The following is a 57,671-nucleotide window of genomic DNA, read 5'->3' as shown; positions in this document are numbered from 1 at the left end:
CGTGTCAAAATCGTCTGCGCTCAGACCGCGTAACGGAGAAATATCATCGATAACGTAGATACTTCTTCCATGGGTTCCGACCACGAGGTCGTTCTCTCGCTGCTGAAATGCCAGATCCATCACCGACGCGGTCGGTACTCCCGCCGTGTATTTGGTCCAGTCGTCTCCACCGTTCAGACTAAGGAACAAGCCGAATTCGGTGCCCAGCCAAAGTAGCTCTGGGTCCTGGGGATCTTGAAGAACAGACAAGGCATAACCCTTTAGATTGTCGTCGTTCAGACGCGTCCATTTCTGGCCGAAGTTATCCGCGCGATAAACGTAGGGGGTGAAATCGCCGCGACGATGGTTGTCGAACACTACGTAGGCGGCATCCTCATCATGGGGGCTGGGGTAAATCATTGGAACCCAGGTGTACTCTGGAACTCCCCGGACCCGATCCTCCACACTGCGCCAGCTCTTTCCGCCATCCTTGGTGACGTGGATCCGGCCATCGTCAGTGCCCACCCAGATCACTCCCTCGGTAACCTTGGACGGCGCGACGGCAATAATTGTCGTGTAGTTTTCTGCCGCGGTGACGTCAAGGGTAATGCCGCCGGATGTTCTAAAGGACTGCCAGTCGCTATTGTTGGTGGTCAAGTCTTCACTGATCACTGTCCAACTCAGACCTCTGTCGGTGGACTTATGCAGGAACTGGCTGCCGTAGTAGATCGTGGCCGGATCAAAGGGATCGATAGCAAAGCCCGCAGACCAGTTGAAACGCAGATCCGTGTCCAGGGTAGGAGGGTTAGGGCGAATGAGTCGTTGTTCGCCATTGTTCAGGTTCCAGCGCGACAAGTTGCCACCCTGACTCATAGCGTATCCCGTATCGGGTATTTCTGGATCCGGCACCGTATCGAAGCCATCACCAAATCCCACTTCTCGCCAATGGAGCGTTCGGATTCCCCCTACGTCAAAGGTCTCCGCAGCACCACGCCAGGAACCGTTGTCCTGCAGTCCGCCGTAGACATGGTAGGGATGCGCGTTATCAACGGCGATATGGTAGAACTGGGCTAGAGGTAAATTTTCTATGAATCGCCAGGTATCTCCCGCGTCACGGGTGATCGCGATGCCGCCATCGTTACCCGAAATCATATGCGCAGGATCGTTTGGATTTATCCACCAGGCATGGGTGTCAATGTGTACGGTTTCCCCAGGGGCGCAGCAGTCGATGGCCTCAATATAGTTAAAGGTTTTACCACCATCTATGGAGCGTCTAACGCGACTCTCGACGTTATACACCGTGTCGGGGTCCTTAGGGTCGACGTCCAGAAGGGTGTAGTAGAACGGTCTGATGGTGATGTTTGTCTCGTCATTGACTGTTTTCCAGCTCATGCCGCCGTCGTCTGATCGTATAAGTGCAGAGTCTTTGGCTTCGACCAGCGCGTAAACCCGTGATGGATCACTGGGAGCTATCGCGAAAATTGAGCGACCGAGATTACCTTCCGGTATGCCGTCTTCTTCAGTGAGTTGCGTCCAGCTTGCGCCAGCATTGAGTGAATAGTAGAGACCGGAGCCAGGACCTCCACTCTCAAAACGGTAGGGCCAGCGGCGGAACTGCCATAGCGATGCAAAGAGCTTGTTCGGATTGCTGGGGTCTATCTTTACATCGGTAGCGCCTGTTCGCCCATTGGGGCCGGTGAGCACGGGTGTCCAGGTTTTACCACCGTCTATTGTTTTAAAAACGCCGCGATCCCCTCCATCATTCCAAAGAGGCCCCAAAGCTGACACGTAGGCTGTGTCAGGATCGGTAGGGTGTAGGGCGATTCGATTGATTCGTTCGGTGCCTTCCAGCCCGGACTTGACCCAAGTCCGACCGCCATCGGTGGATCGGTAAAGGCCATCGCCGATAGATGTGGAATTTCGTGTGGCCCCTTCACCAGTTCCCACCCAAATAACATCGGGATAGCTTTGGTTTATCGCGATGGCGCCGATGGAGTTGACAGGCTGATCATCGAAAAGTGCGTTCCAGGTGATACCGCCATTATCGGATCGCCAAACACCGCCAGACGCCGCGCCAACGACGATGAGCTTCGGGTTGGAGGTTACTGAGGCTACGGCACTGACTCGTCCAGACATGCCTGCAGGGCCTATATTTCGCGCCTCCATGCCTGACAATAAATCCGAGCTGATGGCGCCAGCGCCAGACGCAGCGAAAAGGATTAAGCTGCCAAGAATCACTGTGATTCGTGAAATTGCGTTCATCGATGAAAGGCCCGTAGGTAAAATTGGAGGCCGTGTAGACTACAATTTTTTGACTGTTCCTTCATTACTTGAATAAAACGACGAAAAGGAAAGCAATTATGAGACTAGTAAAGTCGCCTTTCGCAGCACTTCTGCCGCTGCTTTTGACCAGCGCCACATTTTCACTTTCTGCACAGGCTGAGCAACTATTGCTGAGCGCGGACTATATGGTGGATACAGTGACGGGGGAGTTGGTTGCAGATCCTGCTGTGCTGATAACGGATGGCGTGATTGAAGCCGTGGGTGTTCGAGGCAGCATGACCGCCCCTCGTGGCGCTTCGGAAATGTATTTGCAGGGAAAGACGCTTTTACCGGGCTTTATGGATATGCACGTGCACCTCGATTCGTCTGTGGGCGGTGTGTCATTCCTTGAGAGTCGTCTCCAATCTGTCCCCAGGAAAACCGTTAACGCCGTGGCGAACGCCGAGACGACGTTGATGGCAGGATTTACCTCAGTGCGAAATGTCGGCGCCGCTGCTTACTCAGTGATAGCGGTAAGGGATGCTATCAAGGTCGGGGACATAGTTGGTCCACGAGTCTGGGCTGCAGGGCCTTCTTTAGGCATCACCGGTGGACACTGTGATGACAATTACTCGCCGCCCGAACTGGAACAAAAGAAAAAAGGCGTGGCGGATGGGCCTTGGGCCGTGCGGCAAAAAGTTCGTGAGAATATTAAATACGGTGCAGACACCATAAAGTTTTGCGCGACTGGAGGGGTATTTTCTCGGGGCACCAAAGTGGGTGCAATCCAATATTCACTGGAAGAGATGCAGGCGATTGTAAGCGAAACGCACTACCGTGATCTTGTGGTTGCGGCGCATGCTCACGGCACCGAAGGTATCAAGGCCGCGATTATTGCCGGCGTTGATAGCGTCGAACACGCAAGTATTCTGGATGACGAGGCCATCGAGTTGGCCCTCGAACATGGCACTTATCTATCAATGGATATCTACAACACCGAGTACACGTTGGCCATGGGCCGAGAGAATGGTGTTCCCGAAGAAAACCTGCGCAAAGACAAAGAAATAGGGAAAGTTCAACGAGACAGTTTTACCGCGGCAGTAAAAGCAGGTGTGAATATGGTGTTTGGTAGTGACGCCGCTATTTATCCCCATGGACTTAATGCGCGGCAATTCTCTCGCATGGTGAAATTTGGAATGACGGAAGTGCAGGCGCTTCAGGCGGCGACGGTTAATGCTGCCGCATTGATGAAGCGTGACGATCTAGGCGCCATTCGTGAAGGCTTCCTTGCGGATATTGTCGCTGTAAACGGCAATCCCCTCGAGAATATTAGCGTCACGGAGTCAGTGTCTTTTGTTATGAAAGGCGGAGTGGTCTATAAAAATATGTAGAGCGGGCATTTGGGATCAAGCGTTGTTTGGGCAGCGCTAAAACAACAGTGACTTTTAACGGATCCAGCCACCGGTTGCTTGAAGCGGTGCCTGGAGTCCCTCTGCGCTCACCCATACGGCAAGAGCCTTTGCCATTGCCCGAGCTTCGCTTTCTATAGGCAGCGCGACTTCGGCTTTACCATCAGCAGAAACGAGCGGCCGCTCAGCCTTAGCAAGCACCACAAAATCGTTGACCAGACGTTTGCCGCGATTCTCTCCTCTGCGTACCTCGCTGACCTGTTCCATGCTCAGCCACGCCACGTGCACACGATACTCATCAATGCTTACGCTACTGTCTGGGGCGCGATAGCGGACCCGTAGTTCGTTATTGCTCACCACTGCGTGCAGCTCACCGCCTCGACTTGCGGCGGTCGGTATCACTCGGCCTTGTCGCCATCCATGCCATTCTGTTCCACCGGCGACTATCCCGGGGGTGTACACACCGCGGACGACACCTTCACGCGCGTACCGTCTTTGGCGCTGCCCAAAGGACTCTTTCGCGAAGCGATCTGGCCATCCGATCGAGTCCCAGTAGTCCACATGGAAGGCGACAGGCACAAAATCTGTCCACAAGCCTTTATGAGTTTTGAGCCCCGATATCCATCTATCCGCTGGGGGGCAGCTGCTACAGCCTTCAGAAGTGTAGAGCTCTACCAAGGATACTGGTGCAAGCCCGGAACTAAAGCTCTGTTGCGTGTCTGTTTGTGATTGCGCATTCGCGATGGCAGAGCTGAAAGCGAAACAAAAACCGAGGGCCATGGCGATCCAGAACATAGATCGCGCAGACGCATTGCACCTTACGTTTAAAGCGGGGTTACGGTCTGTATGTCTGCGATAGTGTTTCATCGGGCGGGTTGCGGAAGCCAGAAGCTGAACTCTGTCCCGTGACTGTCCTCACTGCGCACAGCTATTTGTGAACGGTGAAGATCGACTATCCGTTTAACGATCGCGAGGCCCAGTCCGGTGCCCCCCATTGCCGAATCAGAGGTTGAATCTGTGTCTCTTTGATAAAAGCGATCAAAGATCCGCGGAATGTCCTGTGAGGCAATTCCATCGCCATTGTCCGAGACTTGAACTTGGACTCTTTGCGCATCATCAGTCACTCGCACGGTGATCGCTCCGCCCTCAGGCGTATGTCGCAAAGCATTGTGAATCAAGTTTTCCAGCAGTCTGTGGATCATCGCGATATCGGCACGCACCTGCAGACTTTCGTTCGCTGCTTCCGTGGTGAGGGTGATTCCCCGTTCCCGAGCAGAGACTTCATGGTCGAGGACGATGTCTTGAATCAACTCCATTACGGGAAAATTCTCCCACTGAGGCTCTACGTTCCCCGATTCCAGTGTCGACAACTCAAACAACTCGCCGATTAATTCGTTCAGGCGCAGAGCATGTTTATGGGCCGTCCTGATGTAGTCTTTCTGTGCACTCGCATCCAGGTCTTTTACCATCAGGGTCTCGAGAAACCCCTGTACGGAACTCACGGGAGTGCGAAGATCATGCGATACGTTGGCAATGAGCTCCCGTCGATTGCGGTCGATCTCCGTCTGTGCATCAAACTGCTGTTCGATGCGCTCACTCATATCCGTGATCGCAGCGCCCAACAGGCCAACTTCATCCTTGGTCGATTGCTGTGAGTCGATATCAATTGCGCCGGTATAGCTATCTTCACGATAGCGACTCACCGCCGAAGCGAGTCGCCGCAGCCTACGCGTCAGCAGAAAGAACAGCAGCAAGCCGCCGATCATCGCAAAGCACAATGCCGCCGCGATCGTTGCGACTCCCGTTTGCAGGTTGTAGCTGTTCGCTAAGGACTGCTGTATGCCGTCGTAGTCTTTTCCGTTAAGTACGGTGTACAGATAGGCAGACACGTCTCCTGCGTCGTCGAGTATGGGAGAAACAGAAAAAATCTTGCTGTCTGTGCTGCTGCGCGGGTCGTCAGCGAAGATAGGAAGCTTACTGCTGTCGCGCATAAAGCGTTTTAAGGGCGCCATATCTACTTGCTGTCGTAACACCGTTCCTTTGGGAAGAGCGTGGGACAGAATACGCCCGTCGATATCCAGTAGATAAACCTCAACAATGGGATTGATGAACATAACGTGATGCGCCAGCTCTTTGAGTGCTACTTCGTTCACTCCTGTAGGGCCGATCAAAGGCATGTCTTCGGCTGCGTGAAGTGCGATGTCACGATTGATGCGCTGAGTTGTTTCCAGGGCATAGAGCTCGCTGGTTCTCGTGCTGATGCCAATTAGAACGCCCCCTACAACAATAAAGAGTAGGCCCGTGGCTAAGGCCAAGCGCAGGTATAAGTGCTGGAAGATCTTCACGGCTCCACCTGAAAACGATAACCCACGCCCCATACGGTGCTTATGTATGAAGGGTTTCCGGGGTCTTCTTCGATTTTGCCGCGTAGGCGATTAATGTGGGTGTTGACTGTGTGCTCGTATCCGTCGTGGCCGTACCCCCAAACCTCGTCGAGGAGCTCCGAGCGCCGGAATACTCGTCCGGGCTGTTTTGCGAAGTGCAAAAGTAAATCAAACTCGCGGGATGTCAGCTCGATACGCTCGCCATTCATGGTGACGCGGTGGGTCCGATCGCATATAGAGAATGGTCCTAGTTCCAGCGGCGGGGCTTGTGTGTTGTTCTCCAGGGAACGAGTCTGCTGACGTGTCATGTCGGCGCGTCGCAGTAAAGCCTTTGCCCGCGCCGTGAGTTCTAGGGGGCTAAAAGGTTTGCTTAGATAATCATCTGCCCCAAGCTCCAGACCCAGGACGCGGTCAAGCTCGCTAGACTTTGCGGTGAGCATAAGAATAGGGGTGATGCTTCCTTGCTCGCGTAATTGGCGACAGATATCCAATCCACCCAATCCAGGCAGCCTCAGGTCGAGAACCATGAGATCCCAGGGCTCGCTGCGGGCAAGTTCCAGTGCATCATCGCCACGATCACAGTGAGTCAATTCAGCATTGAGGTCTTCCAGATGCATGACGATGAGTCGGGCTATGTCTTCGTCATCTTCAACGATGAGAATTCGAGGAAGGGGCATGGTGCTTGCTATGCCGCGGCGATTTGCGTTGACGATAGAGTTTGCGTTGACGGTGGATAGAGGCGCTTCGGTCATAGACAGCTCGGAATCAAGGCGGAACAGTTCTCTTAGAGGACTGTTAGCCGCTCGAGTTCCCAAGCTGTTCACGCTACTGCGTCCGCGTGACGCGAATACGCGCTACGGGGTTGTCGAAGCGGTGAGTCTGATTCAAAACGGAACCCGTCAAGCCGTCATCTGAGGTGACAACGCCACCGTGCATGGTGACTTGATCGGCCAGATCATCGCGAGCGCTATTTAGGCCCTCACCGCCATCGGCGGGTCCCGGGATCGTGCCTGCTGCCTCAGTGTTAGCTTCGGTGCCCGCATCGTAGGCGATGGTGTTAAAAGATAATGTGTCGCCTACCGCCATTTGAGAGATGTCGATGCTGTTTAGGCCAGTGATCGCATCATTCGTGTTAACCAACATAGTTGAGACGGAGAGACGGATACCCGATGTGTCATCCCCTTCGATTTCCAAAGACAGCACGTCGCTGGCACCGGGTCCTACGGGTGCGTCTCCGCTAGCGGTTACTGCATCACTAAACTCATTCAAAAGCTCGCTGTTGTCGCCGCCTTCAGCAAGAAGCTCCAAACCCGCGGATGCTGGTTGACCAATGGTAAACACGCGCTGACTGTCTTCATGAAGCATTACGGCTAGTGGGGACAGCGGCTGCCCGATGGTCAGGTTCACGACGCTCACTTCAAAGCTGGCATTTGTTACGGGTGCCGGCGTGGATTCTGGCGGGGGAGGTGTGGTGATGCCACCACTATCTCCACAGGCAGCGAGTACACTTGTAATGAGCGACAGGTATAAATATCTCATGGTCCGGGTACTCCTCAGTTAACTGTCACAACAACGCGAACTACAGGGTTCAGCCAGCGATGCACGGTGTTGTCGATATCGCTGTTGCCACCACTTAAGTTGTCGTCCCCAAGGACATTGCGATGAATGTGCACGAAGCCTTCAGCTGTCGCGGCAATACCGGTACCACCGGTGCCGCTGGCCGCCAGTACGGGAGGGGGAGCGGGGTACCCGGGTTCGCCCGGCGCACCGCTACCAACCACCTCATCGTTACCTTCCGTACCAGAGTCATAGGCGTTAACACCGTATACATAGCGCCCGGGTTCCGTGGGTATCTCGATAGCATTGAGGCCCATAAAGCCGTCGTTGCTGGGCAGAATCATCGCCACGATGGACAAGCGAGTGTTGTCCGGGGCGTTATCGGTATTGAGCATGGCAGTGGTGCGCTGACCGGGTGCCAGAAGACCTTCCGCCGGGTTGCTTACAACGGTGGCGTTGATAGCCTCAACATCAGCTACCAGAGCGGAGATGTCGCCACCCTCGGCCATAGCCTGAAGGCTGGCGCTCGCAGCCTCTCCGCTGGTGAACAGACTCGCGTTAGGGGCGTGAGCCGCTACGAGCAGCGGAGTGAAGTAGCTTCCCCGCGTGAGGTTTATGATTTCAACGTCGAACTGGGCAGCGCCTGCCGGGGCGATTGATGTGGCCAGTAAAGCGAGTGATGCAAAGGTCTTTTTCATGATGGGGACTCCAGTGGTGTTTTGGAGCCGCTAGTGTTGCGTTGAGCAGGGCCTGGAGTTATCACAAAAGTCTCACGTTTTGTTTACATGTTTGTCTCGCTACTTTTTACTGCTGCCTCGTCACGACTGTTGAGCTCTGGGGTATGCTAGCGACAGTTCACTGGCTAGCGATGATCACCTTATGAAGAATGCAACTCTGATTTGCTTGCTGTCGGCTCTGATGCTGGCACTCTCAGTCACAACTTCTGCGCAAGAAGCGAGTTTTGACCAGAACGTTATTACGGGCATGGAGTGGCGAAACATCGGCCCAAATCGAGGTGGCCGCTCTCTGGGAATTTCCGGAAGTCCGGGTAGAAAGAATGAGTACTATTTTGGCGCGGTGGGTGGCGGACTTTGGAAGACCGTCGACGGCGGCCTGAACTGGAATCCTGTGACTGATGGTCAGCTGACCAGTTCCTCTGTAGGCGCTGTTGCGGTTGCTGAGACTAACCCTGACGTTGTGTACATCGGCACGGGCGAAACCCAGCTTCGCGGCAACATTATGCAGGGCGACGGGGTATATAAATCTGTCGACGCTGGCGAGACCTGGGAGAACGTAGGGCTCAAAGATACTCAGGCTATCGCCAGAGTCCGCGTGCATCCGACGGATCCCGATACGGTTTACGTTGCGGCCCTCGGTCACCCTTATGGCGCTAACAAAGAGCGTGGCGTGTTTCGTAGTAAAGACGGTGGCGCTTCCTGGAAAAAGGTCCTTTACCTTAGTGACAAAGCGGGCGCGGCAGATCTGATCATAGATCGTCGAAACCCCGATACGCTTTATGCAACGATCTGGCAGGTGTATCGCACGCCTTGGAAAATGTGGGGAGGTGCGGGTGATAGCGGCCTGTTTAAATCCACGGACGGAGGTGATACCTGGGAAGAGTTAACGGATAACCCCGGTATGGCCGAGGCTCCTGTCGGCAAAATAGGCATTACAGTTTCACCAGTAGACTCTGATCGGCTGTGGGCGATCGTCGAGTCCGCAGAAGGCGGGGTGTTTCGTTCAGATGATGCCGGCGCGACCTGGTCACGCACCAACAGCGAAAGAAAGCTTCGTCAGCGCGCCTTTTACTACAGCCGCATCTACGCAGACCCTAAAGATGCAGATACTGTTTATGCGTTAAATACCGGCTTCTATAAATCAACAGATGGGGGAGAGACCTTTGAGACGACCATCAAGGTCCCTCACGGTGACAATCACGATCTTTGGATTGACCCCAGCAACCCTTTGAGAATGGCTAACTCAAATGATGGAGGTGGGAACATCTCCATCAATGGTGGCGAGTCGTGGACGGATCAAAACTTCCCGACCTCGCAGCTCTACCACATCATGGTAACCAGTGACTTTCCTTATCATGTTTGCGGTGCCCAGCAAGACAACTCCACGCTATGCATACCGAACGAGGGCTGGGACTTTAAACAGGCACGAGGACCCTCGCAGGAGTACTACTACCCTGCTGGAGGTGGTGAAAGTGGCTACATCGCTCAGCATCCCGATAAACCCGATTGGTTCTACGCGGGTAGTCAGGGTGCGCTGTTGACCAAGTTCAATCGCGCGACGGGTTACCAGCGGGACGTGCAGGTCTTCCCCCGCTTTTTTTCGGGCGAGCCTGCTAGTGCGCTGCCTGAGCGATGGCAGTGGACTTTTCCGATTGTGTTTTCTCCCGTGGACTCGAGCCGGCTTTACACAACGTCCCAGCATGTATGGATTAGCGAAGATGAGGGGCAGAGCTGGTCAAAGATGAGCCCTGACCTTACTTATGCTGAACCCGAGACTATGGGTAAAACCGGCGGCGTAATTACCAATGATATGAATGGCCCGGAGATCTACGCCACAGTGTTTGCCTTGGAGCCCTCGCAGCACGACGTGGATACTATCTGGGCAGGATCCGATGACGGTCTGATGCATATCACGCGCAACCACGGTGAATCCTGGGAAAACATTACCCCCAAAGACCTGCCTAAACACTCGCGTATCAGCATCATCGATGAGTCGGCGCATTCGCCTGGCACCGCATACATCGCGGTGAAGCGTTATCAGATGGACGACCGCAAGCCCTACATCTGGAAGACGGATGATTACGGCAAGTCCTGGACGAAGATCGTCAAAGGCATTCGCAAAGACGACTTCATCCATGTGGTTAGAGAGGATCCGTTCAAAGCCGGATTGTTGTTTGCCGGTGGTGAGCACGCGGTCTACGTGTCCTTTGACGACGGTGAAAACTGGCACTCCTTGCAGCTCAACATGCCTGACACACAAACCGCTGACCTGCATGTAACCGAGAAAGATCTAGTGGTGGGGACTCATGGTCGATCAATCTACGTGCTAGACGATATTGCTCCCCTTAGAGAATATTCCTCGGAGATCGCGGCGGCCAAGTTCCATTTGTTTGAGCCCTTGTACGCGGTGCGCCGGGTTCAGGAAGCTTCAATCCAATATTACCTGGCCGAAGAAGCTGAGGAGGTTCGCATCTCGGTGATTGACAGCCAGGGCAATGTCATCGTCGAAAAAACCGGCACGGAACCCGAGCTGGAAGAGGTCGATGACCCCTATGCTCAGTGGTATGGCGCGCTACCCAAAGACCCGACAACCGCAAAAGGGCTCAACGTCTGGTCCTGGAACAATCGTTATGCCGGTGCTGCAGATTTTGAGGGCATGATCATTTGGTCCGGCCGTCCGCAATTGGGTCCTATCGCTCCTCCCGGTGAGTACACGGTGACCATGACGGTTGATGGCGACACGCAAAGCGCGACCTTTATGCTCAAGTCCGATCCTCGCTTTGATGTGCCCGAGGCCGACATTCAGGAGCAGTTCGCATTCGCCATGCAGATCCGAGACGCGACGGATGCCGCTAACAAAGGAGTAATCCGCATTCGTGAGCTGAAAACCCAGCTCGAAGATCAGTTGGGTGAGGCACCCTCAAAGAGCCTCGCAAGAGCTGCCGAGAAGTTTACCGATAAGTTGAGTGCCGTAGAGGGAGAGTTGTATCAGGTTAAGAACGTGAGTCCACAAGATCCGCTCAACTTCCCGATAAAGCTCAATAACCGTCTCGCCTACCTGCAAAAGAGTACCGAGAGTGGCGACGGTCGTCCCACGCAAGGTCAGCTTGATGTTTTTGCACTACTGAAAGACGAACTGGATAGCTTGCTTGCAGATCTGGACGAAACGATCAGTAAAGACCTACCCAAGCTCAATAAGGCACTCGAGAAAGACGGCCTGGAGAGCTTGGGAGATGACTGATTTCGCCTTTTATAGAGCTCGTTGATAGAGCCTAGGGGATAACGATAGGCTCCAGATGCACGGGCAGTATCACCCGCGAGTCGGGTGATACTTGTTTTGCGGTTTCGACGAAGGGAACAAGGTTTCGTTTTACGTTGGCCTCCTGAGAGAAACCATAAGGCAGTCGAAAGTTGTCCCAGTGCGTAGGAATCACGATCGGTGGAAAGTCGGTGGATTCGAGTAGGCGACGGTCGTAGTCATAAAGACCGAGACGAGAGCCGTTGATTCCCGCAAGGAGAATGTCAGGTTTAAGACCTTCGAATTCTCGCTCGATGAAGTTCATAGACCCCATGGTTAATATGCTGCGGCCGGCCAGTCTTACGAAGAAGCTCAACGCGCCACCCTCAATAAACTGCTCAATACGCAGGGGCGCCTGCAGGTGGGTGCTTCGATCGTAGGTCCTGTTGTCGATATAGTGTTTCTGGTTAAGGGCCGAGTGCAGACCGGGTACGACTCGTACGCTAAAGCCATCGAACAGATAGTCCTCTCCTCCTTTGACTGGGTAGAGCTGTTCGTCTGGAATCCCGTATGCCTTGAGGATCATGATGACCGTTTCGGTGCCCACGACTTTTGCGCCGGTCTTTTTGGCGATGTACGGCACATCGCCCAGGTGATCAAAGTGCCCGTGCTGCATCAAAATATAGTCGGCTTCAGGGATGAGCTTGTCGACAAGGTCTTTATCCAAAGGTGCTTGATCGGTGCGCCTGTAGATTGGCCGTTCATCGTCGGGGTGCCCGGCGCCGCCGTACTGGACCCGTGATGGCCATGGGTCCACAAGAATGATTGTCTCACCGTCAGTGATTCGCCAGCCTGCGGCGCCAAAGTAGGTCATTTCTAAAGGAGGCTGTTCTTGCGCTATCGCGAGTGCTGAAGCCATGATCGTCAGTAACACGGCGAAAAAACGGGAACGGATTCTAGGGAAGTCGATCATGGGAACCTCTGAAGCAAGGGGTGGGTCAAGACACAGATCTGACATTAGCACCGACAAATCCTTAATGGCATCTGTATTTATCTGGTGTGGCACAACGGGGTGCGGCTTAAGAGTAAGAGTAAGAGTACTCTGAGGGATTCATGCTTTAATGATCACCCTCCGAGCGCTTCTTTTGCGCTCTCGGATCTACGATTTTCAGTAAGGACACGGCATGTCAGATAAGTTTTTCTTCAAGGGTCGTCAGGATGCCCGTCAGGACTATGCGGGAGGGTCTTATCAAGCGAAGGTTGGTAATACTGCCGGCAGCGAAAAGTATCCTCTGGAATTAGTCGTGACCAGTGCGGCGCGACAAGCTGAAGTGCAGACCCTCGTGGACGATGCAAAGCTCCATGCACACATCACCGTCGATACTAGTGATGATGCTGAGGAGTCGATCAAAGAGCTCACGGCCCTTTTGAACAAAGGACCTACCGTGACTGTTGAAAAGACCCCTGCGCGAAATGAACCCTGTAGCTGCGGTAGCGGCAAGAAGTATAAGAAGTGCTGCGGATGAGATATCTCATGTCTTCGATAAGAGCGCCACTACTTGCGATCCTTGCAATACTGTCCTTCGTCCACAGTGCTTACGCTCAAGATGGCTTTGATCTTATTGTTGCGGGCGGACGGATTGTTGATGGCTCAGGCAATCCTTGGTACGAGGCTGATGTCGGCATTGTCGGCGACCGCATTGTCCGCATTGGCGATCTGAACTCCTTTACTGCGAAACGCAGAATTGACGCGACGGGACTTACCGTCGCGCCGGGCTTTATCGATCCGCACACGCATGCGCTACCGGGTGTTTTTGACGTGCCCAACGCGGAAAGTTCGCTGTTGCAAGGAGTCACTACCCTTACTGATGGTAATGACGGAAACTCACCGTTTCCCATCGATGAGCACTATGCGGAGATCGCTGCGCATAAGATCAGCCCTAACTGGGCGGTTTTTGTGGGCCAGGGCACGATCCGCGATGCCGTCATAGGTAAAGACGATCGTAAGGCAACACCGGCAGAAATGTCGCGAATGAAGCAGATGGTCCGGGAGGCTATGGAGCAGGGTGCTCTGGGTATTTCCACGGGACTTTTCTATGTGCCTGGGAGCTTTACTCCTACAGAGGAAGTTATCGAGCTCTCCCGCATCGCAGCGGAGTACGACGGCATCTACATCTCGCACATGCGAGAAGAGGCTGCTGAGATCATCGAGTCGGTGAACGAAACCATCCGCATTGGTGTAGAAGCTGATATCCCCGTTCAGATAACGCACCATAAAGTCATCGGCGCAAAAAACTGGGGCTTATCAAAGGACACTCTACGCCTGGTGGATGAAGCACGGGCTGACGGCATTGATGTCACTATTGATCAGTACCCGTATACGGCGTCGCAAACCTACATCACTGCGTTGATTCCCCAATGGGCCCAGGCGGGAGGGAGAGAGCAACTGCTTGCACGGATTAATGACCCTACAATTCAGTTAGAAGTTAAAGCGGCGGTTGTCGACAAGATTTTGTTTGACCGAGGCGGCGGTCATCCAAAAAACGTGTTCATCTCTCGCTGCACATGGAATCCGGACCTGGAAGGTAAAAGCCTTGCAGAACTCGCTGAGGCGAGGGGCTTGGCGCCGACGCCAGAAAATGCTGCGGAGGTTGTCTTCGATATTATTCGTGGGGGTGGTGCTATAGCGGTCTATCACGCTATTGGTGCAGAAGATGTTGAGCGCATCATGCAGCACCCGGCGAGTGCGATTGGCTCTGATGGTCAGGTAGTCGTGTTTGGCCAAGGCGCTGCCCATCCACGTCAGTATGGCTCTTTTGCACGAGTATTGGGGTACTACGTCCGGGAGCGGCAGGTGATCAGTCTCGAGGAGGCTGTGCGCAAAATGAGCAGTGCGTCAGCCCTCCGACTGGGGATACGTGACCGCGGGTTTATTAACACTGGATATTTCGCCGACATTGCGATTTTTAATGCGGATGAAGTTATCGACAAGGCGACCTTTGAGAACCCCCATCAGTATGCCGTTGGCATGAAGTATGTTCTGGTGAACGGTGAGATAGTTGTGGAGGAGGGGAGTCATACCGGTCGACGTCCCGGACGGGTCTTGTATGGCCCGGGTTATGTGGGGCAGTCAAATTAATGCCTGTCCGAATACTCATTACCAGTTATCTGGAGCCAGAGTACGTCGAGCAAATTCGAGAGGTCGACTCTAGTCTTGAGGTGATTTACGAGCCTGCTCTTATTGCAAAGCCTCGTTACCCTGCTGACCACAAGGGCGAAGCCTTTGAACGGTCCGCACAGCAAGAAGAGCTGTGGCAAAAGCTCCTCGCGGATGCAGAGATCATCTTTGATTTTGATCAGACGCACCTTGATGATCTGCCAGAGCTCGCTGGCAACGCCAAATGGCTGCAAACAACCAGCTCGGGCGTTGCACGTTTTATTTCTGAGCGCGGCTATGACAAACGTATGCCCAATACGGTGTTTACCAATGCTGCGGGAATCCACGCTCAGCCGTTGGCCGAGTTTTGCTTCATGGTCATGACGATCTTCAACAAGGGCTTTCTCAGATTGATGGGCGAGCAAAAGGCGCAGCGCTGGGAGCGTTACGCTGGCTTTGATTTAAGCAACCGAACACTCGTCATCGTGGGCCTTGGGAAGGTCGGTGAGGAAGTAGCACGACTAGCCAAGCAGTTTCGGATGAATGTCATTGGTATAAAGAGGTCAACGAGCCACGCTGACCTCGACGCGCTGAACGTTGACGAGCTTTATACACCCGACGTCTTGAATGAGGTTTTACCTCGAGCCGAGTTTTTGGTGTTGATTGCGCCACATACCGCCGAGACGGAGAACATGATGGGCGAAGAGCAGTTTGCCTTGATGCCGAGCGGTGCGGTGTTAGTTAACATTGGCAGGGGTGCTCTGATCGATGAGCCTGCCTTGCTTGCATCGCTGGAGAGTGGGCATCTGCGAGGAGCAGGTTTGGATGTATTCAAAACTGAGCCCTTGCCACAGGGCAGCCCCCTTTGGGATATGCCCAATGTAATCGTCAGTCCTCATTCGGCCAGTACTACTAACAACGAGAACCAGTTGATCACCGATTTGTTTTGCCAAAATTTGCGGCTGTATCTTGCGGGCAAGCCTCTGATTAACGTGGTGTAAATGCCTGTAGCCACTTAGCGGTTTGGAACTTGAGAAGCCACCATAACGGTAGAGGACTAACCCATGTTTGAGCCGACCTCGGATAAAACAGCCATCGTTTTGATTCTGGTGCTGACGGTCCTCTGCGCGATCTGGCTCGAGAAGAACACCAAGATCTTCAAGAAGATCGGCGCCGCTGCGCTGAGTATTCTTATAGGCATGCTGTTGTCTAACGTTGGCGTCATCCCGGGGGAGTCGGTGGTTTACGACTTCTTTCGAGGGCCGGGTGTTCTGGCGGGCATTACGCTGTTTCTGTTAACCGTGGATTTAGCTTCGATAAGGCAGGCCGGTGGCCCGATGCTCAAAGCCTTTTTGCTTGGCGCGTGTGGCGCAGCCCTTGGGGGCGCTGCAATGGGCTTTATGTTTGCAGATGCCATAGGTCCGGACACCTGGAAGCTCTCCGGGCAGTTCGCAGCTACTTACATTGGTGGTGGAGTGAATTTCGCCGCAGTGGGGCAGGCCCTGGACACGTCGAGCGAATACTTTACGGCAGGTGTTGCCGCCGATGTGATCGTTACCGCTATTTGGCTGATTGCCTGCATCACGATTCCCGAGTTTTTTGGGAAGCGAGATCCGCAGCTCGTATCTTCGACCATGGGTGAGCCTGCGGAGGAAGCGGGCGGGTCAACCGCCATCGGGAGCCTACTTTATTCCAGCGGCACGCCGATTACGTTGCGTGATCTGGCTTTGCTGATGTCGATCGTCATGGGGTGTATGTGGTTATCAAGGCTGGTTAGTAATTGGCTACCAGTCATTCCTATGATCATTTGGCTCACGACCTTGGTATTGATTCTTGCGCAATTCCAGGTTGTGAAGAAACTATCTGGCGCGCTCGTGTTGGGCAACTATCTGTTGTTGTTGTTCTTAGCCACCAATGGAGCGGTGTCGGTTATCGCGAAGATTATTGAAATAGGCCCTGCCATTTTCTACTTTGCCTTGGGCACGGTGCTTGTTCACGGAGTCATCATTTTTGGCGTTGGCATTATGCTCAAAATAGACTCGACGGTGATTGCCATCGCTTCTCAAGCAAATATAGGCGGAGCGTCTTCCGCTATGGCGATTGCGGGAGCGAGGGGCGTGCCTAACTTAATCCTGCCGGGGATTGCCGTTGGTTTGCTGGGAACGGCTTTAGGCAACTATGTTGGTTTATTGCTCGCGAACGTGATGAAAGTTCTCATCGGCTAGCTCATTGGCCACCGCGTCCAGAGCTTCATTAGCTGCTTCGTTCCGTTGGGGTAGGGTGATCTTTACTAGCGTCAAATTGCTGATCCAAAACGTCAGCGCGCGTTTTACCTGTTCTTCCCCTTGAAGTTGTTCGATGATGGAGCGAGCCCTGCTTTCGGATATCGGCGAGGCGCAATTCACGCTATAGGACTCGAAACGACCATCAACGGAGAAGCACTCGGTCCAAATGTATTGCTGAACTTTGGGTGGAATCATTGAGCGTACAAACTCACGGTAGGCAGGCAGCTCTGTCGTGAGCACACTCTGTTGTCCGACGATATCGTAGTACCTATCGATTTCCGCTTTAAGTGCCGAGCTTGTAGGAAGGCCGGCGAGCTTCATTTCTTCGTAGGTTTCTCGTCTTACGCTCGCGTTTAGCCATTGGGAAGCATGGAACAGCTCTAGCAAACGCCGCCAGCATGTAGTTTCTTCGCAGCCGTCGGCTTCCAGCGTTCCTACTCCTCGAAGCCCAAATTCTTCAACGGCCTGAAATCCATCTAAGATGAGTTGGTATTCAACGATATCGGTTTGAAGATCTCTCTGTAAGGCAGCGAGGAATGCTAATTCCTCGGCACGCTCTTTCTGGCGCTCGTTGTAGCGATCAACCTCGAGGGCGACGAGTACACCCAATACAACAAGGAAAAACTCTACGGTCACGGTTACCCAGTCCTGAGAGCGCAGCGCCTGAGCGATTCGTTGAATAATCATATGTGTTGCCAAGCAGTGAACAATCCTAAATATAGCTCGAATCTGTATGAGAGTGGGTTCAGCTAGCGTCGCTTTAAAACCCTTGCTTTCTGTGCTCGGAGAGCTTTAATGGGGAGACGTACAAATAACAAATAAAAGCGAGGACACAGCATGGCTGAAGCAGTTTTAGCAAACGTTGCTAGCGACGTACCCGATCCGAGTTCCATTCCCCTTGATACCCTGGATGTTGCCCAGGCCGAAATCTTTCAGGCCAATGCCCACGGTGAATACTTCCGTCGTCTTCGTCGAGAAGCGCCGGTGCACTTTTGTCCCGACAGTCAGTTCGGACCGTACTGGTCGATCACGAAGTACAACGACATTATGGCGGTGGACACAGATCACACGCGATTTTCTTCAGAGCGCGACATTGTTATCGGCGATCAGCCCCAGGGCTTTGCTCCGCCAATGTTTATCGCTATGGATAATCCCAAGCATGACGCACAGCGAAAGACGGTACAGCCAGCGGTTGCCCCTCAGCGACTCAACGAGCTTCAGGACCTTATTCGTCAACGCGTGGTAACTATTTTAGACAGTCTGCCCGTGGGCGAAGAGTTTGATTGGGTTGAGCGAGTATCAAAAGAACTTACGACGCAAATGCTTGCCACTCTCTTTGATTTTCCTTTCGAGGATCGACACCTCCTGCCCTACTGGTCGGATGTAACGACCACCTCAGAGACCGTCGGCGTTGAGGTGGATATGAACGAGCGCCAGCGAGTGTTAGGCGAATGTCTTGAGTATTTCAGTCGCTTGTGGCGGGAGCGCGCGGCGCAGCCCATGAAGTTCGATTTCATATCGCTGCTTGCCCATGGCGAGGATACAAAGGACATGATCGATAAGCCCGAAGAGTTCCTCGGGAATCTCATGTTGCTGATCGTAGGCGGTAATGACACCACACGTAACTCGATATCGGCGGGCGTGGTTGAACTCAACCGGAATCCTGATCAGTACGCAAAGCTAACGGCAAATCCGGATTTGGTGACGAACATGGTGTCGGAGATTATTCGTTACCAGACGCCCTTGGGCCACATGAGACGAACTGCCCTGGAGGATATCGAATTTCGTGGCCAACAGATTAAAAAAGGTGATCGGGTGGTGATGTGGTACGTCTCTGGAAACCGGGATGAAGACGTGATCGAACGGCCCGATGAGTTCCTCATTGATCGAAAGAATGCGCGCCAACATCTGTCCTTTGGATTTGGTGTTCACCGCTGTATGGGTAATCGCGTGGGCGAGATGCAGCTGCGTATTCTCTGGGAGGAGATACTCCAGCGGTTTGAACGGGTAGAGATGGTCGGTGAACCCGAACGCGTATTGTCTAACTTCGTTATGGGGTACTCGAAGCTTCCCGTAGTACTGCATGCTAAGGCGTAAACGCCCATGACTGATTTGCTGGAGATTTCATCCGGGGTTATTGATGGCCGAGTCGACCTTGAACAGTCGGGGCCGCTAAATCGCATTAATCACCAGTTATCCGAGCTTTCTGAGAGTACGGCGGTAGTTGAGGCTTTTTCTCATTGCATTGTCTTTAAGACCGATGAGGGATTGGTAGCTTTTGATACGTCCAACGAGCAGGGCGGTAAGCGCTGTGTCGATGCAATCCGACATTGGACTGACGACCCATTTCATTCGGTGGTGTTCACCCACGGGCATATCGATCATGTGGGTGGTTGCGGGGCCTTTTGTAGCGAGGCGCAGAGGCCAAGCATCGTAGCTCACGAAAATGTGCTCCAGCGCTTTGAGCGGTATCGGCTGACTAATGGCTACAACCATGTCATCAATGAACGGCAGTTTGGCCAGTTTAAGAGGCGTGGCTACGATCTTGCCGGTGATGCTCAATTTCTACCCACGACAACACCGAATCCCGATCAAACCTACGATCATGCCCATACAATTACCGCCGGAGACACTCGCTTCGAATTGCGCCACGCCAAGGGAGAGACCGACGATCACACCTGGGCCTGGGTGCCGTCGCAGCGTGCCATTTGTGCTGGTGACTTCTTCATCTGGGCTTTCCCCAATGCGGGTAACCCGCAAAAAGCCCAGCGGTATCCTCGAGAGTGGGCAAAAGCACTACGCGATATGTCGGCTATGGAAGCAGAGCTTTTTCTCCCTGCCCATGGCCTGCCGATCTGCGGTAAGGAGCGTATTGCGACAGTGCTTGATGACGTGGCCAGTGCATTAGAGTTTTTGGTGGATGAGACCCTCTCTCTAATGAATGAGGGCGCCAGGCTCAGCGACGTTATTCACAGTATCAAGATACCCGGTACGCTCACTGACAAACCCTGGCTTGCTCCCACCTATGATGAGCCGGAGTTTGTAATACGTAATCTCTGGAGACTCTATGGTGGTTGGTACGACGGCAATCCTGCGAACCTAAAGCCGGCTGCAGATAGTCGTTTGGCGCAGGAGCTTGCAGCTCTTGCCGGTGGCGCAAGCAAACTCGCCGCGCGTGCACTGGAGCTCACAGATGGCGATATCCGGAGTGCTTGCCATCTCGTCGAAATGGCGAGTCTTGCAGACCCCGAGAATGCTGACATTCATGCGGTGCGCGCGGAGGTGTACCAGCGGCGGCGAGCGGGGGAGACTTCACTGATGGCCAAGGGTATTTTTGGGTCGGCAGCTAATGAGTCAAAGGCGAAGTCGGACGCTACCTAGCCTATTAGAAAGACCGCCTGTTTTGTCTCTTGCAACTTAGACGATGACCGCGCCCACCCCAGCAGCAATTAGTAGGCCCAGCGTCGGAAAAAGACTGAGAGCAAAACCGAGCCCTCTTGTAGATGGGTCCTTCGTATATGCCACGGAGTAAAGTGCTCTACCAAGCAGGTAAAAAGCACCGACAGCCGCAATGATTGAACTGGGCCAATAGACAGCTGCGAGTAGCAGGGCAGGCAGAAAGCACACCAGGAGCTCCAGTGTGTTCATTTGTATGCGAAAAGCTCGATCGAACATTTCATGGCCGGATGTAGCTGGAGCAGCGACGTCATAGAGTCCACGAGCGCGTCCAACCATAATGCCGAAGTAGATAAACTGAATAACGGCAAGCACCGCAACGATGTGTACGTAGTTCATGGATTTCCTTTTCTCAAGAATGGGGCAATTTGTGTTTTGCTTTGTTTTGCCAATGGTGCAACGTACACCGATATTTCGCTACTGTTTTTGGCTTGGTTTCAAAAATCACGACTTGGTTTGAGGGTCTATAATAGCGACGGGCTTGTTATCTCGAATCGGCGCTCACTCTTTGGGCGTTAGGTAATGGGGAGCGGTGCAGCGCACATGAACCAAAGCAAAGAAAAAGATGCTGAAATCGGCAAAGACTTCTTCCTCCAGCTCCATCGGATCACCGAGAGGCTGGCAAAGCGTCATGAGATATCGATCGATCGTTCAGTGGACTACTTGCTGGCGGGTTCTTTGTTTACGGCGGCTCATGTTTACGGGCTGAGCATTGACGATACCGTCGAAGTGGTCCAGGAGATTGCTGAATCAGTACAGCAAGATGATTTGCCGTCGGACACGAGGCACTGATTATTATGACATTTCGCGGAGTAGCAGCTCTGTTGATTGCGATGGCGCTTGTCGGCTGTGCAGGCCCCAAGATCGAACCCTTGATGCCGACGCCGGTTTTGTATTCTGAGTTGGACCTGAGTCCTCTGGACAACATCTCGGAGGATCAGCGGTGGAAGCCGCGTAAGGTCTATTATGCGACTACCAGGCAGCGCGACGCCGACCTCCAGCGTATTAACTACGGAAACGACGAGAGTGATGTGATTTCTGCAGGGATGTCGCTTATCGGTTTTGGCGGTGACAGCCTTACTTGGTCTGATCTAAGAGACTACTCGCGCAGCGCCGAACGTCCCTCCGTTGTTGAACTCTCTGTTGCGGGGCTGCTGGAGGCGGGTAGATTTCGACCGTCTATGGAGGGGCCTGTATCCGAAAATGCGGCGGAAGGTTTGGCCTGGTTAATGTCGGATATGAATCGGTCTATCGCGTCGGCGCGAGACAAAGACCTACTCATCTATGTCCACGGTGCGAAGGTGAATTTCTACAATGCGAATGCCTTCGCCGCGCAGCTGGACCATTTCATGGGTAGGGACATGACGTCTATTGCCTTTTCATGGCCCACTCGCCAAAACATACTCTCTTACGGTATTGGCGATGATGTAGACCGAGCTTATCGGGCGGCGCCTTCACTTGCATCACTCATTGAGGTTCTTGCCAGGCAATCGGATGCGCGCCGTATCAATATTGTTTGCTGGAGTGCCGGCGGCCGCGTGGTGACTAGTGCCCTGGAAGAACTGTATACCCGGAATCAAGACAGTGGTCAGGACCCCCGGGAGCAGTTTCGCCTGGGTACGGTTTACTTTGCGGCCGCAGATGTGCCTACCTCCGACTTCGTTGAAGCTCTTCCAGAAATCAATAGCCTGGTTGATCGGGTCGTAGTCACGCTCTCCTCTAAGGATGGTGCGTTAGATATGGGGTCAACCTTTATGGGAGGCGGCGCTCGCATCGGTCAAAAGAGTCAGGATTTGACGGAAGAGGCGTTAAACACCTTGATCGCCGCGGACCGACTCGAGGTGATTGATGTATCCCGAGACTGGGAAGGGCGCGGCTTCGATATTACGGGTCATCGCTATTGGATCAATCATCCATGGGCGAGCAGCGACCTAGTACTCGCGGTAAGAAGCGATCTACGGGCGAAGGAACGCGGCTTAGAGCCGACGGAGTTCGATGTTTTGTGGGCGATACCAGCGGACTATCCCGAGCGCTTAAAATCACTACTAACTCGAGAGGGAATGAGGCTTCGGGAGGTGGATAGTTCAGACGAAGCTAACTAGCAGCCGATCTGCCAGCTTAATTTTCTTGTAGGTCCTTTGTTTTTAGCTGACTAATAATGTCGGCGCTGACCCAGTAGATATCTATGTTGTTGTTCTCTGGATCGACACCTCTATTGAACAATAGGTACTTTCCGTCAGAGGTCACGGTGGCATAGGCGTCCCACTTGTCTGAGTTCACCCCTTTACCCATGTTTATTGCTGGACCCCAGGATTCGTCTGGCTGACGGAAGCTGATGTAAAGATCGGAGTCTCCGAAACCGCCTTCCCGTTCGCTATCCCAGATTAAATAGCTTTCGTCCGGTGCTATAAAGGGGTGGGCGGTCCATTCCCCTGTATTGACCACTGGGCCCATCGCCACTGGCTCCGGGCGCTCTCCGCCGACAAGCGGGGAGATTCGTATCAGGTCTTCGCTTTTATAGTCATCAAAAACATAGGTGCCTTTTGCGGAAGCTGATAGCCGCATGATTCCCCAATCCTCTCGCTGGAAAATGGGGTCGAGCTCCTTGCGCTCCGACCAGCCGTTGCCTACACGATCTCTGTAGCCTTCAGCCATATGCATGCGCTGGCCATCGGGTGAGAATGTGACTTCCCCGTCGCGCTGAAACTCAGTGTATTTTTTCCAGATATCGCCTTCCTGACGAAAGCCCACCACGGTAGGCACCTTGTATTCGCCGCCATTGGTTGTGAAGTAAAACTCACGCATACCGGGAGCGAAGACACCTTCTACTTCCCAGCCGTCAGTAGAAACGATATCTGGCGCAAACACCTCGGCACGGTTACCTGGGACTGCCTGGCCCATGTAAGGGCCTTGGAGTTCGGGAAACTCTCGAGCGTGGCTGATAGCTGTAACGGCCAGCACTGAAAAAAACAGCGCGGAGCGAGTCCAATAAGAATGCATGTGTATTTCCGTAGCTGCTAGAGCGAGATGGGGTGTAGGCGTTATCTTGCCACGAGCAAATTGATCCGCCATCGAATTCAGGCGAACTGAATACACTGCGGGGTAGGGTGAAAGGGTGAAGGGGGCGATGATGCGTGCGTTGGCGCTATTCTCCGTTCAGCAGAGCATTTAGCTCAGCACGCTGCGCTACCATATCCCCTTCAATGGTCTCTAAAACGGCGACGAACCGGGGATGTTGTCGAATGTCTTTCATTAAAGGGTCGTCTCGGACTCTGTGCTGCCACCCCGGGCCGGTAGGTGTTTTTCGATAACCCAACTTGACGGCCGTCTCCAGCGCAGCCAGCGCCTCGTTGTGCAGTCCGGCCCTTAACTGCTTGCCGGTTTCCGTTAAGTATTGATCGGCTCGGGGTGTGAAGCTGGCAAAATGCCCCTCTTCTAAGCCCTGCCAGGCTAAACGATCAACCAAAGCATCGGAGAGCTCGTGTCGCCCCGTTTGTTGGTAAATAAACTGCAGGACCCTGCCACCAAGAGCCACCTCGTTCAGTTTGAAAGCTCTGGCTTCTTTGAGGGTACTGACTACCGGCCAGCTCATAAAGTCAGTTAGCTCCGGAGAAAATTTTAGCAAGGCGGACTCGGCCTCGGCGTACTTCTCTTGGCGAAGCATATCCTTTATCAGCTGGTACTTTGAAAACGAGGGGCGGTCAGCGCTCTCTTTATTGACTTGAGTTCGGGCTACTTGCAGCGCAGAGTCATGTTGGCCTTTCAGCCACGGCAATAGGTAATCATAGAAGGGAGCATCCCTAAACTGGGTTGGGTGTTCCGCTTTTAAGCGCCTCACCCAGTGGCTGGTTGCGTCAATGTCGCCTAAGGCCATATAGAGACTCGCTATCATCTGTTTGATTTCTGCGTCTTCTGGGTCGAGCTGAGTGGCTCTGAGCGCAGCGATCATAGCTTCGACAAGATTGCCAGAAGACGTGTGGACCTTAGACTTCATGCTCCACGCGGGGGCATGCTCAGGTTTGTCTAGTACAAGCTGGTCGATAAGTGACTGTGCTTTGCCGGTGCGGCCACGCCACATATTAAAACGCGCGTAGGCGATTTGGCTTTCAAGATTGAGCGGGTCCAACTGGACAGCGCGACGGAGGTACTCGTCGGCCTCACGGACTCGCCCGAGCCATTCCAGCGCCCTGCCATACTGATACACCACGAAAGGGTCGTTCGGGGACAGGCTAATGGCTTTTGATCGCAGAGCGAGAGTCGTTTCAGCGTTCCACGGGTAAATCAGGCTTAGTACTGTATGCGGTCCACCTAGATTGGGTGCAAGCTCAGCAGCTTTGAGTGCCGCAGCCTCCGTGCTCGTAAAATTCGCATGCTGCGCTGTTAATGTCTTGGCACCCACATATTCGTTGAAATCACCCAGCAGCTGGAACAGCGTCCGTGCACGTTGATCCCAAGCCCTGGCATAACCGGGTTCTAAATCAATGGTCTGTTCGAAGTACGACTTTGCCTCGACCAGGGATTGGACTGTCCCATGGTTGTAAGCGAGTAATCCTTTCAAATAGAGGTCGTAGGCCTCAACGCCGATCACCTGACGTGATTTAGGCGTGTTTGCGTTTTCCACCCCTAGCGTGTCTTTTAGTGCAATAACTACTGCGAGTGATAGTTCATCCTGGATGGCAAAAATGTCATTCAGCTCTCGGTCATATGATTCCGACCATACCGGTTTGTCGGTCGAGCCTTGAATCAACTGCGCGGTTATCCTGATGCGATCGCCAGCTCTTCGTAAGCTGCCCTCCAGAACAAAGCCAACGCCCAGTTGAGCCGCAATCGAAGGGATATCGAGGTTTTTATCCCGAAAGGTGAACGATGACGATCTGGAGGTGACCAGCAATCCTCCCACTTGCGCTAGTTCATGCAGAATTTCCTCGGCTATGCCGTCGGACAGGTACTGCTGGTCGCGAGCCTGACTCATATCGACAAAGGGAAGTACAGCGATGGAGTTTGCACTGGAGAAGTTTTTGGAAGGATTGGTATCCGCAATCTCAGCTTTATTGGACGCAGCAGGCTGTGGTCCAGATATGAGTCCCGCACTGAACTTGTCTACAAGCAATAGAACAACCGCGATAGCGAGTGCTACGCTGATCCCTAGGTTCAGCTTCCGCCCTGTGTCCGGGGTAATGGATTGACCAGGGTCGACGTCTTTTTCGAGTTTCACGCCATCCGGAGTCATTTCAAACACCCAGGCGAATAGCAGGGCGAAGGGAAAACCAATTGCGATGGCTAGCATGAATACTTGCACAACCCAGTCGGGAGCGCTCACGTTGTCAAGAATCAGGTCTACGACTTGTAGTAAAGCCCATGCAGACACGGCGTAGGCAACGCCTACTCTGAAAACGTTCCGTCTCTTCAGCTCTTCATAAAAGCTCATTGGAGCCCTCAGCGAATTGTGCTCGGTTTTCGTACAGCTGTTCTCAAGCGCTTGGTGGGTTAATTCTTTGCCAACACCCGTTGAAACTATATGGTTTTATTGCTTTGTGCCAGTAAAGTGATGGAGCGATGGGTTTTTCGTGGGGCCGAGTACTCCGGTTAAGCTCAGGGTTTAGTAAAAAGGAGGACACTGTGGGTCACGAGTTATTGATTGGGACGCAACTCAAACAAAAGATCGATCAGTTGAATGCGGCATCCCCAGCTCCATGGACATTGAACGAAGACGGAAAGCTTGAAAAAGAATTCAAGTTTGACGACTTCAATGCCGCTTGGGGGTTCATGTCGCGAGTTGCGCTCTTCGCTGAGCGCACCGACCATCACCCCGAGTGGTTCAACGTTTATAACCGTGTCCGCGTGGAACTCACGACCCATGATGTGGGCGGGATTTCTGACAAAGACTTCGCCCTGGCGGTATTTATGAACCAGTGCGCTGAGGTCTGATCTTTACTCTTGACCGTTGCGCGCCGTGCGCCGCCTGCTAGGCAGCGTTGTGATAGATCTTTTGCACATCCTCCAGGTAATCAAGTAAGTCGATGAGAGTGTCCATGATCGCCTGATCTTCATCGCCAAGTGGTGTAGTTAACTGCGGCACAAACTGGATCTCGTCAACGTCAAACTCGGTTTCGCCATACTCATCAATGATGGCTTGCCTGGCTTTGAAGTACTCGGTGTGAGGCGTAAAGACGGTTACCTTGCCGTCCTCGCTCTCTATATCGCTGACATCCACGTCAGCCATCATCAGCGCCTCGAGTACGGCCTCTTCGTCGTCGTGAGAGAAGGCAAGAATGGCGCTGTGATCGAACAGATGGCTCACGCTGCCCGTGTTGCCTAATTTGCACTTAGCTTTGTTGAAACACTGACGCACATCGCCAAAAGTGCGGTTGGGATTGTCGGTGAGGCAGTCCACGATGACCATGGTGCCGTTGGGGCCAAAACCCTCATAGCGTGCCAGAGCAAAATCTTCGCCGCCGGTGCCTTTGGCTTTGTCGATGGCTTTATCGATGACGTGGGTGGGCACCTGATCTTTCTTGGCTCGGTCGATGATACTGCGCAAGGCTAGGTTGCCCGCAGGATCCAGTCCGCCAGATTTCGCCGAAACATAGATTTCCCGAGCATACTTGCTATATACCCGAGCTTTTTGGTCCGAGGTTTTGGCCATGGACTCTTTGCGGTTTTGGTAGGCTCTACCCATAATTTGTATTCATTCTTTTTGTTGACTGGCTGCGCAAGATAAAGCTTTCGGCATTTTGTATCCAGAGCAGGGTACTACTCCAGGCAGCTGCCGTATTGCTTCCGATTCCCGTTGAGCTTTTCACATCATGTCTGGCAGTGTTGAAAGCAGCTGGTTTATCGCAGCGTCCAGACGCTTTAATTTGGCCGCGTCGTTTAGATTGAGCTCATCGGCCGAATACACTTCGACAGCCGCTTTCCACAGTGGATTGCCATCTCCCACTTTTTCAGATGTGGTTAGGGCCAGTATGAGCATGTCTCGCTCATAGGCTCCGCCGCCTAGCATTGGATACATGCGAGCCAGCTCCAAGATCTGTTTTTGCTCATCCAACAGCTCGTCAGACATGTTGCCAACGAGAGCGGCGAGCAGGACGTATTGACTGTTTGCTGGCGCTGCAAACCTAAACCCCTCATCACTCAATCGTTGCTCAACGCGTGAGGTGATTTCTTCGGTGGCCAATGCTTCGATTTCCGCAGAAAGGTCACCGGCGATGACGAGGTCGTTCAGCCAGCTGACAGTATCTCCTTGTTGAGGCTTAAACCCGGGGAGTTGGACACTGATGACGGAAAACTCTGGAAGACGTTCTTCTGGCAGTGATTGAGATAAACAGCCCGTTAATAAACATGCGCTTAGGGTCACGGTCATTATTGTTTTCAAAAAGGTAATCAATCTTGCTCCTTTAACTCGAACCAGCGAGTGCTCTTCAGCTGTCAAGTATCACAGGTCGGGGCTAAAAAATCGCCGTATCTTTGTAAGCTTTTGATTGCAGGTACAAAAATCAGACATTCGGCTGGACTTGCTAGATTCGATCCAAGGGCCGATTAATGGCAGGAGCTATCAAAGGCTAAAGCGCGCACCGTAGCTCTTTAAAGTCAGCGCCAATATGCGCTACCCTGCGCGCCTTCTGAAGAAGGCGTTCACGAGCGCACGGACGCTGGTCGTGGTGTCGATTGCTCTGGACGGTCAGTATTCGCTGACTCTTACTCTCTAAACAGTTTGTACGCGGGCCAAGCGCCTCCGCTACATAAGGCGTTGTGTTCAAGCATGTCCAAGACAAAACTCTCATCTTTGGGGCAGGCGCCTTTGGTGCTTCGTCTGACCGATCTGGGTCTGGTGTCTTCACGGCCGCGTAAACGCGTGTTTGCTACCCGTTTGGCTGATCTTGTTGATATCTCTGACGCCATCACCTTGTCCGATTTTTTCGCTCAGCTCGACGGTGTCAGCGCTAGCCCCCAGCCTATTGAGCCCTCTGCCAGCGATTCAGTTTTTGCACAGCATAGGTCCGCAATGCGGGCGTCTATCGATGCCAGTTTTGTGACCGACGATCGTCAGCAGGTGATCGAGGGCAAAAAGACCTTTGAGCTCCCCACTGCGAGTAAGAACACCTTAAGCGCACCCGAGGCGACCGGTAGATACGAGCGTTTTTACAGCCTGCACCAAAGTGAGCTCGAGCGGCGCGTCGCGCAACTCAGAAAAGCACTAATCGAGCATTTGCAGCATAAAAGCGACGCGCTGGCGCAAGTCGCGGCGGTAGAGGTTGCTTTGGGGCCCATGCTTGTAAAGTACAGTCGCCATTGTTTTGCAAAGCTTCCCAAGCTGGTAGGGCAGCGCTTTGAGCATTTGCGCCAGCACCAGCACCAGCAAGATTGGCTTGCTGGCGAACCACAAAGCTGGCTTCAAGCTGGCGGATGGTTGGCGCAGTTCCACGACGAAGTGCAGCATCTGCTCCATGCAGAGCTAACACTCAGGCTTCAGCCCCTCGAGGGCATGTTGTCTTGTCTATCTTCTGAAGATCCCCTAGGGAAAAACGCATGACTCGAGTTCTATCCTACGCGGCCTTTATCACGGGCATGGCCCTGATTGTCCTGATGGCCCGATCAGTGGCAGCCGATGACAGCTTGACTCTTCTGGTCATGGTGCTGATCGTCACGGCGTACGGTATCGGTGGTGTAGAGCTATGGCGCTATCAGCGCCATACCGCGGGACTGCGGTCGGTCCTGGGTGGGCTGGATGCAGCGCGGGCATCGTCCACTGATATCCCGACGCTGGATGCATGGCTGTCCACCGTGCCCGAAGCATTACGCCACTCGGTGCATCAACGGATTGTGGGGCATTTTCTGGGACTTCCCGCGCCGATACTGACGCCCTACCTGGTAGGGCTCTTGGTAATGCTGGGCTTGATGGGCACCTTCGTCGGCATGGTAGCCACACTGGGGGGCGCGGCGCTTGCACTAGAGGGGGGCACTGAGCTGACGGCGATTAGGGAGGGTCTGGCTGCACCCATTGAGGGGCTGGGGATGGCCTTTGGCACGTCTGTCGCTGGTGTCGCGGCATCTGCCATGCTGGGTTTGATTGCAACGCTTAGTCAGCGTGAACGGCTCCAGGTGTCAAAAGTTCTGGACCACTGCAGGGACGAGTTTTTTCGGGACCATTCACTCAGCCATCAACGGACACAAACCTACAGTGCACTTCAGCAGCAGGCCAACGCTTTGCCTGATGCGGTGGCTAGTCTGGTGGCACTAACTCAGCAGTTAGGAGAAGTTGGAGAGCGACTGACCGCCCTGAGTGAACGCTCCGGTGAGCAGCTCGTAACGCAGCAACGCGAGTTTGAAACAGCGGTGCGTGCGGACTTTCAGGCGCTTACTACTGAGCTCGCCACCGAGGTAAAGGGTAGTCTGGCGAATACCAGCAAAGAGACTGCAGCGGCTTTACAGCCGTTTGTGGGGCAAATGCTAGAGCAGGCATCACAACAGCTCGCCAGTGAGGCTGCGGCGCGCAGGCAGGTAGACGAAGAACTTCACAAGACTCTGCGTGCTCACCTGACTGAGGAACTGGCTACGCGTCGGGTCGCCGAAGAGCAGCGCCATAGCGCGATGAGCGAACGCGCCGACAGTTTCGTCGCAGAAATGGGTGGCCAGCTAGAGGCCATTCAGTCCCTGGAGCGCCAGCGGCTTGATAGCAGTGCGCAGCAAATCGCTCAATTGCAAGAGTCCTTGGGCGAGAAGCTTCAGGCAATGAATGAGAGTGTTACTCAATCCGTTACAGCGATGGAATCCGCTGCTGGGCAGTCGATCAGCATCGGCAGCGACTTGATCAACATGCTTCAAGACAACGCCGAGCGATCTCTTGAGCGCGATAAGCAGCTTATGGAAGAGCGGTCGACCTTGCTGGAACAACAGCTGGTGCTCATAGCGAGTCTGAAGGAACGCGACGACGAGCAGCAGGGCGCGCTGAAGATGATGAGCACAGAATTCAAAGAACACATCGTGGAGCAAAGCAATGCGGCAGGGGATAAGCTTGACCAGCTTATGGCGCAGAGCGCGAAGCAATTGACGCAGGTCTCCGAAAGCCTCTCGCAGAAGATGGCAGCAACAGTGGATAGCAATGAGCAGCGTTGGCAGACGTTGTCGAACAAGCTCGGTATCGAAGTGGATCAGTTACTGGCGCGCAACGGTGAAGCCCTTGAACTTCTGGCCGGTAATCTGAGTGAGCAGCTGGGCGCGTCGGGGCAGCAAATTGCCAGCACCGCGTTGGAATTGTCAGCCTTGAGTGGCGGCTTTGCCGAATCTGTAGATGCGTTTAAAGACAGTAGCGAGGCGCTCAACACTTCGCTGACCACGACCGCTGAGGGCTTGATGGCTGCTGGTTCGCGCAGCGACGAGCAGATGGGGTATTACGTAGATCAAGCGCGTGAAATCATTGACCACAACCTGATTACTCAACAAGCCATACTCGAGCGCCTCGAATCGGTAACTGCTTTGCTGCACGTTGAGGCGGATCAGTCTTGAAAGAGTATCTGGATGATGGTCGCAGCGATGGCCCCCCCATTTGGGCGATTTTCGGTGACCTGATGACCGGCCTGGTTGGGGTGTTTGTCCTCATCCTGGTCTGGACCCTCGGCTTTCAATTGGAGCTGGCGAAAAATCTGGAGGAGGCCGAGGCGGAACGCGAGCAGGAGCTGGCTCGCCGGCAGGTACTCGAGCAAGCCCTGGCCGGGCCTTTGTCCACTGGTCGAATCACTATCAGTGATGGTCGTATCGGCATTAGCGGGAGTGTGCTGTTCGCCCTGAACTCTGACCGATTGCAAGATGAGGGCCGAGAACTGTTGGTCACCTTGGCTGAACCTCTCGATGTCTTCCTCGAGGAGAATGATCAGTTATTGATGATCAGCGGGTTTACCGATGACTTGCCAATTCAGTCGGGCAACCTGAGTTTTAGCGATAACTGGGAGCTTTCGGCCCAGCGGGCTTTGACGGTTACACGGGAGCTTATTGCAGCAGGGATGCCTGCCGATCGCGTATTCGCTGCGGCCTTTGGCGACCAGCAGCCCGTCGCACCCAACATTGATGAGCCCGGTCGGGCTTTGAACCGGAGGGTCGAAATGGCGCCGGTGCCGCGTATCGTTTCATCAGAAGAAGTTCCACCCAATGGCTGATTCAGTAGGGAGCAAGGTGTTAGGCGAAGGCCTCAAGCGGCCCAAGCGGGCGCGTGACCAGACATTGGAAGCATTGGGCGAATTGAGATCGTTACTGGGACAACGCACTGAGCTGAAGGTGCTCGATGTCGTTGGCCAGCGTGTCTGGAAACGCGATGTAGAGGCGCGTATAGAGCAGGCTATGGCCACACTGCCGGATTCGGCGGGCCCCCTTAACTCTCAAGGGTTAATTGTAAAGGCCTTGGTCGCACTGGATCAGCGGGCACCGGAATACTTGGAATATCTGGCCAGTTATCTCGACACCTTGCTGTGGCTTGAGGAGCAATCCTGACCAGATGCGCCGTCGATTAGACCAGGCATTATCAGTTTTTTGATCTGTTAGACTCAGTTCAAAAGCACTAGGTAGAACGCTATGCAGATTGGTCATGTTTCAGACGTTTGGATGTATCCGGTTAAAAGTATGGCGGGGCACACCGTCGATACTGTGCAGCTGGATGAGTTAGGCGTGATCGGTGATCGGAGCTGGTCAATGCTCGATTCCCATGGTGACGTTGCTTGGGGTAAGCGTTTTCCAAAGCTCATGAATCTTGAGGCCCGATACGTTGGTGAGCGGCCCAAGACTCGGGTGTTTGCTGAGCAGGTGCCTTCCGTAAGCGTGCGTTTTCCCGATGGTAGCGAAGCGAGCAGCGATGATTCGATAGGCGCCCAGATCAGCGACTACATCGGTGAGAGCCTGTCCTTGAGCGCTTTACAGCCCCCAAGCAATCGCGAACATTATCGCTGGTCGCAGCCCTTAGACGAGGCAGCGATTATGAAAATTCTGGGTATCGCGGCCGGAGAGGCACCGCCAGACTTATCAGATTACCCCGAAGAGTTGATCTTGTTACTGGCGGAGTGTTTTGCACCGCCCGGCACCTACAATGATATGGCACCCATTCATTTGCTCACGACGGCGTCGCTTCGACACATGGCGGAGCTGTCAGGGGAGTCTTTTGATGTACGTCGCTTTCGACCTAATTTTCTTGTGGAAACCAACGATGGAATAAGCGGTCTCGCTGAATTTTCCTGGATCGGCAAGCGTTTGCAGATAGGGGACGTAGAGTTGGAGGTAGCTGCAAAAACGATCCGCTGCTCTATGCCCGCTCGTCCCCAGCAGCCTTTTGACCTTCCGGGAAATCCCAAGATTGCAAAAGCTCTCTATGAAGAAACAAACCGCTTTATGGGAGCTTATCTCTCTGTGGTGAAGCCCGGATCCGTGTCTGCCGGTGACGAGGTGGTGTTGCTGGCCTGAGGTGTCCGTGTGGCCTGATGGAGGCCTATATCTAGAGTGTCTCCGCTTGCCCAGTGCTTTCTCTAACTATCAATTTTGTGGTGAGCGCTGTATCGCCGTATGCCTCACCATTGATCATGCACAGCAGTGTTTCCACTAATACCTCGCCGGCCCGGCCAATGTCTTGCCGCACCGTGGTGAGTGTAGGACTACTGTACGCAGCTAGGCCGATATCGTCGTAGCCCGTTACTGCGATGTCCTCAGGCACACTCAGCCCCTGTCGCTGTATAGCTGAGATCGTGGCGAGTGCAACGACGTCAGATACGCATACTACGGCATCAAAATCTGTTCTTTCACTCAACAATCGAGTGACTGTGTCACGAGCGCTCTCCATGGTGAAGGGAATATCAAAGTGAAGAGATGGATCGTATGGGATACCTGCATCGCTTAGTGCAGAATGATAGCCACCAAAGCGGGCCGCGTTCTCGGGGTTCGCGGTATTGCCAAAAAATGCGATTCGCCGCCTACCCGTCGCAATCAAATGTGATGTCGCCTGATTGCCGCCATTGAAGTTGTCACTGCCTACAACCACATACCGTTTGTCCGAAACGGGATGCCCCCAGACCACCATGGGCCGATTGCTGTCGGCCAGTTCGTTGAGTTGCGCGTGCTGTCGCTCCTGTCCGATGAAAATGATGCCGTCTGACTGCGTCATTGCGCGGCCATCCGCAAGTTTAGCAGCGTCGATTACGGGAGCGTGCGCGAGGAGTAGATCGTAGTCCTTGGCAGCTAGCGCATCAGCGATCCCTCCAAGCATATCGAGGAAGAAGAGGTCAGACATATGTTGTTGCGATCGGATGTCGAGCATGAACACGACAGACACCACGCTATTTCTTTGTAAGCGCAGGTCCCGTGCTCTTCTGTTAATAGAGTAGCCGTGTTCCCTTGCCAGAGCTTGGAGTCTTTCTCGTGTCTCCAGAGCGATTCTAGGGTTGTCGTTGAGTGCTCGCGACGCGGTAGCGCGTGAGACCTCGGCCAAGTCTGCAAGGTCCTGAAGACTAGAAATTTTTTTGCTTCGCCCTAGCTTCAAGGCTTCTGTCCTCTTTTGGGATATTCGTACGATCAAAAAAGCCATTGTATAACAGTACTTTATACGCAGGGCAATCGATTGCATTTTTTTCTTGCAATCGATTGCACAATATTCTAACTTCCGTTACTTCGGTGCTTAATCACCGGTATAGCCACATAAATCTAAAACGAGGCAACCGCCATGAAGATATTTTCAACTGCGCGCTCCGTGTGCGTTCCCTTTAGCTTTGCCCTTGCTGCGCTGCCTGCCGCTTTGGTTCAAGCGCAAGAGCAAACCGTTCTTGAAGAAGTAATTGTTACTGGTGTGCCCTCGGGTGGAGCCACTAAGCTCGAGGCCAGCGTCTCGGTAAGTTCTTTGGGGGGTGATGAGCTCACCGACTTCGCACCTCGCTCTGCTGCGGAACTGTTCAGAGCTTTGCCCGGCGTTCGCGCAGAGTCCTCGGGTGGCGGTGGTAACGCCAACCTCACTGTTCGCGGAATTCCCCTCGCGACTGGCGGTTCCAAGTACATGCAGATTCACGAAGATGGATTGCCTGTTCTCGAATATGGCGACATCAACTTCGGCAACACAGACAACTGGTTGAGGGCTGACTGGACCATTGCTCGTATAGAGAGTATCCGTGGTGGCTCAGCGTCTACCTTTGCCAGCAACTCCCCTGGCGGCATCATCAACATGATAAGCAAAACTGGTGAGGAAGAAGGCGGTAGTATCGGTGTCAGCATGGGACTGGATTACGACGAATTTCGTACCGACTTCGAATATGGTGGTTCACTGACCGATACCATTCACTACCACGTTGGCGGATTCTTTCGAGACGGTGAAGGTGTTCGCGATACCGGCTACAACGGTGAAAATGGTGGCCAACTGAAAGTGAATATCACGAAAGAATTTGACGATGGCTACCTACGTTTGTATGGCAAGCACCTGGATGATCGTGTCGCGACATATCTTCCATCCCCGGTGCTGGTGGAGGGTGGCGATTCCTACGGGGCTGTACCGGGCTATGATGCCAGTTCTCAAACTCTCCAGTCGCAGCAGACAAACAACTTTACGACTTTCGATCAGTTTGGAAACCCCGTCAGTCGCTCTCTTGCCGACGGAATCGAGTCGAAGGTATCCGCATTTGGTTTTGAGTTCGAAAAGTCATTGAACGAACAGCTCACGGTGCGTAACAAGTTTCGTCAATCTGATATCTCGGGTGGCTTTATCGCTCCTTTTACCGATGGCTTTGCCGGGGGTACGGCTAGCATTGCGGACAAGGGTGCTGAACTTTGCGCGTCTGCAAGCGTTGCTGGCGTTGGGCTCGACTGTTCTGGCGGTGTAACCGCACTTATCGATGGTCAGCCTGCGGATGGCGACCAGCTCGCGTATACCAATCTTCTCTTCGATACCAAGATTCACGATTTAGGCTTGTTTGTTAACGACCTCTCGTTCACCTGGGAAAACACCAATGGCCTAGCGATATCCGGCGGCCTTTACTACTCGAAGCAGGCTATTAAGACATCGTGGAATAGCTGGCAGACGCGCATGCAGACTTTGGATGGTTCAAACTCGAGAAACATCACCTACCTCGCTAACGGCGCGGGCATCGATGAAGATGGTAACGCTGTGGATGTGGTCCTTGCGGACAACGGCGCTTTAACGCAAAGCTTTTTGGCGTGGAACTGGGATCTCGAATACACCACCTTTGCCCCTTACATCAACGTGGGCTTTGATGTGGGTGAGCGCATGCGTTTCGACGTCAGCGCGCGTCACGATGAAGTCGAAGCCAGAGGACAGCGTCTGGATGGTTGTTGCGGAGGCAATACTCCCATAGACCTTAATGGCGATGGCAGCGTAGGCCAGTTCGCCGTTGATGGTGGTGTAATTACCCGTCTCGATAGTGATGCGTTGTTGGAAAACCCCGGCGCCACTTCGGCCGGTTTCATTGCCGGCGGCGTGCGGGTTCTTAACTCCAGCAATGCCGCAACCACCAACGTAAACTACGATGCTGATAATACTTCCTACTCCGTGGGCGGCACGTTTCTCCTGACGGATGCGTCATCAGTTTTTGCGCGCTATAGCGATGGCGGCCGCGCGATCGCTGATCGACTGACACAGGTTGGCGGTTCTTTGCGACCTGATGGCAGTCTTACGTCGACCACTGACGGCTTTGACAACGTTCAGCAATTGGAGATTGGCTACAAACACGTTGGCGAAAACTGGTCAGCCTTTGCAACCTTCTTCAACACGATAACGGAGGAAACGCAGGCGGAGCTTACTAGTGGCTTAACCTTTGTCCGTGAGTATGAAGCAAATGGTATTGAGTTAGAGGGTGACTTCAACTTTAGCGACAGCTTCGTGGTGCGAGGCAACATTACCTGGACCGACGCTGAAATCACTGACGATGCCACCAACGCAGCGGTTGTCGGCAATACTCCCCGGAGACAGGCAGATTTTATCTATACCCTGATCCCCGAGTACCGCAACGCGCGTCTTGCGACGGGCCTGGTCCTGCAGGGATCAACCGACTATTACGTGCAGGACAATAACGACCTTAAGCAGGAAGCGTATGTACTGGTAAATGCTTTCTTCAACTACGATGTCACTCAGGATCTCACAGCCTACGTCAACGTTAACAATCTTACTGATGAGTTCGTAATTACGGAGTCAGAAGAAGGATCGGCGGCGGTAGGAAGTTTTATTCGTGCTCGTCCTCTCAATGGCCGATCGGCTAACATCGGTATTACCTACCGATTTTAGGAAGACGTAACGGGCGGTGCGCTTAGATAGCGCGCCGTCCAATCTTCTAACGAACAACCTGAGTCACTAACATATGCGCAGGGTTTCGCTCATTACCTACGCTGACCGTTTGGCCGGCGATCTCAAAAAGCTTAAAGACTTGCTGGAAAATGAGTTCGGCGGTCTTTTTGGCGGTGTGCATATCCTGCCTTTTTTTCATCCCATTGATGGCGCGGATGCGGGGTTTGACCCTTCTGATCACCTCTCAGTGGATGAACAGCTGGGTTCCTGGGGTGATGTTTCTGCGATTGCGGCAAACCATAGTGTCATGGCAGATATGATCGTAAATCATGTCTCTTCGGAGTCCAGTCAATTTCAGGATGTTGCTCTCAAAGGATCCGCTTCAAAGTTTTGGGACTTGTTTCTTCGCCATGAGGAAGTGTTCGGGGCTCTTGACTCCGGCGCCACTGCGGAGCAAGTGAGCCAAATTTATCGGCCGCGACCGGGAGCTCCTTTCACGACCAAGACGCTTGCAGATGGCAGCTCACACGAGTTTTGGACCACGTTCAGCCCGAGTCAACTAGACATCAACGTCGAAAGTTCAGTGGGACGGCAGTATTTGCAGAGCATCCTAGATACGTTTTCTGGTGCCGGCGTGAAAGAGGTGCGCCTCGATGCGGCTGGCTATGCCATCAAGCGTCCTGGTACGAACTGTTTCATGTTGTCTGAAACTTATGACTTTATCGCAACGTTGAGCGATAAAGCGTCTGATCTCGGCATGGGGACACTCGTTGAGGTTCATGCGAACTATCAGGTTCAATGTGAGATTGCAGAAAGGGTGGGGCGTGTTTACGACTTCGCTTTGCCACCGTTGTTGCTGCACAGTTTGTACACCAACGACGTGACTGCGCTGGAACATTGGCTTCGGATCGCGCCCCATAATTGTGTCACCGTACTGGATACGCACGATGGCATAGGTATTGTAGACGTCGGTGCGGATGGGGATCGTCCCGGCCTGCTCAACGACCACGAGATAGATCAGCTGGTTGAAAGCATTCACCATAAAACCGGCGGGAAGAGCCGGCAAGCCAGCGGCAACGCAGCATCTAATCTGGATATCTACCAAGTCAATTCTACTTACTACGACGCTCTGGGTGGCAACGATATTGATTACCTTATTGCGAGAGCCATTCAGTTCTTCGTACCTGGTATGCCTCAGGTGTATTACGTTGGTCTGCTCGCAGGAGAGAATGATTTAGGCCTCGTTGAGCGCACCGGAGTGGGTAGAGATATCAATCGCCATTATTACTCCCGAGAGGAGTTGTTGTCGGCAATCAACCGACCGGTGGTAAAAGAACTTTTTGCGCTGATCCGACTTTGCAACTCTCTGCAGGTCTTCGATGGCGATTTTTGCGTGGAGGATTCACCGAAACAGCATCTTGTGTTGTCCTGGACTCATGGAGAATGCATTGCTCGTCTGGCCGTGGATTTTGCGCAACGTAGCGCATGGATTTCTGGCGCACAGGAGGGAGAATCCTTCGAGTACAGGATTGGAGCTTTGACCGAAGCGACCAAAGAGGCCGTCTGATGAGTTTAGGGCCGAACACTGCACCCCTGTCCTTTCGTGAAAAGATCGGTTACGGCCTGGGTGATATGGCATCGAACTTCTATATGGGGTTCTTTGGACTCTTTCTTCTCTACTATTACACCGATGTATTTGGTATCAGCCCCGCAGCCGCGGCGACCATGCTTCTTGTTACAAAGGTGGTGGACGCGATCAGCGATCCGGCCATGGGGCTGATCGCTGATCGGACTCACTCTCGCTGGGGTAAATATCGACCCTATTTGCTGTGGGTTGCGGTTCCCTATGCGGGCTTGGGTTATCTGCTGTTCCTCGGGCCGGAGCTTTCCTCTACCGGTAAGCTAATCTACGCTTACGTCAGCTACACGTTGATCATGCTTGCTTACACGGCGATCAACGTTCCCTATTCAGCTCTGCTCGCCGTGATCTCTCCCGTGGCCGAGGAACGGACGAAGGCTACCCAGTTCCGTTTCGTTTTCGCATCTTTGGGGACGCTCTGCGTCGGTGCTTTTGCGACTCCTCTCGTGGAGATGCTGGGCAACGGTGATGAACTCCTTGGGTTTCGTCTCACGATAGTCCTCTTCGCCATCCTCTCGGTGCTAATCTTCTGGATTACTTTTGCGAGTACTCGCGAGCGCGTCCAGCTGCCCCATCATGATTCGAGCGTTGGTGAGGACTTCTCCGCTCTGGTGAAAAACGCGTCATGGGTTGTTCTGGTACTCACTGGGATTCTCATTGTGGTAGGTCTTGTGGCGCGCTTTGCTTCAATCGTTTACTACGTCAAATATTATCTTGGTGACTCCGGTCAGAATGTGTTTCTGATCTTTGATAAGACCGCGGTACTAACTTCTTGCGGGCTGATTGGACAATTGATCGGCGCTGTTATCACACCGCGCCTCACGCAGCGGTTTGAGAAGCATCGTCTGGTTTTTGCAATGAGCATCATCCATGCATTGCTGCTGGGACTTTGCTACTTGGTGCCACCAGAGAATTTCTGGTTTATCACGCTGGTTCACAGTGCGGGTATTTTGACCTTTGGCGTAACAATCACCCTTTTGTTTTCCATGTATACCGACTGCGCTGAATATGGTGAGTGGTTAACCGGTAAGAACACCGCTGGACTTACGGTGTCGGCATCGATGTTTTCTCTAAAGTTCGGTTCCGCTGTGGGGGGAGCCCTCCCGGGCTTTATGCTCGCATGGTTCGGGTTTACTGCTAATGCGGTGCAATCTGAGCAGGCCATTACCGGTATACGATTAATGTTCAACGTGGTGCCAGCGATCTATTTTCTCGCGGGAGGTGCTTTGATGATGTTTTACCAGATCGACCGTGCAACGCTGCGAAGGGTGGAGCGAGAGCTTTTCAACCGCCGTGAGAAGGCGATGGCGTGAGCGTAGCCGTACTGGGTGAAGCTCTGATCGATCTCATTATCGGCGAGGACGGGGCCTACCGGCCGCATCTCGGAGGTTCGCCGTACAATGTTGCGATAGGCCTTGCCAGGCAGGGAATCCCGGTCAGCTACCTTTCGTCACTCTCAGATGACCGTTTTGGTGAGGAGCTTTGTGAGTCTCTCTTGAGTGAGGGGGTGGTGGTTCCGTCTCAGCGCAGATCACTTTGTCCCACATCGCTGGCGTTAGTTACGGTCAATGATCAGGGGCAGCCCTCCTATCGTCTGTACCGTGAAGGGATCGCGGATAAGGACACTAGTCTAGAAGAGATTATCGAGCACTTGCCGTCCGATCTACGAGTTTTTCACACAGGGTCGCTTGCGATAACACCAAGCCAACTACCCAAGATTAATGCCCTATTTGAGTTGATGAGAGAGCGTGGCATTTTTATCAGCATCGACATCAATATTCGCTTGCGGGGAAGTCTGGACAAAAAAAAGTATCTCGATGGTGTGCGTAGCCTCATGGCCGTCGCAAACGTAGTGAAGGCAAGCGACGAGGATATCGAAGCCTTTGAGCTTGATGGCACCATTCGCGAGGCAGCGGTTCAGCTTCATGAGGAGATGGAGGATGGACTCTTGGTTCTGACGGAGGGTGGTGGCGGAGCTGTACTTTACGGCGCTCCGGGTGGGGCCGATGCTATCGAGAAACGCGCCTACGCCGTTGCGAAGCTGGAAGACACCGTAGGAGCGGGAGATACTTTTCACTCCGCGTTTCTTGCCAGTCTTTATCGCACGGGGGCGTTTGAGTCATCAGAAGTACCAAGCAATGCTGAAACCCTGGCAGAAGCTCTTGATCTCGCATGTGCTGCCGCAGCAATCAATGTGTCTCGTACCGGGTGCTCGCCGCCCACAAGGTCTGAATTGTCCAGTTTTATTGAAGCCAGCCGTCGTTAGCTGGGATTAGCCCAGTACCTTTTGCAGCCATTGCGACACATCAGCAATCTCTTGGGGACACACGGCGTGCTCCATGGGGTAGTCACTGTATTCAACGGTATAGCCCATATCGGACAGGCGCTCACTCGCGATCTTACCTTGTCCCACGGGCACCACTGGATCCATAGTGCCGTGACAGATCTTGATGGGAATCTGTTTGTTAGCCGTATTGGGCGTAATCGTATCCTTCGTTGCAAAGTAGGTGGACAGGCACAATAAGCCCGCCAGCGGTAACATGTATGTAAGTGCGGTTTGATAAGCCACCGCACCGCCTTGGGAAAATCCGGCGAGCACGATGCGACCGCTGGGAATGCCGCGATCGATTTCCCGATCAATTAACAGACGAATCTTCTCTGCCGAAGCAATGAGCTGAGTCGCATCTATTTTTCGCTCGATATCTATCTCCGTGATGTCATACCAAGCCGGCATAACATAGCCGTTGTTAATAGTGACCGGGATTGATGGCGCATTGGGGAATACAAAACGCACCGCTAGCTCGGCTGGAAGCTTAAGCTCAGGGATGATCGGTACGAAGTCATTGCCATCGGCGCCCAGGCCATGAAGCCAGATAACGGCTGCGTTAGCGCTACTTGGTGGTTCTTTTACGATGCAGGGTAAGAGTGACATGGTGATCGGTCTCAATGGTGATAAAAAGCGGCTGGCAGTATATACGGCTCTTGCGAACGCCATGGGTCAGGAAAATCGCGAGTGAGGTTGCTTTGCTGCAATCCTAGCGACGGAGCACGGCAAGCCATCGCCCCAGGTTGAGTAAGCTGGCGAGCGAAGCCGCGACGTAGGTGAGCGCCGCAGCTTTGAGAATACGCCGCGCATGCGGCAGGTCGCCGTCGTGCAGGTATCCACCTTCTTCCAGCATCGGCAGGGCCTTGTTGAAGCTTGCGTCGAGCTCTACCGGCAATGTGATGAGGTGTACCACAGAGGCCATGAGCATAGAGACGATCGCCACGATTAAAAACCCTAAGCCAAGGCCGGGGGCTCTTGTGAGTAGCATGACCACCGGTGCTGCTAGCAAGACTACGCTGCCGAACTGCTGAACACGTGCAGCAATCAGAGCCAGTGACTGGCGGCGACGAAACAGCGGCTCCTCTCGTGCATCCTGAATAGCATGGCCCACTTCATGAGCCGCTACGGTGACAGCAGTTAGTGAATAGCCGTTGTACTTGTCCTCCGTGAGCCGGACGGCTTTTGCTTGCGCGTCGTAGTGGTCACCTGCCGTGGTGGTTTCTACGGCTATGTTCTGTAGTTCAAAACGATCAAGAAGATGCCTTGCGAGTTCAGCGCCGTTTCCATGTCCGCGATAGCGATCAACAGGTTGGCTGTATCTGGCGAGCACCCGTTTGACCCAGAAACCCGGAGCCGCGATAGCCAGAAGCAAAACGATTACCAGAATGACCACAAACATAGTCGTTTATTCTAGTGCCTTTTGATGCTGACTTAGGGTCAGGGTCCAGGAACATGCACTGATGCCGGCTAGTCCCGTGGAGCGACGCTGCGCCAGCGCAAGCGATGGTCTCCGGGATCAAGAACTTCAAAAGAGCCATCCTCAGAGGAGATGATTGGAATGTCCTTTGCTGCTAGCTGGCTCTTTTGCGCAGCCAGGGTCGAAGTGAGTAACTCAAAGGTCACGGCTTTCTCTGGCGTGAACGTATGCATGCCTCTTGCGCCGTCTACCAAACCTAAAAACGTGGTCGGTGCGGCTGCGTGAATCTTGGCCCAGCCCTGATCAGTGATCAGCGGTAAACCAAGGGATTCGATCAAAAAGTTCTCGGCAGCGGCCAGATCCTCATAATAGAGCCAAAGAACTGTTGCCTTGAAACCAAGTTGTTCGGGCAAACCAGCAGCGTCGCCATCGACATAACGGGTTTGCAAGGCACTGAGCTGAGGCATGAGTGCCGTGTTTTCGGGATGCGGATTAAAGCGTTCGAATTCAAGAAGCCATCCCTCGGGATCAGCCAGCACGAATCCGTGATGTGCCCGACCGGCAACGGGATCATAGGATTCGGTGCGCATGTCCAATCCGCGCTGGGACAGCGCTTCCCACCATTCGTCCAGCTGATCGGTGATCAGGGCGATAGCAGCGGTGCGAGGCGTATCCGGCGTGTAGCCTTCGGACTCAAGGGTCGCCAGCGTGAGAAATGCGCCGTGCGCTATCTCGAGTACTACCGATTCGTCAGTTGCCTTTATAGGATGAAGGCCGAGATTTTCGCGATAAAACTGCGCTGCGCGGGGTACATCTTCATAGTAGAAGCGTATGTCCGCGGCGACCGCGTTGGCAGCCGGTGCTTCGTCTTGCGCCGCAGAGGCAAAACATAAGGAGGCCGCCAGTAAGATTATGAGTTGACGCATAGATTGGCACACTCCAAGAACTGTGCAGGCGAGTCGTAGAAGGTATTACTTCATATGTCCTGATTCAACACACTATCAAGACGCGTCATTGGGACTGATTCGATGAAATTTCACAGCCCAAGTGTCCTTTGCTAGAGAGTTTTCAGCAGCGGGTCCGACACGCCTGCGACTCCTGTCATTGCGAGCGTTACCAGCAGAGCGGACTGGGGGCCTTTGTAGGACTTCAAAGGGGCGTACCACTCATCGGGAGAGTGCGCACCACCAGCATCACCGCCGGCTGACAGTGTCACCGCAGGTATTCCCAGTGACATAGGAACATTGGAGTCAGTGCTGCTGATGCCCAAACCCTCCAGTTCCACATCGACCGCGTCAAACGCCAGGGCTGCTGCCTGCACCAATGGATCTGTTACCGGAGTACTCCCGACAGGTCGATCACCAATCAGTTTGAACTCCACGCTAATCTCGCCATTGTCCCAGCGGGCATTTTCTTCAGCTACTCCCGCCAGCGCCGCTGCTTTAGTCATTTTCTCAAGCTCAGCCAGTGCACTCTTATCGTTGGAGCGCATGTCTAAGGCAAAGGCGGCATGAGCAGCGATTGAGTTAACCGATGTCCCTCCCATGACGGTGCCCACGGTAAAAGTAGTTTTGGGTAAGGTCGGAGTCTCGATATCTCCAATTTTGGCTATCGCTCTGCCCATGGCGTGAGTGGCGCTTGCCAGACCAAAGGCACCAAAGGAATGGCCGCCGGGCCCGGTAAAGTGAAACTCAAAGCGACGACTACCAGTGCCCCCGTTGGTAATGCGCCGCATACGTACGCCGTCGATAGAAACAAAACCATCTATCCCGGGATGGTCTCGAAAAATCCCCTTGATACCTCGTAAATCTCCTCGTCCTTCTTCGCCCACGTTTCCAGCAAAAATAATATCGCCTACAGTTTCGATGCCGCTGGTCTCTAGTGCTTCAATCACCGACAGTAATGCGGCAAGGCCCCGCGTGTCGTCGCCGATTCCTGGGGCGTAGTAACGTCCGTCACGTAAGGTTACAGTTGTATCAATATCCTCAGGAAAAACTGTATCGAGGTGCGCCGCTATCAAGAATGTCGGTCCATTTCCGGTGCCTTTACGAATACCAATCACGTTGCCGGTAGCATCAATGTAGGCATCCTTAAGACCGCGGAGTTTCATCTGCTCAAGAAAATAGGCAGCACGGCGCTCTTCCTTGAATGGAGGCGCGGGAATCTCCGTGAGTCGAATCAGCTCCTCCAGATAGGCCGGCTCCTGTGCTTTTATGTGGGCGAGCGCTTGCTGCACCTTTGTCTGGTCTTGCAGCAAAGAGAACTGCGTACTTACTGAGTTATCAATAGCAACAACATTTTGTTGCGCCCACACAGTAGAGGACACACAAAAGCTGAGGATACTTAAAAAAACATAATGACAAACACGCATTCTTTAAAGCTCCATGGACAGAGAGCACTCGTTTGAGTTCGAGTGGCCGCATCGCTTGCGGTAGACCACCATCATACGATAGGTTCGCGCGAAACACGCAAGTAAGTCATTTGGGGAGATTATTTATCTTCGGATGGCTACGCTGAGCCATCACAAGGATCGTAATCGTTTATGAAGTCTGGGTCGAAGTCGTTTTTGGCGTTTTTCTGCTGCATCCCGCTGCTGTTGATTACTACAGGCAGCATCGCCGGGGATGGTGCGCTCCCTCCATTGAACACCTCTACCGTCAATGCAACCAGCATTGCCTGGACTGAGATGGGCAATCCCGATGGGACACCCCTGCTGATGATTATGGGACTCGGCGCATCCCATGTGGTCTGGGGTAATGAATTCCCCGCTGGTCTGGTCGATAAGGGATTCAGAGTGGTGCTGATTGATAATCGAGACGTCGGCGGTTCCCAGAAATTTGATGACTGGGGGGAGCCGGTGCTCTGGTGGAACTTTCTCAAAGCAAAAATGGGGCTAGAAGTCTCCCATGCCTACACACTGTCGGATATGGGGAATGATGCGGTCGCGCTGCTTGATCAGCTAAAGATAGAACGCGCCCACGTACTTGGAGCGTCCATGGGTGGGATGATTGCGCAAACGATAGCCATTGAACATCCCGAGCGCGTCATTAGCCTTATCTCCATAATGTCCAGTAGTGGCGCGCCGCATCTGCCTCAAGCTAGCAAGGAATCTGTCGCTGCCATTCGTAATGTTGCCGAGACATCTGAGGAAGACGTAGCGGAGATGCATGCCAAGGGCTTTTACCCCGCGGCGATACCCAGACAACTCATGGCTATCATGCACTCTGGAGATCGCAGTAAAGACCTTATGGCCATCGACCTACCAACACTGGTGATACACGGTGAGGACGATCCTTTACTGCCTTTGCCGCATGGAAAACATACCGCCGAGATGATTCCGGGTGCTGAATTTGTCTCGTTTCCTGGTATGGCCCACAACATCCCGGAAGACGTTAGACCCAGAGTAATTGATGCAATCGAAGTGCATGCACGGCAAACCTGAGGATTTGACGTTCCTCGGGACAGCACTGCTTAACCTGCCAGCGCGGGAATTGCATGGAGCTTGACGCCTATATCCAAAGAATTAACTTTGTCGGCACCCCAAAACCCGATCTGAAAACACTTGCGCAACTACAGCGCCAGCACTGCTACAACATTCCTTATAGCAACTTAGATGTGCAGCTAGGTCGTTCTTTAAATACCGACATTGAAAAAAGCTATATCAAGTTGGTGGAACAGCGTCAGGGTGGCTGGTGCTACGAGATGAATGGATTGCTAGGCTGGATGTTGGAGTGTATTGGCTTCAACGTTATGCGTATGTCTGGCGGCGTAAGACGCGATGAACGAGGAGACTCGGCCATTGGGAATCACCTCGTTTTATGTGTGCAATTAGACGAGCCTTGGATTGTCGATGCAGGTCTTGGTGATGGCCCTTACGAACCTTATCCGCTAAGGCCTCATACTTTCAGTCAGCGCGGATTTTCCTATCAATTGACGCGTTCTGAGGACTACTGGCGTTTGTACAATTACCCGGGGGGTAGCGCCCCGTCCTTCGATTTTGTGCATGAGCCGGCTGATGAAGACCAACTTAGCGAGAAATGCCAGTGGCTGAGCACGGCCGCCAAATCACCTTTTATGAGTGCCTTAGTGTTCCAGCGTGTGGTGCCCGGTGGGTATGACTTACAGGTAGGGCGGGTTGCGACAAAAATCCTTCCTGGCGGCCGCGAAGAACACCTGATTAATTCTGCTGATGAGTTTGTACAATCTATTAGTGATCGCTTTGGTCTGGTTGAGCCTGAGCTAGAAAATCTTTGGGAAGGTGTTTTAGAGCAGCACGAGCTGTATTTGGCTTCGAAGGAAAAAAATCAGTGAGATGGTCCTGGGCTTGATAAGGCCCTTTGGCAGTCCCCGGCACAACAGTAGAAAATCGGAGAAAACACCATGAGCAAGTATTCACGTAGACATCTTCTCCGCGCCAGTGCCGGCCTAGCCACGCTCGCTCCGTTCTTGCCCGCAGTGCTGTCAGCCAAAACCCATGCCTCTTCCATACGGGCCGTTTCAGCGCCAGACACCTCGCTTCTTGATAGCTTAAAACCTATGACAGGGTCCGTAACTTACATTAGCGATGCGGAGCGCCAGCAGCGTAGAGAAAAGCTCAGCAGCATACTCAGAGAGCAGAACGTCTATGCGGCCCTGATCGAACCGGGTTCTAGTCTTGACTATTTTACTGGTGTGAAATGGTGGCTCAGCGAACGCATTACCGCAGGTTTGATTACTGCCGACGGCGCGCAGATCTTCATTACACCGGCCTTTGAGGAATCGCGTCTGCGTGAGATGGCAGGATCTTCGGTGGAGATACTTGTTTGGCAGGAAGACGAAGACCCCTTTGCGATACTCGCTGCCTGGTTGAAAAACCGTCGTCCGAACAATCGCACGGTCGTACTGGATGAAGCGGTTCGCTACTTCGTTGCTTATCGCCTTGGGCAGACCGCAACCGATTGGCAGTTTCGTTCTGCCGCAAATGAAGTGAATGCCTGTCGCATGATCAAGTCCTCGACCGAACTGGCGCTGATGCAGACTGCCAATGACATCACTGTCGCGGCGTATCAGGCGGTACATCCGCTGGTGAAAGAGGGCATGAGTGGCCCCGAGATAGGGGCTCTGATGCATGAGGCACAAACACGGCTAGGCGGAGAGAGATCCTCCGGCGGAGCGCAGGTCGATAAGGGTACGGCATTACCCCATGGCTCCCGTGAGCCCGAGTATGTGGTCGATGGCTCGGTGGTGCTCATGGATTTTGGATGTGGTGTAGGTGGATACCGCTCTGACATTTCGCGAACGTTCGTCGTCGGCAAGGTGAGCGATCAACAGCGACGCCTCTGGGATCTGGTTCGCCGTGGTCAGGATCTGGCATTTGCAACGGCGCAGCCGGGAGCGGCTGCGGGTGAAGTCGATCGCGTGGTGCGCCGCCTCTATGAGTCCGAGGGCTTTGGGCCCGGCTACGGTCTGCCTGGACTCTCTCATCGCCTGGGGCATGGCATAGGCATGGATGTCCACGAGCCGATAAATTTTGTGGGGAACGAGAAAACCCCGCTGCAGCCGGGTATGTGCTTTTCCAACGAGCCCGGCATCTACATGCCCGGTCAGTATGGCGTGCGGATTGAAGACTGTTTGTACATCACGGACAAGGGGGCGCGTTGGTTTTCTGAGCCGCCCAGAGAAATGGAACGTCCTGTTGGTTAGCGCTTCACCCAGGCCAGTAATTCGTCGCTGCCATGGGCGCTGTCGCCTGCTGTAGCCCCGATGGGCAATTTTCATGCATAGATGCGGTCTAGAAATGCGACGACAAAGTACATGGCGAAACCTATTTCGAAGAGACTGACAAACTGAATGAGATCAACAGTCGTTACGTCACTTTCATCGATAGGCGCGGCATAACATTTGCTGTTAACTGCTAAGTCAGACTTTGAGGAAGTTCTGTATGGAAAACGCCACAAAACTAACGAGCGCGACCATTAAGTTCATCACTACAGCCAACAAGTAGTGACCAGGACCTGCGCCGACCAGTACGTTCCAGAGCATTAGACCGGTCGCTCCGGTGCCCAGGGAGTAGCATGAATACATGTGGAGAAGACCCGCCTGCCGGAACTCTTCTTTAGTCAGCTTAATCGTCAGTCGCAACATCGACGCTCCAAACACAACGCCCATGACGACGCCGGACATGGAAGCCCAGTACCAAAGTTGAGAATCATTAAAACCATAAGCGCCCAAAACTATCGGGAGCAGGGCGAGTAACAGAACCAAGACGCTGCCTGCCAGCATCGCAAAAGCATGATGAACGTCCGGCTTGGAAGGCGACTGCGCCTCCGCAAAAAAACCCATAAACACAGCAACAAAGCCCGTTAGAACAAGGCTAATCTGTGCAACTCCGATGAGTACCGTTGTGTAGTCCATGCAGGGCTCTTAGAGATCGCTTTAAAGACTTAAGTCTCTCACGGCCCCGCGGGTTTTTGTAGGAACATGCAACACAACCCACATCAACGATGACGCCGTACTGAAACTCGTCTGGGCTTTCTGGGAGACGAGATCGGTGAGGCCTTGAGCTGTGGTGATGAAATCGGCCCGGTGGATGGCATCCAATAAGCCCTTGCTATCCATGAAACTTTGGATCGTCCGCTGCTTAGGCTTAGGTTTTTTGTGCCGGAGGACGGCTGTCGGACATCATGTGGTCCAGCATTTTTTGTGCTTGCTCCGGCGCTTTCAGGTCGCGAACTTCAATCATCTCGCAACCATCGCGAACCATTTCAGCAATGGAAGTAGGGTAGTGTCGGCAGTCTTCGGGGCGGTCTTGGTAAATACTGCAGCCGTATTTGTCCGTACGATTTGTTGTGCCAGCGGGTAGCAATTGTAACCAGGGACAGCGAGTAAGTTGCGCACCGGTATTGGGGTCCATCCAAATTTTTCCGTCTACCACATACTCTGCGATAGCAGGGTTGAAAGTTTCCCAGGCCTCTATTTCTTCTGCGCTGGCAGATAAGCCGCCGTCACTATAGTGAAGGCAGCACTTGCCGCACTGGTTACATTCTTTCATGGTAGGGACGTCTTCTCGGGTGCCATATCGGGTGTTCAGCGTACAAAAAACAACAAACTGCCTAAGCTTGGATACCGGTGTTGATAAATCGCTATCTTTAAATCCGACTCCTAGACTGTCGTTCGTAGACGAACGTTTTCGTCAGTTCAGTATATTGGTAACGTCATCAGACTTGGAGAGCGTTCCAAAAAAGTAGTTATCATGCCAAAGGCAGCTTAAAAGCCTTGGGTGCTCAAGTTGGTAATCGATGAATTTTAAAGGAGCTTTAGACAGCCGCTATGGTTAAGAGAATTGGTAAATACCTGGGATTGACCATAGGCGGCGTGTTGCTCATTTTTACTGCGTTTGCCGCTCATGAGTGGTTCGCCAAACCATTTTTTATTGGCAATTTTGTTAATCGGACATTTGTGCAATATTTATTGAGCAGTCCCGAAGATCTCACATATGTAGGGATTTTTGAGCAGTTCGGTATCAACGGCCACAACGCGGAATGGGATGACGATTCCGAGGTTGCCGCCGAAGAAGAAATTCAGTTCACACGGCGAACCCTGGCCACTCTTGACAGCTATGACGTTGATAAATTGGCCGCGGATTGGCAGCTGTCAGTGAAGGTGGCAAAAGAGTATCTGGGAGATCCCGAGCAGGACTGGCGTTTTCGACATCACAACTACCCGGTCAACCAGTTGGATGGGGTGCAGCTTGAGATTCCTGAGTTTTTGGTTTCGTTTCACCAGATCAATACACGCGAAGATGCCGAGCATTACATCAGTCGCCTGTCCAAGACAGGTCTTAAGATGGATCAGGTCATGGAGGGGTTACTGCTCCGTGAAGCCAAGGGAATGCTCCCGCCCACTTTCGTCATCGACAAATCGATTGCGGGAATGTTGGCGTTCGTTGCCTCTCCTGCCGAAGAGAATTCGCTCTACACATCATTGCAGAAAAAGATGCAAAACACGGATGCGATCAACAAAGGTGAGCGTGAAGCACTCCTCGCTGCGGCCCGTACGCAAATAGAGCAAGTGGTTTATCCGGCCTACCAAGGCTACATCGACTACTTTACTGCCCTGCGCGACAAGTCCAACGACGATGCGGGGGTGTGGAAGCTCCCCGATGGTGAGGCTTATTACAACTATCTTTTGCGGGTTCATACCACGACTAATATGTCAGCGAATGAGATCCACGCTATCGGCGTTGCCGAGGTGGCTCGGATACAGCAGGAGATGCTGGCGATTTTTGCTGCTGAAGGTTTTGACACATCACCAGGCGTGAAGGCCCTGTTTGACGAGCTAGCGCAGGATGAGCGCTATTACTATCCCGATACCGAAGAAGGACGCGTCAGAATTCTGGAAGACTATGCCAGTATCATCAAGGAGATGGAGGAAGGCATCGGTAGCACATTTAACGTGATACCCAATGCGGACATCGTGGTTGAGCCGGTACCGGCGATGAACGAAAGGACATCGGGGGGTGCCTACTACATGGCTCCATCCAGCGACGGCAGTCGCCCTGGCGTGTTCTACGCGAACCTATACGACATAAGAACGTCGCCAAAGTACGCGATGCGTACATTGGCATATCACGAGGGTATCCCCGGACATCATTTACAGTCTGCTGTTCAGCTTGAGCTTGAGGGCCTCCCGGCGTTCAGATCATTCGTGGATTTCACGGCCTATTCGGAAGGCTGGGGGCTCTACGCTGAGCGTCTCGCCTGGGAGATGGGTTTTCAGCCTGGTGCCTATGACAATCTTGGTCGTCTGCAGGACGAACTCCTCCGCGCCGTTCGACTTGTCGTCGATACCGGCATCCATGCCAAACGCTGGACTCGCGAAGAAGCTATCGACTATATGCTCGGCACGACGAGCCGGACGGCAAGCGAGGTTGTTGCAGAGATCGAGCGATACATCGTGGATCCTGGGCAGGCAACCGCTTATATGGTCGGCATGCAGGAAATTCTGCGACTTCGCAGCGAGGTCCAGGCAGCGCTTGGCGATGCCTTCGACATCCGCGAGTTTCATGATGTGGTTTTAAACAGCGGTGAAATTCCGCTGACTGTGCTGCGGGAACTGGTGATGCGGTACATCGATAGTAAACAGGCGGGACCCTGACTGCAGAGGGGCCAAGTTCTTCTGGGAAGCTGCACTCCAGTTTGCTGGTGATTACTTTTTGTCACCCATAGTCTCGTCGAGCTTCTATTCCTTTGGGCAGTCTTTGGGCAAGCATGGCTCCGGTAATCAGTTTGAATATTTTCTGCAGGCAAAAAAAAAGGGCTGCATCTCTGCAACCCTTTGATACGGTTATAAAAACCAACTAAATATGGCTCCGCCTGCTGGGCTCGAACCAGCGACCCAATGATTAACAGTAGAGCAGAGAGGGGCTTTTGTGGGCTGTAAGTACAAGATTTTTACGCCGTTGCTGTCGTTAGAAAACCTCTAATACGCATACCCGAAATCATCAGGAGGCCATCTTCTCAAATTTAGTGTGGCCCAAAAAACTCAGGGCAGGTCAGATCACGTTTTCGCCATGCTAGGCTTAACTCGAACACTTATTTGACGACAGGGCTGAGGTATTTCAAATGTTCAAGGCAGGCTCTTTTGATTGTATTGGGATTCCAATCAGTGCATTTGCATTAGCGGCCAAGCTGCTCTCACCGGCGCTCGCCGGTGAGCTGCCCACGTGCCCAGACAGTGATCTTTTGATTCACAACACCACCATTTACACCGCCGATGACGATAACTGGCAGGCGCAGGCGATCGCCATAAAACAGGATCGCATTGTCTTCGTGGGCAGTAACGAAGAGGCGGGTCGCTGGGCCTGTGGTGCAAAGAACTCTATGGACTTACAGGGACATGTTGTCTATCCGGGCTTCACAGACAGTCATCAGCACCTTGAAGGTGTGGGAAGGCGTACCCGCAGCTTAAGTTTGTTCGGAATTCCTACGCGCAAGGCGACTATCGAAGGAATCAGGGCCTGGGCGGACTCTGTCCCCGAGGGAGACTGGGTATTGGGTCGAGGTTGGATCGAGCGCGAATGGAGCGATGATCGACGTTTTCTCGGCCGTACAGATGTTGATGCGTTTACGGCGAACAAACCTCTGTACATGCCTCGGGCCGATGGCGTGTCAGCCCTTGTTAACAGTAGGGCGCTGGAGCTTGCCGGAGTAGATGCCAACACACCCGATCCCGAGGGCGGACGTTTTGAGAGAGACAGCCAGGGCAATCCCACCGGTTATGTGCTCGCCCGGGCCATGGATCAATTTAGAGCCATCTTGCCGCCGGAGACCGACGAGTACATCAAAGACAATCTGCGCCTGGGTATGCTTGCAAATGCAGCCCTGGGTTGGACCCAAACCCATGATGCGGGTATGAGCTGGCGCGAGGTGGGTCTGCTGCGTGAGTTACATGAGTCTCAAGAGATGGCTCATCGCGTGTACGTAGCGATTCCTATCGCAGAAGCCCCAGCTTTGATGCATCACGGCATTGAAGAAACTGCCGATGGGTTTTTCGAGCTGCGCGGTATCAAGGTCTTTATTGATGGCACCCTGGGTTCACGGGGCGCGGCACTTATCGATAGCTATTCCGATGCCGAGCACAATGGCTTTATGAATCGAACCTCCCAGGAAGAACTCATGCCTGTGCTTGAGGCCGCTCTTCGCCAGGGCTTTCAAGTTATGACCCACGTAATCGGCGATCGCGCCTTACGCAGCACGCTGGACTGGTACGCGCAGGCTCAGGCCGATTTACCTGCAGACAAATGGAGGACCCGGGATTTGCGCTGGCGCCTGGAGCATGCGCAGATCATTCCGCCACAGGATCAAAAGCGACTGGTAGAGATGGGTGTTATTCCGTCTATGCAGCCGAGTCATGCCATTGGTGACCTGAATTTTGCCGGCGACCGCCTGGGTGAAGAGCGATTGGAGTACGCCTACCCCTGGCAGGCGTTGCTGGACCAGGGCTTGAAAATTGCTGCGGGGTCCGATGCCCCCGTGGAAGCCGGCGATCCTCGCATCGAGTTCTATGCTGCTATTACCCGGCGGCGCGTCGACGGCAGTCTAGGCGACAACTGGCACCCGGAGTTTGCCGTATCTCGCGAGGACGCCTTGCGCATGCTTACACTATGGCCTGCTTATGCTGCATTTCAGGAGCACGAGCGCGGATCCATAAGGGTCGGCAAGTTCGCGGATCTCACCGTGTTTGATGTGGATTTCTTGCTTGCTGACCCGGCCGATATTCTCAATGCAGCTACCGTTATGGCGATGGTAGGCGGGCGTATCAGCTATAGCGCAAACAACATTACCGCGATCTCAGGGGGAGCGCGCTCGGTGGATGAGGTCAGGCGGTAGTTTGAGACCCGGGACTAGCTTCCTCCACCACTTACCCTCTTCTCCTTAGCGGCAATGGACCAAAAAAAAGGCCGCACGCATACTTTCGTATGCTTGCGGCCTTCACAGCTTCGTTTTCGCTGGCCCCAGATGCGGATCAGCTAGCGAAGCTTTTCTTGTGGCTAGGTCCTGTTAAAAGACCAGACGTCCCTGTAGATACCAGGTGCCGCCGTTAAAGCCAAAGGGGCTGTCCTCGGGGTACAGCTGACCGGCACCACCTTGACCTGGGTTCTCGTCCGGATACTCGTCAAACAGATTTTCAACACCCAGCACAACTTCTATCGAGTCAGTGACTTGATAAGCTACCTGAGCGTCGATCAACGTCGCTGCGTCTACATTGTAGCCGTTAGCTGTCGATCTCCAGTCCCCGTAGTAGTTAGCACGGAGCAGTGTGCGGAACTTACCCTGCACATGCGACCACGCCACATTACCCTTGTATTCTGGGAGCAGCTCTTCGAGAGCTTCTACTCGGCCATCGCTGATCGGATTGACCGTTCCGCGATCGGTGACTTCGGTTTTGTTGTAGTTAAACGCTACCGTCACAGTGGAGCTGCCACTGAGGAAGTCAAAGTACATGTTGCCAACAACGTCGACACCCTCGGTGCTTGTATCGAAGCTATTGCTGAAGAAGCGGAATTCTGACAAGTCGTCGAGGCCCAGGAAGTCCTGACGGTTGATAATGCCATCCGCGTCGAGTCCAGTTAATGCCTCAGAGATCGTGCCGTAATCGGAGCCGCCGCCAGCAAAGTTCAGTGCATCAAGGAAGTCGACGTTAGCACCTAAGGCTATTCGGTCAGTTACATCAATGTTGTAGTAGTCGATCGTCCAGGTGGAGTTCCCAATGTCAAATACGACGCCGAGAGAGAAGTTCTCGGCTTCCTCGGTATCGAGGTCTGGTCGTCCATTTCCAAAACTTTCGATGTAATCAGCACCTATCTGTCCAGCCGCGGAAGACAGCGGAAGTGTCCCCTGATCAACCAGCACGCCCTGCACGTTTTGGGTGGTTACGTTAGTGATGTTCGCCTGACCGGCCGTCGGCGCGTGGAAGCCCGTTGAGATAGCACCGCGAAAGCTGAAGCTGTCCGTTAAACGGTACATACCTGCCAGCTTGTAGGTAATCGTCCCGTCAAAGTTGCTGAACTCTTCGTGGCGGGCCGCAACCTGAAGCGTCAAGTCATCAGTAACATCCGCTTCAAGATCGATGTAAAACGATGTGTTGTCCTGCTTGGCCGAGGTGTCGTTAGGGAATCCGCCAAAGCCGTTAGAGCTTGACGAAAAGCCCTGAGAAGCGAGAGGACCAAGCGCGTAGGACGCTGGGTCGCCAGCAAATAAATCGAATTCCTCCTCACGAAACTCTGCGCCAAAGGCAACACTCAAGGGAGAAGCAAAGCCGACGTCAATGCCGTAGACGAAGTTGGCGTTATAAACCGTTTCGGTCTGCTCCTGTCCGCCAGGAACGAAATTGCGCGGAGTGGCCGGGCCTAGAGACGCGTTAATGGTATTGCGAATAAAGAAGTCAGTACGATTCGAACCACGTTGTACGCTGAGGTCGTAGTCAAGGCCATCGCCGACGTTGATTTCTCCGCGGATACCTGCTGCCAGTGCCATATCCTCGTTTGTACCGCCAAAGCGAGGAACAAATCCGCCCGGGATTGTCTCGATGAAGGAGAAGCAGTTCTCGCTTGCCGATACCTGTGCTAGCAGCGTCGGGTCAGGAATAACCCCGCCGGAGCCGCCCAAAGGAATACCGTCGATGCAGCTACTGCCACCATCAAGGTCACCCACAAGCACCGAGGGCACGCCCGTAGCGTTGCTAAGCCCGGTTAGCGGATCAACCGTGGGGCCCGCATAAACGCCGCCGCGCTGACCAGATGGTCCGCCAACGACATTGCGGTAAAAGAAGCCGCCTTCTACCTCGCGTTCTGCATAGTTACCAAACGCGTAAACTTCCATGCTGTCGTTAATTTCGTAGGCTGAGTTAATAAACAGCTTAATGTCATCATTCACATCTGGCGTACCCCAGTACTGGGGTACTTCGTTTGTGTATGTGTTGATGGTCTGGAAGTCAGAAACCGGTGAGTAGCCATTTGCCGCGGCAAAGGCGACATCATCGCGGATGACAGAGCGCACGGTGCCTTCGACATCGCGCATTTCGCCGGTTATGTTAACGAAACCATTGTCGCCCAACGGCAGGCCAAGATTCGCTGCCACCATGTAGTTATCGCCATCACCTTCAAAGGTGGAAGCGGTTCTCGCCACCATCTCAAAGCCCTCGGCGGAGTCGCGAAGACGGAAGTTCAGCACCCCTGCAATCGCATCAGATCCGTATTGTGATGAGGCGCCGTCGCGCAACACTTCGACCTGTTTTATGGCAAGCGACGGGATGGCTGCCATATCGACGCCCTGTGCGCCATCGGAAATACCACCTCCTAGGAAGGAGATAATGGAGCCGCGGTGGCGGCGCTTGCCGTTAACCAGCACCAGCACATTGTCGGGTGACAGACCACGCAGGTTTGGTGGGCGGGTGATCGTCGCGGCGTCGCTAATCGGTTGAGAGTTGACATTGAAAGAGGGCACCTGCGTACGCAGCATGTCCTGAAGGTCGGTTGAACCGTTGATTCGGAAGTCGCTTCCGCTGATGACGTCTACCGGCACAGGGGAATCTGAGGCCGATCGATCCGCCAAACGGGTACCCGTAATGATGACTTCTTCAAGTAGCGTATCTTGCTGGGCTATAGCCGACTGCGCCATGGACACGGCAAGCGCTAGCGTTGCAATTTTGATCGGTGGGCGTTTCGTTAGTAATCTCATGGTGGTTCCTTGTATAGCTTGGCTGAAAAAACAAAGGCAAATTAGATGCAATCTTTACTTGGCTTTCGGTGGCGGCAGTAATCATGAGGTACACGCAGTTGCAACTGCCTCGACCACATGTGTGACAAAACCACAGACGATGGTGTGAAGCTAGCGTCTCAGCTTGGTTTGTGGGTTTTTTCGCACGATTTTTCTGTTTTTTGAGCTAGTTTTGATATTTCTTCGCTATTTCAGTTGGCTTTGTGCCGCCGGAACGAGAGGCTGTTTCATTTCTGTTTCGAAAGCAGCCCATAGGCGTACGCCAACATTTGGTTCTTCATCATTAATGGTGGATCCCAGCATTCATTAAACGGGATTTTCTGCAGGCATAAAAAAGGGCTGCATCGCTGCAACCCTTTGATACGGTTATGAAAACCGGCTAAATATGGCTCCGCCTGCTGGGCTCGAACCAGCGACCCAATGATTAACAGAAGGCCGGAGAGCCGCTCAATGCGTTTGCAAGAGCAAGAATTGTAAGCGATTTTTTCTGGGGCGGGGCGGTGATGTGCGACTACCGAACCAGGGCCGAACCGGCTGGGAGGAAAATCTTGGGCTGGGGCGAGTAAGCCGAAGAAGCGCAACAGAATTTTTCGACCGAACTCCGAACCGACGCCGAACTTGCTGACAGCGGAACGGGCGCGTCGGCTTGAAGGGCCTGCAAGACAAATGCGCGGGGGCGGTGAAGGCTCCCGCGAAAGTCGTTGGTGAGTAAAGAGCGTGACGATGCCAGAGTGTAGTGATTGCTGAGTGCTTATGCTGCCGTCAGTATTTTATTTAACCTTGGCAGGCACCTAGTCCGCGCTGAACAACTTCGAAATCTCAGGATCAGCGCGTTTAAAGAGTGGAGTAGGGTGGTCGCTTGAGGCAAGAGACCGGCTTCTTCTCAAGTCAGCAATTTAACTTGCCAGTGCCCGCAATAGCGTTAGGTGGCATCATCGTCATCATCAATCTTCTGAACAAGCTCTTCCAGAAGTTCATACAGCAGTTCGAGTTTCCCGTAGCCGAATTTTTCAGTGATGTAGTCGTATCTCTCTGATGACTTAGGCGCTATGAGCTCAAACAATTGCCCGCCTTTTTTTGTCAAATATATGACGGAGCGACGGTTATCGCTGCTGCTTGTTCTACGTTCTACAAGTGAGCGCGACTCCAGATTCTGAATGATGCGCGAAAGGCTTGGCATTAGCAGATGACATCGAATAGAGAGTTCTGAAATATCTAAACCATTTTCGTCTTGTAGTGCCCTGATCACGCGCCATTGCTGCGCAGAAAGTTTATGCTCTTGAAGCGAGGGCAAAAATTTCTTCATCACAAC

At 53.3% G+C, this 57,671-nt stretch carries 47 protein-coding genes (1 of these 47 running past the window's edge); 25 read left to right on the top strand and 22 right to left on the bottom strand.

Features of this window, described 5'->3' with window-relative positions:
• Positions 1 to 2,241, bottom strand: the 5' portion of a protein-coding gene (locus AB8B76_RS00815) for a sialidase (RefSeq protein ID WP_405268855.1). It extends 1,011 nt beyond the left edge of the window; the window shows 2,241 of its 3,252 coding nt (coding positions 1-2,241); it begins with the start codon at positions 2,239 to 2,241; the stop codon falls past the left edge of the window.
• A gap of 98 nt (positions 2,242 to 2,339) precedes the next feature.
• On the opposite strand from AB8B76_RS00815, the gene AB8B76_RS00810 reads away from it, so the two are divergent.
• Positions 2,340 to 3,632 carry an amidohydrolase family protein gene (locus AB8B76_RS00810; protein ID WP_405268852.1) on the top strand — a complete coding sequence of 431 codons (1,293 nt, stop codon included), beginning with the start codon at positions 2,340 to 2,342 and terminating at the stop codon, positions 3,630 to 3,632.
• Between the two features lie 54 nt (positions 3,633 to 3,686).
• Here AB8B76_RS00810 and AB8B76_RS00805 read toward each other — a convergent pair whose 3' ends face one another.
• The 5 genes from AB8B76_RS00805 to AB8B76_RS00785 all read right to left on the bottom strand — a co-directional run bounded on the left by AB8B76_RS00805 (position 3,687) and on the right by AB8B76_RS00785 (position 8,289).
• Positions 3,687 to 4,430 carry a DUF1223 domain-containing protein gene (locus tag AB8B76_RS00805; RefSeq protein ID WP_405268923.1) on the bottom strand — a complete coding sequence of 248 codons (744 nt, stop codon included), beginning with the start codon at positions 4,428 to 4,430 and terminating at the stop codon, positions 3,687 to 3,689.
• 83 nt (positions 4,431 to 4,513) lie between these two features.
• Positions 4,514 to 5,995 carry a sensor histidine kinase gene (locus AB8B76_RS00800; RefSeq protein WP_405268849.1) on the bottom strand — a complete coding sequence of 494 codons (1,482 nt, stop codon included), beginning with the start codon at positions 5,993 to 5,995 and terminating at the stop codon, positions 4,514 to 4,516.
• On the bottom strand, positions 5,992 to 6,711 hold the full coding sequence (locus AB8B76_RS00795; protein WP_405268920.1) for a winged helix-turn-helix domain-containing protein: 720 nt from the start codon (positions 6,709 to 6,711) through the stop codon (positions 5,992 to 5,994). Before AB8B76_RS00795 ends, AB8B76_RS00800 begins: the two co-directional genes overlap by 4 nt.
• Before the next feature lie 148 nt (positions 6,712 to 6,859).
• Positions 6,860 to 7,573, bottom strand: coding sequence for a spondin domain-containing protein (locus tag AB8B76_RS00790; RefSeq protein ID WP_405268846.1), 714 nt, complete (start codon positions 7,571 to 7,573; stop codon positions 6,860 to 6,862).
• Between the two features lie 14 nt (positions 7,574 to 7,587).
• Positions 7,588 to 8,289 carry a spondin domain-containing protein gene (locus AB8B76_RS00785; RefSeq protein ID WP_405268843.1) on the bottom strand — a complete coding sequence of 234 codons (702 nt, stop codon included), beginning with the start codon at positions 8,287 to 8,289 and terminating at the stop codon, positions 7,588 to 7,590.
• A 181-nt stretch (positions 8,290 to 8,470) separates the two neighbouring features.
• Between AB8B76_RS00785 and AB8B76_RS00780 the strand changes: the two genes are divergently transcribed.
• On the top strand, positions 8,471 to 11,569 hold the full coding sequence (locus tag AB8B76_RS00780) for a WD40/YVTN/BNR-like repeat-containing protein (protein WP_405268840.1): 3,099 nt from the start codon (positions 8,471 to 8,473) through the stop codon (positions 11,567 to 11,569).
• 31 nt (positions 11,570 to 11,600) lie between these two features.
• Here the strand turns inward: AB8B76_RS00780 and AB8B76_RS00775 are convergent, their stop codons facing one another.
• On the bottom strand, positions 11,601 to 12,584 hold the full coding sequence (locus tag AB8B76_RS00775; protein ID WP_405268837.1) for an MBL fold metallo-hydrolase: 984 nt from the start codon (positions 12,582 to 12,584) through the stop codon (positions 11,601 to 11,603).
• A gap of 166 nt (positions 12,585 to 12,750) precedes the next feature.
• Between AB8B76_RS00775 and AB8B76_RS00770 the strand changes: the two genes are divergently transcribed.
• The 4 genes from AB8B76_RS00770 to AB8B76_RS00755 all read left to right on the top strand — a co-directional run bounded on the left by AB8B76_RS00770 (position 12,751) and on the right by AB8B76_RS00755 (position 16,948).
• Positions 12,751 to 13,092: a PBPRA1643 family SWIM/SEC-C metal-binding motif protein gene (locus tag AB8B76_RS00770; RefSeq protein ID WP_405268834.1), complete on the top strand. Its 342-nt coding sequence runs from the start codon at positions 12,751 to 12,753 to the stop codon at positions 13,090 to 13,092.
• A gap of 8 nt (positions 13,093 to 13,100) precedes the next feature.
• The gene (locus AB8B76_RS00765; protein WP_405268831.1) at positions 13,101 to 14,705 is read left to right on the top strand and encodes an amidohydrolase family protein; all 1,605 of its coding nucleotides are present in this window, start codon (positions 13,101 to 13,103) and stop codon (positions 14,703 to 14,705) included.
• Positions 14,705 to 15,724 carry a D-2-hydroxyacid dehydrogenase gene (locus tag AB8B76_RS00760; protein ID WP_405268829.1) on the top strand — a complete coding sequence of 340 codons (1,020 nt, stop codon included), beginning with the start codon at positions 14,705 to 14,707 and terminating at the stop codon, positions 15,722 to 15,724. Before AB8B76_RS00765 ends, AB8B76_RS00760 begins: the two co-directional genes overlap by 1 nt.
• Positions 15,725 to 15,787: 63 nt before the next feature.
• Complete coding sequence (locus tag AB8B76_RS00755) at positions 15,788 to 16,948, top strand: DUF819 domain-containing protein (RefSeq protein WP_405268826.1); 1,161 nt, start codon at positions 15,788 to 15,790, stop codon at positions 16,946 to 16,948.
• Here the strand turns inward: AB8B76_RS00755 and AB8B76_RS00750 are convergent.
• Positions 16,910 to 17,695: a DUF6090 family protein gene (locus tag AB8B76_RS00750; protein WP_405268823.1), complete on the bottom strand. Its 786-nt coding sequence runs from the start codon at positions 17,693 to 17,695 to the stop codon at positions 16,910 to 16,912. The two genes, AB8B76_RS00755 and AB8B76_RS00750, sit on opposite strands and share 39 nt — an antisense overlap.
• Before the next feature lie 150 nt (positions 17,696 to 17,845).
• Between AB8B76_RS00750 and AB8B76_RS00745 the strand changes: the two genes are divergently transcribed.
• Complete coding sequence (locus AB8B76_RS00745; protein WP_405268820.1) at positions 17,846 to 19,105, top strand: cytochrome P450; 1,260 nt, start codon at positions 17,846 to 17,848, stop codon at positions 19,103 to 19,105.
• A gap of 6 nt (positions 19,106 to 19,111) precedes the next feature.
• A complete protein-coding gene (locus tag AB8B76_RS00740; RefSeq protein ID WP_405268817.1) occupies positions 19,112 to 20,389 on the top strand; it encodes an alkyl sulfatase dimerization domain-containing protein in 1,278 nt (425 codons plus the stop codon).
• Between the two features lie 36 nt (positions 20,390 to 20,425).
• Here AB8B76_RS00740 and AB8B76_RS00735 read toward each other — a convergent pair whose 3' ends face one another.
• Complete coding sequence (locus AB8B76_RS00735) at positions 20,426 to 20,803, bottom strand: MAPEG family protein (RefSeq protein ID WP_405268814.1); 378 nt, start codon at positions 20,801 to 20,803, stop codon at positions 20,426 to 20,428.
• Between the two features lie 204 nt (positions 20,804 to 21,007).
• Here AB8B76_RS00735 and AB8B76_RS00730 point away from each other — a divergent pair, with 204 nt between their 5' ends.
• Both AB8B76_RS00730 and AB8B76_RS00725 read left to right on the top strand, forming a co-directional pair.
• Positions 21,008 to 21,256, top strand: coding sequence for a hypothetical protein (locus tag AB8B76_RS00730; RefSeq protein WP_405268813.1), 249 nt, complete (start codon positions 21,008 to 21,010; stop codon positions 21,254 to 21,256).
• Between the two features lie 5 nt (positions 21,257 to 21,261).
• On the top strand, positions 21,262 to 22,566 hold the full coding sequence (locus AB8B76_RS00725; RefSeq protein WP_405268811.1) for an alpha/beta hydrolase: 1,305 nt from the start codon (positions 21,262 to 21,264) through the stop codon (positions 22,564 to 22,566).
• 16 nt (positions 22,567 to 22,582) lie between these two features.
• Here the strand turns inward: AB8B76_RS00725 and AB8B76_RS00720 are convergent, their stop codons facing one another.
• Positions 22,583 to 23,464 (bottom strand): hypothetical protein, encoded by an 882-nt coding sequence (locus tag AB8B76_RS00720; RefSeq protein WP_405268808.1) that lies wholly within the window; start codon positions 23,462 to 23,464, stop codon positions 22,583 to 22,585.
• A gap of 145 nt (positions 23,465 to 23,609) precedes the next feature.
• A complete protein-coding gene (locus AB8B76_RS00715; protein WP_405268805.1) occupies positions 23,610 to 25,892 on the bottom strand; it encodes a tetratricopeptide repeat protein in 2,283 nt (760 codons plus the stop codon).
• A gap of 191 nt (positions 25,893 to 26,083) precedes the next feature.
• Here AB8B76_RS00715 and AB8B76_RS00710 point away from each other — a divergent pair, with 191 nt between their 5' ends.
• Positions 26,084 to 26,392: a 4a-hydroxytetrahydrobiopterin dehydratase gene (locus tag AB8B76_RS00710; RefSeq protein ID WP_405268803.1), complete on the top strand. Its 309-nt coding sequence runs from the start codon at positions 26,084 to 26,086 to the stop codon at positions 26,390 to 26,392.
• 37 nt (positions 26,393 to 26,429) lie between these two features.
• On the opposite strand, the gene AB8B76_RS00705 is transcribed toward AB8B76_RS00710, so the two are convergent.
• Both AB8B76_RS00705 and AB8B76_RS00700 read right to left on the bottom strand, forming a co-directional pair.
• On the bottom strand, positions 26,430 to 27,143 hold the full coding sequence (locus tag AB8B76_RS00705; RefSeq protein WP_405268800.1) for a YebC/PmpR family DNA-binding transcriptional regulator: 714 nt from the start codon (positions 27,141 to 27,143) through the stop codon (positions 26,430 to 26,432).
• Positions 27,144 to 27,263: 120 nt separating this feature from the next.
• Positions 27,264 to 27,851 carry a hypothetical protein gene (locus tag AB8B76_RS00700; RefSeq protein WP_405268797.1) on the bottom strand — a complete coding sequence of 196 codons (588 nt, stop codon included), beginning with the start codon at positions 27,849 to 27,851 and terminating at the stop codon, positions 27,264 to 27,266.
• A 375-nt stretch (positions 27,852 to 28,226) separates the two neighbouring features.
• On the opposite strand from AB8B76_RS00700, the gene AB8B76_RS00695 reads away from it, so the two are divergent.
• The 5 genes from AB8B76_RS00695 to AB8B76_RS00675 all read left to right on the top strand — a co-directional run bounded on the left by AB8B76_RS00695 (position 28,227) and on the right by AB8B76_RS00675 (position 32,908).
• Entirely contained in the window at positions 28,227 to 28,997 is a 771-nt protein-coding gene (locus AB8B76_RS00695) for a DUF3348 family protein (RefSeq protein WP_405268794.1), read from the top strand.
• Positions 28,994 to 30,970 carry a hypothetical protein gene (locus AB8B76_RS00690; protein WP_405268791.1) on the top strand — a complete coding sequence of 659 codons (1,977 nt, stop codon included), beginning with the start codon at positions 28,994 to 28,996 and terminating at the stop codon, positions 30,968 to 30,970. Before AB8B76_RS00695 ends, AB8B76_RS00690 begins: the two co-directional genes overlap by 4 nt.
• Positions 30,967 to 31,617, top strand: coding sequence for an OmpA family protein (locus AB8B76_RS00685; protein WP_405268788.1), 651 nt, complete (start codon positions 30,967 to 30,969; stop codon positions 31,615 to 31,617). The genes AB8B76_RS00690 and AB8B76_RS00685 overlap by 4 nt, the downstream gene beginning before the upstream one ends.
• Positions 31,610 to 31,948 carry a DUF2894 domain-containing protein gene (locus AB8B76_RS00680; RefSeq protein WP_405268785.1) on the top strand — a complete coding sequence of 113 codons (339 nt, stop codon included), beginning with the start codon at positions 31,610 to 31,612 and terminating at the stop codon, positions 31,946 to 31,948. Before AB8B76_RS00685 ends, AB8B76_RS00680 begins: the two co-directional genes overlap by 8 nt.
• A gap of 81 nt (positions 31,949 to 32,029) precedes the next feature.
• Positions 32,030 to 32,908, top strand: a complete 879-nt coding sequence (locus AB8B76_RS00675) for an MOSC domain-containing protein (protein ID WP_405268782.1) — start codon at positions 32,030 to 32,032, stop codon at positions 32,906 to 32,908.
• 31 nt (positions 32,909 to 32,939) lie between these two features.
• Here AB8B76_RS00675 and AB8B76_RS00670 read toward each other — a convergent pair whose 3' ends face one another.
• Complete coding sequence (locus AB8B76_RS00670) at positions 32,940 to 34,022, bottom strand: LacI family DNA-binding transcriptional regulator (protein WP_405268779.1); 1,083 nt, start codon at positions 34,020 to 34,022, stop codon at positions 32,940 to 32,942.
• A gap of 135 nt (positions 34,023 to 34,157) precedes the next feature.
• On the opposite strand from AB8B76_RS00670, the gene AB8B76_RS00665 reads away from it, so the two are divergent.
• From AB8B76_RS00665 to AB8B76_RS00650, 4 genes are all read left to right on the top strand, one after another.
• Positions 34,158 to 36,719, top strand: a complete 2,562-nt coding sequence (locus AB8B76_RS00665) for a TonB-dependent siderophore receptor (protein ID WP_405268776.1) — start codon at positions 34,158 to 34,160, stop codon at positions 36,717 to 36,719.
• A gap of 73 nt (positions 36,720 to 36,792) precedes the next feature.
• Complete coding sequence (gtfA, locus tag AB8B76_RS00660; protein ID WP_405268773.1) at positions 36,793 to 38,286, top strand: sucrose phosphorylase; 1,494 nt, start codon at positions 36,793 to 36,795, stop codon at positions 38,284 to 38,286.
• On the top strand, positions 38,286 to 39,671 hold the full coding sequence (locus tag AB8B76_RS00655; RefSeq protein WP_405268770.1) for an MFS transporter: 1,386 nt from the start codon (positions 38,286 to 38,288) through the stop codon (positions 39,669 to 39,671). The genes gtfA and AB8B76_RS00655 overlap by 1 nt, the downstream gene beginning before the upstream one ends.
• Positions 39,668 to 40,624, top strand: a complete 957-nt coding sequence (locus tag AB8B76_RS00650; RefSeq protein ID WP_405268768.1) for a PfkB family carbohydrate kinase — start codon at positions 39,668 to 39,670, stop codon at positions 40,622 to 40,624. Before AB8B76_RS00655 ends, AB8B76_RS00650 begins: the two co-directional genes overlap by 4 nt.
• 6 nt (positions 40,625 to 40,630) lie before the next feature.
• On the opposite strand, the gene AB8B76_RS00645 is transcribed toward AB8B76_RS00650, so the two are convergent.
• From AB8B76_RS00645 to AB8B76_RS00630, 4 genes are all read right to left on the bottom strand, one after another.
• Entirely contained in the window at positions 40,631 to 41,290 is a 660-nt protein-coding gene (locus AB8B76_RS00645) for an alpha/beta hydrolase (protein WP_405268765.1), read from the bottom strand.
• A 103-nt stretch (positions 41,291 to 41,393) separates the two neighbouring features.
• Positions 41,394 to 42,083, bottom strand: a complete 690-nt coding sequence (locus AB8B76_RS00640; RefSeq protein ID WP_405268762.1) for a zinc metallopeptidase — start codon at positions 42,081 to 42,083, stop codon at positions 41,394 to 41,396.
• A gap of 68 nt (positions 42,084 to 42,151) precedes the next feature.
• On the bottom strand, positions 42,152 to 43,027 hold the full coding sequence (locus tag AB8B76_RS00635) for a VOC family protein (protein WP_405268760.1): 876 nt from the start codon (positions 43,025 to 43,027) through the stop codon (positions 42,152 to 42,154).
• A 131-nt stretch (positions 43,028 to 43,158) separates the two neighbouring features.
• Positions 43,159 to 44,358: a M20/M25/M40 family metallo-hydrolase gene (locus AB8B76_RS00630; RefSeq protein ID WP_405268757.1), complete on the bottom strand. Its 1,200-nt coding sequence runs from the start codon at positions 44,356 to 44,358 to the stop codon at positions 43,159 to 43,161.
• A 285-nt stretch (positions 44,359 to 44,643) separates the two neighbouring features.
• Between AB8B76_RS00630 and AB8B76_RS00625 the strand changes: the two genes are divergently transcribed.
• The 3 genes from AB8B76_RS00625 (at position 44,644) to AB8B76_RS00615 (ending at position 47,783) form a co-directional block, all read left to right on the top strand.
• A complete protein-coding gene (locus AB8B76_RS00625) occupies positions 44,644 to 45,543 on the top strand; it encodes an alpha/beta fold hydrolase (RefSeq protein WP_405268754.1) in 900 nt (299 codons plus the stop codon).
• A gap of 53 nt (positions 45,544 to 45,596) precedes the next feature.
• Positions 45,597 to 46,412, top strand: coding sequence for an arylamine N-acetyltransferase (locus AB8B76_RS00620; RefSeq protein ID WP_405268751.1), 816 nt, complete (start codon positions 45,597 to 45,599; stop codon positions 46,410 to 46,412).
• 69 nt (positions 46,413 to 46,481) lie between these two features.
• Positions 46,482 to 47,783 carry a M24 family metallopeptidase gene (locus AB8B76_RS00615; protein ID WP_405268748.1) on the top strand — a complete coding sequence of 434 codons (1,302 nt, stop codon included), beginning with the start codon at positions 46,482 to 46,484 and terminating at the stop codon, positions 47,781 to 47,783.
• Between the two features lie 216 nt (positions 47,784 to 47,999).
• Here the strand turns inward: AB8B76_RS00615 and AB8B76_RS00610 are convergent, their stop codons facing one another.
• Both AB8B76_RS00610 and AB8B76_RS00605 read right to left on the bottom strand, forming a co-directional pair.
• Complete coding sequence (locus tag AB8B76_RS00610; protein ID WP_405268745.1) at positions 48,000 to 48,494, bottom strand: hypothetical protein; 495 nt, start codon at positions 48,492 to 48,494, stop codon at positions 48,000 to 48,002.
• A 232-nt stretch (positions 48,495 to 48,726) separates the two neighbouring features.
• Complete coding sequence (locus tag AB8B76_RS00605) at positions 48,727 to 49,131, bottom strand: YkgJ family cysteine cluster protein (RefSeq protein ID WP_405268742.1); 405 nt, start codon at positions 49,129 to 49,131, stop codon at positions 48,727 to 48,729.
• Positions 49,132 to 49,409: 278 nt separating this feature from the next.
• Here AB8B76_RS00605 and AB8B76_RS00600 point away from each other — a divergent pair, with 278 nt between their 5' ends.
• Both AB8B76_RS00600 and AB8B76_RS00595 read left to right on the top strand, forming a co-directional pair.
• Positions 49,410 to 51,236, top strand: coding sequence for a DUF885 domain-containing protein (locus AB8B76_RS00600; RefSeq protein ID WP_405268739.1), 1,827 nt, complete (start codon positions 49,410 to 49,412; stop codon positions 51,234 to 51,236).
• A gap of 467 nt (positions 51,237 to 51,703) precedes the next feature.
• Positions 51,704 to 53,470: an amidohydrolase gene (locus AB8B76_RS00595; protein ID WP_405268736.1), complete on the top strand. Its 1,767-nt coding sequence runs from the start codon at positions 51,704 to 51,706 to the stop codon at positions 53,468 to 53,470.
• A gap of 171 nt (positions 53,471 to 53,641) precedes the next feature.
• Here the strand turns inward: AB8B76_RS00595 and AB8B76_RS00590 are convergent, their stop codons facing one another.
• Both AB8B76_RS00590 and hpaR read right to left on the bottom strand, forming a co-directional pair.
• A complete protein-coding gene (locus tag AB8B76_RS00590) occupies positions 53,642 to 56,320 on the bottom strand; it encodes a TonB-dependent receptor plug domain-containing protein (RefSeq protein WP_405268734.1) in 2,679 nt (892 codons plus the stop codon).
• 961 nt (positions 56,321 to 57,281) lie between these two features.
• On the bottom strand, positions 57,282 to 57,671 hold a 390-nt coding region (hpaR, locus tag AB8B76_RS00585), incomplete at its 5' end, for a homoprotocatechuate degradation operon regulator HpaR (protein ID WP_405268731.1).

The organism is Congregibacter sp. (assembly GCF_045107095.1).
Taxonomy (GTDB): Bacteria; Pseudomonadota; Gammaproteobacteria; order Pseudomonadales; family Halieaceae; genus Congregibacter.
This window is presented reverse-complemented; position numbering and strand designations above follow the sequence as displayed.

Coding starts and splice junctions, on each gene's coding strand:
- AB8B76_RS00810 (WP_405268852.1), top strand. CDS start 2,340: ATGAGACTAGTAAAGTCGCCTTTCGCAGCACTTCTGCCGCTGCTTTTG.
- AB8B76_RS00805 (WP_405268923.1), bottom strand. CDS start 4,430: ATGGCCCTCGGTTTTTGTTTCGCTTTCAGCTCTGCCATCGCGAATGCG.
- AB8B76_RS00795 (WP_405268920.1), bottom strand. CDS start 6,711: ATGCCCCTTCCTCGAATTCTCATCGTTGAAGATGACGAAGACATAGCC.
- AB8B76_RS00790 (WP_405268846.1), bottom strand. CDS start 7,573: ATGAGATATTTATACCTGTCGCTCATTACAAGTGTACTCGCTGCCTGT.
- AB8B76_RS00785 (WP_405268843.1), bottom strand. CDS start 8,289: ATGAAAAAGACCTTTGCATCACTCGCTTTACTGGCCACATCAATCGCC.
- AB8B76_RS00780 (WP_405268840.1), top strand. CDS start 8,471: ATGAAGAATGCAACTCTGATTTGCTTGCTGTCGGCTCTGATGCTGGCA.
- AB8B76_RS00775 (WP_405268837.1), bottom strand. CDS start 12,584: ATGTCAGATCTGTGTCTTGACCCACCCCTTGCTTCAGAGGTTCCCATG.
- AB8B76_RS00770 (WP_405268834.1), top strand. CDS start 12,751: ATGTCAGATAAGTTTTTCTTCAAGGGTCGTCAGGATGCCCGTCAGGAC.
- AB8B76_RS00765 (WP_405268831.1), top strand. CDS start 13,101: ATGTCTTCGATAAGAGCGCCACTACTTGCGATCCTTGCAATACTGTCC.
- AB8B76_RS00760 (WP_405268829.1), top strand. CDS start 14,705: ATGCCTGTCCGAATACTCATTACCAGTTATCTGGAGCCAGAGTACGTC.
- AB8B76_RS00755 (WP_405268826.1), top strand. CDS start 15,788: ATGTTTGAGCCGACCTCGGATAAAACAGCCATCGTTTTGATTCTGGTG.
- AB8B76_RS00750 (WP_405268823.1), bottom strand. CDS start 17,695: ATGATTATTCAACGAATCGCTCAGGCGCTGCGCTCTCAGGACTGGGTA.
- AB8B76_RS00745 (WP_405268820.1), top strand. CDS start 17,846: ATGGCTGAAGCAGTTTTAGCAAACGTTGCTAGCGACGTACCCGATCCG.
- AB8B76_RS00740 (WP_405268817.1), top strand. CDS start 19,112: ATGACTGATTTGCTGGAGATTTCATCCGGGGTTATTGATGGCCGAGTC.
- AB8B76_RS00735 (WP_405268814.1), bottom strand. CDS start 20,803: ATGAACTACGTACACATCGTTGCGGTGCTTGCCGTTATTCAGTTTATC.
- AB8B76_RS00730 (WP_405268813.1), top strand. CDS start 21,008: ATGAACCAAAGCAAAGAAAAAGATGCTGAAATCGGCAAAGACTTCTTC.
- AB8B76_RS00725 (WP_405268811.1), top strand. CDS start 21,262: ATGACATTTCGCGGAGTAGCAGCTCTGTTGATTGCGATGGCGCTTGTC.
- AB8B76_RS00720 (WP_405268808.1), bottom strand. CDS start 23,464: ATGCATTCTTATTGGACTCGCTCCGCGCTGTTTTTTTCAGTGCTGGCC.
- AB8B76_RS00715 (WP_405268805.1), bottom strand. CDS start 25,892: ATGAGCTTTTATGAAGAGCTGAAGAGACGGAACGTTTTCAGAGTAGGC.
- AB8B76_RS00705 (WP_405268800.1), bottom strand. CDS start 27,143: ATGGGTAGAGCCTACCAAAACCGCAAAGAGTCCATGGCCAAAACCTCG.
- AB8B76_RS00695 (WP_405268794.1), top strand. CDS start 28,227: ATGTCCAAGACAAAACTCTCATCTTTGGGGCAGGCGCCTTTGGTGCTT.
- AB8B76_RS00690 (WP_405268791.1), top strand. CDS start 28,994: ATGACTCGAGTTCTATCCTACGCGGCCTTTATCACGGGCATGGCCCTG.
- AB8B76_RS00680 (WP_405268785.1), top strand. CDS start 31,610: ATGGCTGATTCAGTAGGGAGCAAGGTGTTAGGCGAAGGCCTCAAGCGG.
- AB8B76_RS00675 (WP_405268782.1), top strand. CDS start 32,030: ATGCAGATTGGTCATGTTTCAGACGTTTGGATGTATCCGGTTAAAAGT.
- AB8B76_RS00670 (WP_405268779.1), bottom strand. CDS start 34,022: ATGGCTTTTTTGATCGTACGAATATCCCAAAAGAGGACAGAAGCCTTG.
- AB8B76_RS00665 (WP_405268776.1), top strand. CDS start 34,158: ATGAAGATATTTTCAACTGCGCGCTCCGTGTGCGTTCCCTTTAGCTTT.
- gtfA (WP_405268773.1), top strand. CDS start 36,793: ATGCGCAGGGTTTCGCTCATTACCTACGCTGACCGTTTGGCCGGCGAT.
- AB8B76_RS00655 (WP_405268770.1), top strand. CDS start 38,286: ATGAGTTTAGGGCCGAACACTGCACCCCTGTCCTTTCGTGAAAAGATC.
- AB8B76_RS00645 (WP_405268765.1), bottom strand. CDS start 41,290: ATGTCACTCTTACCCTGCATCGTAAAAGAACCACCAAGTAGCGCTAAC.
- AB8B76_RS00640 (WP_405268762.1), bottom strand. CDS start 42,083: ATGTTTGTGGTCATTCTGGTAATCGTTTTGCTTCTGGCTATCGCGGCT.
- AB8B76_RS00635 (WP_405268760.1), bottom strand. CDS start 43,027: ATGCGTCAACTCATAATCTTACTGGCGGCCTCCTTATGTTTTGCCTCT.
- AB8B76_RS00625 (WP_405268754.1), top strand. CDS start 44,644: ATGAAGTCTGGGTCGAAGTCGTTTTTGGCGTTTTTCTGCTGCATCCCG.
- AB8B76_RS00620 (WP_405268751.1), top strand. CDS start 45,597: ATGGAGCTTGACGCCTATATCCAAAGAATTAACTTTGTCGGCACCCCA.
- AB8B76_RS00615 (WP_405268748.1), top strand. CDS start 46,482: ATGAGCAAGTATTCACGTAGACATCTTCTCCGCGCCAGTGCCGGCCTA.
- AB8B76_RS00610 (WP_405268745.1), bottom strand. CDS start 48,494: ATGGACTACACAACGGTACTCATCGGAGTTGCACAGATTAGCCTTGTT.
- AB8B76_RS00605 (WP_405268742.1), bottom strand. CDS start 49,131: ATGAAAGAATGTAACCAGTGCGGCAAGTGCTGCCTTCACTATAGTGAC.
- AB8B76_RS00600 (WP_405268739.1), top strand. CDS start 49,410: ATGGTTAAGAGAATTGGTAAATACCTGGGATTGACCATAGGCGGCGTG.
- AB8B76_RS00595 (WP_405268736.1), top strand. CDS start 51,704: ATGTTCAAGGCAGGCTCTTTTGATTGTATTGGGATTCCAATCAGTGCA.
- AB8B76_RS00590 (WP_405268734.1), bottom strand. CDS start 56,320: ATGAGATTACTAACGAAACGCCCACCGATCAAAATTGCAACGCTAGCG.